Raw genomic sequence first — 57,671 nt, 5'->3', positions numbered from 1 at the left:
AAGGATGCGAGTGAAGGATTTGGTAAAACATTTATTGAGCATGTTTTGCCTTCGTTTTTTGATAATGACGAAAATGAAATACTAAAACGTGCAAAAATTACTGAAAACGGTAAGCTGACAAAAAAATTTGGTTACCTACAAGATTTTGTAGAGGGTAAGGAATAACTATTTAACAGCTTTTTCTGCAGCTTATATTATTAGGGTTTCAGTCTTATTCTTTGAAGTGCTATTGAGGTATTTTAATAACCATTCTTATATATCTCAGAAGATAATATTAAAATATATAATATTGCTATTTTATGTTTTATCAGATCTACATATTGTCATACAAGACATATTATTGACTTTCATTTTCTTATTTTTATATTATTAATTCATATACTATGATTGGAATTCTTTTATCCATTGCCCAAATTACAGGTGGTATTTTATTAGGAATCGCAACTTTAGATCAATTGGACGGTGAGAGTAATTTTTTTAATAAAATTGCAGACGCTTTAGAGCCTTTTCAAACTGCTATTGGTGGTATTTTAATTATTTTACCCTTAATAACGTTTAGGAGTAGTTTTATCTACAGTACTTTAAGCCTATTAGGAGGTATATTATTACTTACCCATGTTTTTGGAAAAGTACCATCATTAGAGACTACATTGAGAAAACTATCTGATCAGTTAATGCCTTTCAAGGCTTTAATAGGGATTTCACTTTTGATTATTGGTTTATTACGATTGTTTTGATTTTTCTAACGTATATAACTAAATAAAAAAGTCTAAAAAGAGTTAACCAATTTTCTAATAGCCACAAGGTTAGTGAGTAATTTTTCTAGATTGTCTAAATGCAACATATTGGCTCCATCACTTTTTGCATTAGAAGGGTCAAAATGTGTTTCAATGAAAAGACCATCAACATTATTAACGACACCGGCTCTTGCAATAGTTTCAATCATTTCCGGTCTACCACCTGTGACACCAATGGACTGATTTGGTTGTTGTAACGAATGGGTAACATCTAATACTGTTGGTGCAAATTGTCGCATGGTAGGTATACCTCTGAAATCTACAATCATATCTTGGTAGCCAAACATGGTACCACGATCTGTAATCCATGCATTTTCATTTCCAGTATCTTTCACTTTTTGTACAGCGTGCTTCATGGCTTCTGGGCTCATAAACTGGCCCTTCTTAAGGTTGACAACCTTGCCTGTTTTTGCCGCTGCAACTACTAAATCAGTTTGTCTTACTAAGAATGCAGGAATTTGTAAAACATCAACATATTGCGCTGCTCTTGATGCATCAGATACTTCATGGATATCAGTAACAGTTGGAGTATCAAAAGTTTCCGATACTTTTCTTAATATTTTGAGTGCTTTTTCATCTCCAATACCAGTAAAGCTGTCAACACGACTACGATTAGCTTTTTTGAAACTACCCTTAAAAACATAAGGAATTTCAAGTTTGTCTGTAATAGAAATGACTTTTTCTGCAATACGTAACGCCATATCTTCTCCCTCAATAGCACAAGGACCACATAAAAGAAAGAAATTATTAGAATCTGAATGTTTTATTTTAGGAATTGTTATCAAAGCAACTGACTTAATATTAAGTTACAAAGATAATATTTTAATGCCTAAAACATTTTGAAGTTAAAATTGCTTCTGAATACTATTGCGTATCATCCATAGTGCCATTACAAAACTACCCGTAATAAATAGTCCAATACTTGTAAAAAATGAAGCTGTAGCTCCAAACCAGTTAACAATATTGAGTAATGCCAATCCATAGGCCAATATTAAGTATGAGGAGACACAAACAAAAATAATTCCTAAGGAGAAGTTGAGATTTCTGTTTGGTTTAATAAGTTGCCATATAAAAGGAATTCCAAATAATAAAATGGGATAAGCAGAAATCCCTTCTGTTCTATTGGTATATGTAAACCAATAAATTATTACCGAAATAAAATATAAATAAGGGATAAAACGAGTGTATTTACTAATTGCTTTCATCTGTGATAAATTGTTGAGAGTTCAGATATAAAATACTAAACATTAGTTATTGGTGTTAGGCAGGCTTTTTACTATTAATCAGATGAATAACGAAAGCTACGAATCCAAATTGCTTGTAAATGAAATAATAACATATAATTAACGATTTACAGCTAATTAGACTTACCTTTGCACGCTTAAAATCAGCATCAGTTATGACTAAGATTAAAAACATTGCAATTATAGCACACGTAGATCACGGTAAAACTACTTTGGTAGACAAGATAATGTACCATTGCCAACTGTTTCGCGAGAATGAAAACACAGGTGATTTAATTCTTGATAATAATGATTTAGAACGTGAAAGAGGAATCACAATAACTTCTAAAAACGTCTCAGTTGTTTATAAGGATACCAAGATAAATATTATCGATACGCCTGGTCACGCCGATTTTGGTGGTGAGGTAGAGCGTGTTTTAAATATGGCGGATGGTGTTTTACTGTTAGTTGATGCTTTTGAAGGGCCTATGCCACAGACAAGATTTGTACTTCAAAAGGCTATTGATTTAGGACTTAAGCCATGTGTAGTCATAAACAAGGTTGATAAAGAAAATTGTACTCCTGATGAAGTGCATGAAAAGGTGTTTGATTTAATGTTTGAACTTGGGGCAGAGGAATGGCAATTAGACTTCCCTACCGTTTATGGATCTGCGAAGCATAACTGGATGAGTGAAGATTGGCAACAGCCAACTGATAATATTGAGCCATTGTTAGATATGGTAATTGATCATATACCAGAACCTAAAATTTCTGAAGGCTCCACGCAAATGCTTATTACCTCTTTAGATTTTTCATCTTTTACAGGACGAATAGCTATTGGCAGATTGACTAGAGGTAGCTTAAAGGCCAATCAGCAAATTTCTTTAGTAAAGCGAGATGGTTCAATTGTTAAAAGTAAGATTAAGGAACTGCATACGTTCGAAGGATTAGGGCGTAAAAAAGTTGAAGAAGTTCAAGCTGGAGATATTTGTGCTATTGTAGGTTTAGAAGGATTTGAAATTGGAGATACTGTTGCGGATTTAGAGAATCCAGAAGGCTTAAAAACTATTGCCATTGATGAGCCAACTATGAGTATGCTATTCACCATTAATGATTCTCCATTTTTTGGCAAGGATGGTAAGTTTGTTACCTCTAGACATATTAAAGAACGCTTAACTAAAGAACTTGAGAAGAATTTAGCACTGCGCGTGGAAGAAACGGACAGTGCCGATAAGTTTATGGTTTTTGGTCGTGGTGTATTGCACTTATCGGTTTTAATTGAAACTATGCGTCGTGAAGGCTATGAGCTTCAAATAGGACAACCACAAGTTATCATTAAAGAAATTGATGGTGTAAAGTGCGAACCTTTTGAGGAAATGACTATAGATTTACCAGAAACGGTTTCAGGAAAAGCCATTGAAATGGTAACCATGCGTAAAGGTGAAATGCTGACTATGGAGGCCAAAGGCGATAGAATGGTGTGTGAATTTATAGTACCATCTCGTGGAATCATAGGATTGAGAAATCAGCTTTTAACAGCAACTGCAGGCGAAGCTATTATGGCACATAGATTTACGGAATATAGACCCTTAAAAGGTGGGATTCCAGAAAGACAAAATGGTTCTTTAGTATCCATGGAAAATGGTCAAGCAATTCCTTACTCTATAGATAAATTACAAGATCGTGGTAAGTTTTTTGTTAATCCAGGAGAAGATATTTATGAAGGTCAAGTAATAGGTGAAAACTCACGTGGAGACGATATGGTTGTTAATGTTACCAAAACCAAGAAATTGAGTAATGTAAGATCCGCTGGTGCAGATGATAAGGCTAAAATTGTACCTGCGATTAAATTTTCATTAGAGGAAGCTTTAGAATATATTCAGAAAGATGAATATGTTGAGGTAACACCAAATCACTTAAGATTACGTAAGATTTTATTAAAAGAAGTAGATCGTAAGCGTTCAAAAAATATTTAATCCATTTTATGGAGTTATTTGGTATCACTGTCACTGAATACATAGGCTATTTGGCCTCATTTATAGTTTTACTGTCGTTCACTATGAAAGAAGTTAAAAAGTTGAGAATAGTGAATATGACCGGTTGTATTTTGTTTATTCTTTATGGATTTTTAATGCCAAGCATACGGATAGGTCTTCCTATTATTATAGCTAATGCTGCTATTTTAACCGTTAATATTTATTATTTAACTACTAATAAAAAATAGAAGTTTTATATTTACAAAAACGAGTTAAATGTATTTTCTTTATTTCGATCCAGGTTTAGGGGCAATGATAATCCAAGCTATTGTGGCGGCTGTTGCAGGTATAGTTTTATTTTCTAAGAATTTGATGTATAAAATTAAACTGTTTCTGGGTTTAGCTAAGCCAATGGAAGATGATGTGTTTGATGATATTGATGTTAAAGATTCTGATGTAGACAATACAAAGTAAAGTGGATTCTAAAGAACTTCATTCTTCTTCATTTAGAGATCCTTCAGGTTACATTTTTTTAGATAATGGCGTAATAAAAAGGGTAATAAATACTATTTATTTTAATCAATATAAAGAACTTAAAAACTCTGGTTTTTATAAAAGTCTATTTCGAAACTCCTTATTGATTTCGCATAAAGAATTATCGATTTCAGAAAATGAAATTATAATTCAGCCAGAGCATATTCCATTTATAACTTATCCTTATGAATGGAGTTTTAACATGTACAAAGAGGCGGCACTTCTTACTCTGAAGATTCAGAAATATGCCTTGGAAAGAGGGTTTACACTCAAAGATGCTTCGGCCTTCAATATTACGTTTCTTAAAGGGAATGCCATATTTATTGATACTTTGAGTTTTGATTTTTATAAAGGAAATCAACCTTGGCGAGCTTACAAGCAGTTTATAACGCATTTTTTTGGACCTCTTGTGTTAGCGCATTATCATGGTGCAGATCAGTTAAAATTAATGAGCAATTTTATTGATGGAATACCAGTTACCTTAATTAGCTCAATGCTACCTAAAAGAACGAAGCTGAATCCTATCTTATTTAGTAATATCCATCTTTTGGCTAAGCTAGAAAGTAAACACAATACTGATTATGAAGGCGAGACTAAGGTTAAGGAATTGTCTAAAAAAGGATTACTCAATATTATTGAGAGCTTATATGGCTATATTAAAAACTTAAAGCTAAAAGGTCAAACCGAATGGTCTGATTATTACGATAAAACAAACTATTCAGACGAGGCATTTAAGCATAAATCTGCAATAATTAATAGCTGGATAAATAACTTGAATCCTACGAAGTTAATTGATATAGGAGGAAACGATGGGACATTTGTAAGGTTCATTGATTACAAAATTGAAGAAAACCTTGTATGTGATATTGATAACAATGCAGTAGATATCAATTATCTTACAATGAAGAAGAACAAAGAAAAGGACATTTTACCATTTGTTCTTGATGTACTAAATCCATCACCTGCAATTGGCTTGAACAATAAAGAACGAAGTTCGTTTTTAGAGCGAATTAAACAATATTCACCCGATGTTACTATGGCTTTAGCGGTTATTCATCATATGTCATTATCTGGTAATGTCCCTTTTATAGAATCCGCGAAGTTTTTTAGTATTTTTTCAAAGGATTTAATTATTGAGTTTCCAAATCGAAATGACTCTTGGGTTAAACGATTGTTAAGGGCCAAAGGAGAATTTGAATCGTATTTTGATTTTTACAACATTGCTAATTTTGAAAAATCATATTCTACATATTTTGATATTATCGAAAAGCTTGAAGTAAAGAGCTCTGAGCGGGTTATGTATTTAATGAAGATTAAAGCTTGAATAATCTAAAACAAAAAATACTTGCATTTATAGACAGTGAACATGAGTCACCAATCCTCGCATTTATTGCAATAGGAATTACTCCAATTCTCTTTTATGTTGCCAATAATTATTGGGCTTTAAATTCAATTTCACATCTGCTCTTTTTTTTAGCATGTTTAACCGTATTTTTGGTGGGCTTATACGTAGTTTATTATTTGTGTTTTAAAACCAATAAGAAATTACATAAACATGAGGGACACGCTTTATTTTGGTTTTTAGTTATAGGTGTTATTTTCTTTTTAACACATACTTATTTTAATTCTACCTTAAAACGTATTTTTTTATTGCTTGCACTTGTTGTATTGTGGAAATTAATACCCTTCAAACCTAGAAAACTTTATAAGAAAATCATAGTGATGCTATTGTTGTTTTCGGGTTTATCAATGTTAAGAATTCTTATACATGCTTATGAAGATATTAAGCCAGATACATGGATAAAACAACCTGATGAAATAGAAAATGTTAAATTTAAGAAAACACCCAACGTTTATATGATCCAACCAGACGGATATGTGTCTGAACAAATGTTTGCCTCTTCACCATATAGTGCAAAAAGTGATTTGTTTAGTTGGTTAGAGACTAATGGATATAAGGTTTATAATGGATTTAGAAGTAATTATCCTGCCAGTTTAACTTCAAATGCCTCGTTATTCGCAATGAAACAACATAAGTTCGCTGAAATGTTGTTTCCAAAAATTGAAATGGCAAATGGAAGAGAGATAATCTCAACCAATAATCCAGTGGTTTCCATTTTTAACAACAATGGATACCAGACACATTTTATCGCAGAAGATGAATATTTTCAACAAAACAAAAAGCAGAAGATTTACGATTATTATAACATTAAAAAGAGTGATTTTCCATATCTGACAACAGGAGGAAGCGAAGTTAGAGATGTTTATAAAGATTTTAAAAAAGTATTTAAGCCTGAAGATAGGAACCCCAAGTTCTTTTTTATAGAAAAATTATTACCCCATCATGTTGCTTTCTACAATACTGATGAATCAATCGATGCGGAAAGATTAAGGTATTTAAGCCGAATTGAGGAAGTTAATGTTTGGCTTAAGGATATTGTAACATATATTTCAGATAATGACGAAAATTCAATAATCATTATATTAGCTGACCATGGTGGTTGGGTTGGGTTAAGAAGTTTTAATGACCTATTTTCTAATGAGAAACCAGAACTAATAAAATCTATATTTTCAAACATAGCTGCCATAAAATGGAATGGAAATCTATCTGAGGGTTATGACAAAGATTTAAAATCTAATGTCAATATATTTAGAGTGCTTTTTGCAACATTAAGTGAAAATCCAAAGTACCTAGATAATTTGGAGGATGATTCTAGTTATAATCTTAAATTAAATAATTTAGGTTATAAAGATGTAATTAAATCAATTGACGGAAAAGGTAATGTGGTAAATATATTAGATTGAAAATTAAGCTTATTAAATTCATAACTAAATTATACTAGTAGAAAAATATACCAATGAAAAGGCTTCCGAATGGAATTCCTTTATTGAGAATTCTCAAGAAGGTACATTTTTGTTTAATCGAAATTTTATGGACTACCATAGCGATAGGTTTGTTGACTTTTCGTTAATGGTAAAAAAGGAAAATGACATAGTTGCTGTATTGCCGGCTAATAAAAGTACTGATGAACTTATTTCACACCAAGGTCTAACATATGGTGGATTAATCACAAGGAAAGACTTAGATGTTGAAAGTATCAAAGCTGTTGTAAATGCATTATTAACTTTTCTTAAGGATGCAGGTTTTAAGTTTATAGAAATCAGAGAATTACCAACATTTTACCAATGTGATTTATCCCATTATGTATTTAATGCATTGATAGATGATACTGCAACTATTATTGGTGCCAATAAGGTCTTAGCTATTGACTACAACAAGCCTTTAAGCATACATAAAACCAAATTAAAACATTATAGAAAAAATAAGGACAAAGGGTTTGAAATTAAGGAAGAGGACAATTTTGATGAATTTTGGAATCAGGTTCTGGTGCCACGATTAAAAGATAGACATAACACTAAACCTGTTCACACATTACAGGAGATTTCGTTATTAAAATCTAGATTTAATAATCAAATAAAGCAGTTTAATATCTATTTGAAAGGCCAAATATTGGCAGGTATTACTATTTTTGATAAAGGACAGATTGTGAAATCGCAATATGGAGCAACAACAGCTTTAGGTGAAACGGAGCGCGCATTGGAATACTTATTTATAGATCTAATTCATAAATACAAAGCTGAAGGGAAAAGTTTTTTTTCAATGGGAACAATAATGGATAAATCATATCCAGAAGGATATAATATAGGCTTGATGAGACAAAAAATAGAACTAGGTTGCAATGAGTATAAGCAGAATATTTTAAGAATTTTTTTAGTATGATACCCTTTCTAGACCTACATAAAATAAACGACAGATTTAGAAATCAGTTTCATGAAATCTTAAGTGAAAGTCTAAAGGAATCACAATTTATTTTAGGAAAAAGCGTGACAAAATTCGAAAACGAATTTAGTGATTATTGTGGCGCAAAGTATTGTGTTGGTACAGGAAATGGTTTAGATGCTCTAACCTTAATATTGAAGGGATATATAGAGTTAGGTCAATTAAATGAAGGTGATAAAGTACTTGTGCCAGCTAATACATTTATCGCTACCATTCTTTCCGTAATCCATTCAGGTCTAATTCCCGTATTTTCAGAGCCAGATAGAGATAGTTATAATATTTCATCTAAAGCGATAAAGTCAATCTTAAACGAAGAAATAAAAGCTATTATAGTTGTTCATTTATATGGTCAATTAGCTGATGTAGAAACCATTAAGAAAATGGTTGACAAAAAGAATATTTTGTTAATAGAAGATGCTGCACAAGCTCATGGTGCCTCATGTGAAATGGGTAGGGCTGGTAACCTAGCTGATGCTGGTGCATTTAGTTTTTATCCAAGTAAGAACCTCGGTGCACTTGGTGATGGCGGAGCAGTTGTGACTAATGACTTACAACTAATAAATGTTGTGAGGAAGTTGTCCAATTATGGTAGTGAGAAAAAGTATCAGAATAAAATCGTTGGCTTTAATAGCAGGCTTGACGGATTACAGGCATCATTCTTATCAATAAAATTAAAATCTCTAAATAAGGATAATGAAAGAAGGCAAGAAATTGCTAAAATGTATTTAAGAGAAATTAAAAATTCAAAGATTAAACTACCTAGCTATAATAATAGTAACGATCATGTTTTTTATGCCTTTGTGGTAGAAGTGGAAGACAGAGTTCAATTTTCACAATATTTGGATAGAAATGAAATAGGTTGGTTGGTTCATTACCCAATTCCACCTCATAAACAAGAAGCATTGAAAGTTTATTCCAAATTAAATTTGCCAATTACTGAGAAGATTCATCAAAGAGTGATAAGTTTGCCGATAAGTCCCATTATGACCAATGCGGAAGTAAAAAGCGTTATTGACGCCCTAAACACGTATTAATTGAAGAAATTTTTCGATTATATAAATACAGAAGTCTTAAATAAGGCAGCTAGCCTTAACACGGCTAATATTAGTGTTAAGATTATTGCCGGAATTTTAGTCTCAAAATTTATCGCAGTTTTTATTGGAGCTGAGGGAATGGCTCTTATCGGTAACTTGAGGAATTTTCTTAGCGCAGTTCAATCTGTTGCAATTGCAGGTCTCTACAAAGGGGTAGTAAAGTTTATAGATAAGTTTAAGAATAATTCTATTGAGCTTGGTAAAACATTATCTACGGTATTTTACTTAGGCTTTTTCGCTTCAATGCTTTTGGCATTTTTATGTTATTATAATGCCGAATATATTAATAGCTTAATATTTCAAGGTAATTACAAGTACACCTACGTCATAGAGATACTTGCAATTGTATTGCCATTTTATGCATTAAACATGTTTGTGTTTGCCATAATGAATGGTTTTTCGAAGTATAAAATTCTATTCATAATCAATATTATTGGGCAAGTTCTTGGTCTTTTAGTAACTATTTTATTGATATGGCAAGATAATATTGATGGGGCTTTGGTGGCTGTGGTTATTGCACCAGCGTTAAACCTTTTAATTTCTATTGTAGGTATACTATACAGGAAGAACTTAATGAACTATCTAAAAATATCCGATTTTAGTTTTTCAGTATTAAACAATCTAAGCCCATATATGATTATGGCATTGGTTTCTTCAATAGCCATTCCTATTGTCTTAATTATTATTAGAAATTATTTAATTACAGAAATTGGATTAAAAGAAGCAGGCTATTGGCAGGCAATGAATCGTGTTTCTGATTATTATTTGATGTTTATTAATTCATTGATGGTACTGTATATATTACCAAGATTTGCTGAAATAAATACAAAGAAAGAATTTAGAAAAGAGGTGTTTAGTTTTTATAAAACCATAATGCCAATTTTTGCCCTAATTCTATTGGTTATATATTTGAGTAGGTCCTTATTAGTAAGTCTTTTATTTACGCAAGATTTTCAACCCGTAGAAGAATTATTCGGTTACCAAATTTTGGGTGATTTTATGAGGGTTTTATCCATGGTTATAGCTTATCAATTCTTAGCGAAAAAAATGTTTGCACATTTCATTGTCCTTGAAATATTTTTGTTTGTAATCATTTATTTTACCAGTATCTATTTTATTGATCTCTATGGTTTAAAAGGTGCCGTAATGGGTCATTGTTTAAGTTATATTATGCATTTCGGAATAATATTACTAATTTTTGGTAGTTCTTTGTTCGGTGTACTTTCGGATGAAGACGTAAAAGAAAGCTAAATTAGAAATATTGAAACTCCCAGGCTTTATCAAAAATAATATTGTTTTAAAGATAACCTCTTTAAACGCCGTTGTAATTTTTATAAGGCTTATTGTCTCGGTTTTTATACAAAGGTTGTTGGCTGTTACAGTTGGTGAAGCAGGTATTGCCAATATTGGACAAATTAGAAATATACTTGCAATGCTGTCGAGTACTTCAACACTTGGCACCTTTAGTGGTATTGTAAAGTATGTTTCAGAATTTAAAGATAATCGATCTGAACTTACCAAAGTCTTTTCAAACGCTACAGTATTTCTAATCATTGGGTCAGTAATTTCTTTTTTGGTTTTATTTAATGGAGCAGAATATTTTACACGATATGTATTTGATTCAATTGAATATTCATATGTGTTTAAACTTTTGGCGATTATAGTTCCCTTTATTGCTTTTAGTAGAATTATAAGCGGTGTTGTCAGTGGATTGTCTGATTATAAAAAGTATGCAAAAATTGAGCTGATAAGTTATTTATTAGCTTCATTAGTGTTAGTAATTGGGCTTTATACCAATAATCTAGATGGTGTTATAATTGCTATTGCTATTGCTCCAATCATACAATTAGTAACGTTGATATTAATATTTGGTAAAACTCTAAATCGTTACGTGAAATTTAAGAATTTCAAGCTCAATTTAGGTTACAGAAATAGTCTTTTAGCATTTACTTTAATGTCTTTTGTCTCGGCTTTTCTCATAAACTTTATTGAGTTAGAAATTAGGACCATTGTAACTGAAGATATAAATATTAATGAAGCAGGTTACTGGACAGCTATAAACTTTATCTCAAAGAACTATATGGTTTTTGCGACAGGTTTATTTACACTATATGTTTTACCAAGATTCGCAAGTATATATAATCGTGTAGATTTTAATAAAGAGGTGATTAATATTTATAAGACCATATTGCCAATTTTCTTTGTTGGTATGGTATTGGTATATCTGTTACGCAATTATATTATTGAATTGATTTATCCAAATTTCTTAGGAATGGAACCCTTGTTTAAATGGCAACTTTTGGGTGATTTTATACGATTGTGTGCTTTGGTTTTAGCTTATCAATTTTTGGCTAAGAAATTGGTGAAAAGCTTTGTGATTACAGAGTTAATTTCTTTGGTTTTATTTTATGTGCTTACCAAGATATTTATTGACATTTATGGTACGGAAGGAGTTGTAATTGCTCATTTTGTGAGGTATATAATATATCTAATCGTTGTGATTATTTTTGTTCAGATATACTACAAGAGACAGTCTAAGATTGATGCTTTATAGCATTAGACCAAATTTTAAGATATTGCTTGGCACAATCAATATAATTGTGATGTTGATCTACAAATATTCTTGCATTCTCCGAAATCTTTTCAATTTCGTCAGGATTGTTAATTAACCACTCTAATTTAGAGGCAATACTTTGTTCATCTGGTAAGGCATTAATTGCTATCGTATCTTTTTCTACATCAAAATAGTCTTCCCATTCTTTTTCTGCACCTGTAAAAACCACTTTTCCTTTTGCCATGGCTTCAAGAGCGTTGAAGCCTTGATCATAAGCATATACTTGATCTAATAGGATATGTGCTCTATCAAAGCTTTCAATATAATTTTTATAAGGAAGATTTCTAGTCACAATTATTTCAACTTGATCCCTAAATTTGGCTCTTATGAGATTCAAAGCTTTATCAAAAATATCATTACCTTTTTTGTAATAATTGTAAGTATTTATGCCATGAAAAATGACGATTTTGCCATTAATTTTAGGTTTGGAATACTTAAGTTTAGAGGTATTAATCGTGTGAGGAATCATGCCTAAATACTTTTTGTATCCAATTAAAGGAAGGTGATAGTCTAAATCATTTGAGATAACTCCCTTAATATGTTTAAAAATATGTTTATGCAAGTTTATATGTTCTTCAGTTATGTAACTTAATGCAGGTGAAAAGTCCTTTTTATTTCCTTTATTTTCGAAGTAAGGGGTAAGAATTGAATACCTAAATTGTTTGTCATAAGCATACTTTACACTGGGATAGTCTAATCCGCACGATAATAGAAATACTTCCTCATTCCAATCTTTTAACCAATCGAATATTTCTTTTTGGTGATGTCTCTTAAAATCAAATGGTGCTTCATTGATGAGTTGCACAATGTCAAAACCTGAAAGTTGTTTTTTCTTATTCTTAATTTGTTTTTTTATGCTGTGGGCAGAAATATCAAACCCAAGTACTTTAATTAATAAATTTCTGAGCTTTTTAAGTGGATAAGATGTGTAAGGATCTTTAATTTCAATATCCACATCAACTTTTTTGAATCCGTCTCTCATACTCACTACTATGGCCTCATGGCCAAGTTTTTCAAGACCTTTTTTAATATTCCATTGGGCTCTATTGTATTCTCCAAAAAGTAAAACTTTCATTTAATATCTTTACCATCAAATTAATATGCAAAGTAATCATAAAAAAAGAATATGTATTATCACTCGTTCACTAAGTGAAGGTGGTGCAGATAGAGTAGCTTCCTTACAAACTTTTATGTTAGAAAGTTTGGGTTACAAAGTATTTATCGTAACTGTTTTAAATAGTATTTCCTATCCTTACAAAGGAACTTTATTCAATCTTGGCGAAATTAAAGAGAAAAATAATACCATTTTTGGTAGACTTAATCGTCTATTGCTGTTAAGGAAATTCTTGAAAGCAAATGAAATAGACTTTGTTATAGATCATAGAGTTAGGATAAAACCATTTTCTGAATATATTATCTCTGCTTTTATTTACCCAAAAAATACAATTTACATAGTTCACAATCACGCAATAAATCTGTATTTTCCTCCATTTAAATGGTTAACTAAAATTGTTTATAAAAAATCTAACGCCATTGTATCAGTTTCGGATAAAATTGAAAAATTAATATTCAAAAAATATAGATTTAAGAATATTACAACTATTTACAATCCGGTTGATTTTAACTATATTGATAGATATAAGGATGAACCTGTAAACCTGAGTACTCCCTTTGTGTTTTGGTACGGAAGATTTGAGGATGAGCAAAAAAACTTATCACTCTTATTAGATGCTTATCATAAATCAAATTTAAGCTCGCGTGGAATTAAGTTAGTGCTAATGGGCAACGGTAAGGATAAGGATAAAATATTATCTAAAATGGAGAAATTAGGAATTACAGAATCAGTAATTTTACTTCCATTTTCAAGTAATCCTTTTAATCATATTTATAACTCAAAATTTACTGTGTTAAGTAGTCGCTATGAGGGATTTCCTATGACAGTTTTGGAGTCATTGGCCTGTGGAAAACCTGTGGTAAGTGTAAAATATGATAATTATGAAGATGGTGTATTATTAGATAGATATAATGGTATTCTGGTCGAAAATCACAATTCAAAAGCATTAGCAGAAGGATTGGATTTACTTGTAGAGGATGAAAAGTTATATCTTAGCTGTTGTGATAAAGCAAGGAGCAGTGTTGAGTCATTTTCAATGGAAGCGATAGCATTGAAGTGGCAGAATTTAATTGAATCTTAAATATGAATTCGAAAATAGAAGACGTAGAAATAATTGAAATTCCTAGAGTTCATGATGAAAGAGGGCTTTTAGCTGTTATTGAAGGTAATACCATTCCTTTCGATATTAAACGGGTTTACTATTTGTATGATGTGCCTTCCGATGCTTTTCGTGGCGGTCATGCACACAAAGAATTAAATCAACTTATTATTCCGCTCTCTGGTAGTTTTGATGTGCATATAAAGGATGGTGACAATACAAGAATTATAAACCTAAATAAACCTCATAAAGGCTTATTTATTGTTCCTGGAATATGGCGAGAAATAGATAATTTTTCTTCTGGTTGTGTTTGCTTGGTATTGGCTTCTGCAGAGTACAATGAAGAAGATTACATAAGAAAATATAGTGATTTCCTAGCCTTTAAAAATTCTTAAATACAAACTGTTTTTAATAATAACAGGTCTTATCTTATTAAGTAGTTTAAGTAGACTAGAAGGTGTGCCTAATAATAGTTTCTGTTTCATATTGAGATTTTCAAAACCAATAGTTTTTAGAGTATCCTTATAGATTTTATTTTCACCATTTATTTTTGTTCTCAATGCGAGACCATACCTTTTCAAATCTAAATAGGCTTTAAGGCTACTGTTTTTTTGTTCATATTCTTTAAAGGATTCGAACAAAATAAATCTAGCGTCATTATCTTCAATTTTACCTAAACTATTTTTAATTGATTTGTTATAAATCATTGTCTGTTTTGGATGAAAAACTATAGGTTCTTTAAATGCTATTCTTATCCATAGATCTAAATCTTCACCGGTTGGATAAGCAGTATTAAACATACCATAGGACATAAATTTATTTTTTTCTATTACTGTTGCCGATGTCCAAACAACAGTTTCTTTAAGACTTGCTTCAAAAAAATCTTCAAGAATAATGGGTTTGTTCGTATTAATTTGAATATTAAGCTTAGCTGGTGCTGTAAATGCATTGCTGTGCTTTATAAAATAATTATTGGCGTAAATTCCACTTTTGGGAAATGTTCTAATACTTTCATCCAAGCATTCGAGGTGGTTTGGTTTCCATATGTCGTCCGCATCTAAAAATGCAAGGTATTGTCCTTTTGAAAGAGAGGCGGCTTTATTTCTGGCTTTGCTCGCACCTTGATTATCCTGATGAAATAATGTGATTTTGTCAGAATTAAATCCTTCAACGATTTGTACACTCTTATCAGTTGACCCATCATTAACAATCACAATTTCATAATCATTGAATCTTTGATTCAAAGCACTTTCCAAACATTCGTTAATGTAGTCTTCCTTATTATAAAGTGGTATGATTACTGAAAAAAAAGGCATTCTAAAAATTTGAAATTAAATGATTGGCAATGGTTTTTGAGGATATCAAATTTTTATCTGTGACCCCTCCCTTTAACATAACTGTATTATAAAGTAAATTAATAAATCTATCAATTTCAATTATATTAGGTTCATTTAAAATGGCCAATTTTATTAATTCACTAAGTTCACACTTGTTGTTAAGTTTAAAACACACTTTCTTATTATCGTAGAATGCATTTCCCAGAACGATGACAGGTTTGTATCTTGAAATTGCTTCAATACCAACCGTAGAATTATTAACTATCACAACACTTGCACTGTCTAGTGCTTTGTTTAAAGTTGAAGTATTATCAATACAAATATTATGAGTATTTATATATTCATATAATTCATTATCATATTTACCAATGTAAAGCGGATGTTCTCTAAGAATTAATTTGAATTTATCAGGTAGATGCTCAAATAGGTCCTTTACAATTTCTAGATGTGAATTATAATTAGGACTGTGATAAATCATATTAACATCGAGAGGAATTTGCATAGGGAAAAGAATATAATTCATATTCTTAATATCGATTTTTGATTTTTTGCTTGAGTTTTTCTTTCTATATGAATTTATGTCTGTAAATTTTAAATCTGGAGGATAAATCACGGTGTTTTCAAATAACGTCATCAATAGAATATCAAGACCACGATAAATTGGTGATCTGTTGTACTTTATTGCTTTTTGTTGATTCGGATTATTATGTTCAGTGATTGTGCGCATTAATTCAGTATTTTTTCTAATACTCAAATTTGCATTTACTCCTTGGTCATCAAAAAAGGTTGTTTTAAATGGTCCTTGTTCTATAAAGAAAACTTTTATTTTTTTTTGTTTAGCTACTTCAACTGCTATTTCAATACATAAGCGAGAATCACCTAGAGTTAAAAGATAATTTGGTATAATTTTATTAAACATAGCCTCAAAAATATCAATATAAGCCATAGCTTGTAAACATAAGGCATCAACCGGTGCCTGCTTATTTAGTTTTAGGTGGAATTCAATATGTTTTTCAATATCTATTCCCTTATATGCTTTAGATTGCAGTTGTTTCTCGTACTTCCTTCTATTTGTAAATATTTTAAACCATGCCTTGAAATTAATCCAAGTGCTATATTTAAATCTTAAAATATTATAGAGATAACCGCCAAAGTGAATACTTAATGTTTTAAACTTAACGGAGTGATCTGTATTTGTTTTGATCCACTCTCTAATATCAAGAAAAAATCTTGAATGTTTATCAAAATAACCTATACAGATTACATTCATCTTTTGATTTTAATTTTTCCTTTGTACAACTTCAAACACCTTATTCTCATCACATTTAAGTGTTTTGCTTGGATATTTTAAAAGGAGGGCATAATCATGTGTTGCCATTAATATAGTATTGCCATTTTTGTTTATGTCTTGCAATACTTCCATAACTTCAATACTGGTCTGAGGATCTAAATTACCAGTTGGTTCATCAGCTAAAATAAGTTCTGGGTCGTTAAGTAAGGCTCGTGCAATGGCAATTCTTTGTTGTTCACCACCAGATAATTCGTGTGGAAACTTGAAGCCTTTTGTCTTCATACCAACTTTATCCAAAACACTTTCAATACGTTCCTTAATTTTTTCTTTTTCTTTCCAGCCCGTGGCTTTTAAAACAAATTCCAGATTTCCGTTAATTGTTCTATCAGGTAAAAGTTTAAAATCCTGAAAAACTATACCAAGCTTACGTCTTAAAAATGGAATATCTTTTTCCTTCATTGACCTTAAATTAAAGTCAACAACAGAACCTACACCCTCAGTAAGTTCCAAATCGCCATAAAGTGTTTTCATAAAACTACTTTTGCCACTTCCAGTTTTACCAATTAGATACACAAAATCACCTTTTTGCATTTCAAAATTGACATTAGACAGTACCATGCTTTCACCTTGGTAAATTGTGGCATCTTTAAGTTGTAAGACCGTTTCGGACATAAATGGCTTGAAATTTGTTTAGTGTAAAAGTATTATTAATAAAATCAATTATCAAGTAAGATAAAATACAATAACGGTAATTTGAATTTTTTAATATGCCAGTTTAACATTTAATAAGTTAGTTTATAATTATAATAGAATTCTACCGTTATAGGTTTTGTATTAAATTATATTTATTCATCATAAATTATTAATCAAAAAACGAAATCAATGCTATTATCAATTAGACAATTATTTATTGTTTTTTTTGCATTTTCAATCTATGGTTTTGCTCAAAAATCAGCAATATATACGAGTGATTTACAAGATTATCAGAAGGCACTTACACTTTTCAACAATAAGCAGTATAAAGTGGCGCAGTCATTATTTGATGACATAATACATAACACTGATGACGTTGTTTTACAATCTGACTGTTCTTATTATATAGCTAATTGTGCAGTAAGGTTAAATCAACAAAATGCATATGATTTAATCACAGAATTTGTTGAAGAATATCCAACTAGTACAAAGAAAAACACTGCGTTTCTAGACGTGGCTGATTATTATTTTGAAAACTCAAAATTCGCTTATGCTCGCAAATGGTACGAGAAGGTTGATCAACTAAGCATTGCAAGATCTGAACGAAACAGGTACTATTTCAATTATGGATATTGCCTTTATTCAACTGGCAGCAGAAAACAAGCTATAAAATATTTAAATAGAGTTGTTGACTCCAAGGAATATGGTTCACAAGCCAAATATTACATAGGTTATATGGCCTATGAAGGTAATGATTACGATACTGCAAATGAGTATTTTGATCAGGTTAACGATAGTGAAAAGTACAAGGAGAAGCTATCTTACTATCAAGCAGATTTAAATTTTAAGCTAGGTAAGTTTGAACAGGCTATAGAGCTCGCAACAGAACAACTGCCAAACAGCAACTCTAATGAGAAGTCTGAACTATCTAAAATAATAGGTGAGAGTTATTTTAGTCTTGAAAAATATCTTGAAGCTATTCCTTACCTCAAAGCCTACGAAGGAAAAAGAGGGCGTTGGAATAATACTGACTATTACCAATTAGGATATGCATATTATAAGCAGAACGACTTTGAAAGTGCAATTTCTGAATTCAATAAAATAATAGATGGCAATAATTCGGTTGCACAAAATGCCTATTATCATTTAGGTGAAAGTTATATCAACTTAGATAAAAAACCAGAAGCGCTAAATGCATTTAGAAATGCATCACAAATGGACTTTGACTTAAAAATTCAGGAAGATGCTTGGCTAAATTATGCCAAGATTAGTTATGAAATTGGGAATCCGTATCAGTCTGTTCCACAGGTATTGTCTGGATATATAGAAAAGTATCCTAAAACGCTTTATAAAGAAGAAATTGAAACGTTATTAATTGATTCTTTCATCACATCAAAAAACTACAAAGAGGCTCTAGAATTGCTTAAGGGCAAAAATAGTTATGAGAATAAGTTGGCTTATCAAAAAGTGGCTTTTTTCCGTGGCATTGAATTATATAATGAAACTAGATACAATGAAGCATTGGATATGTTTAATAATTCACTGAAGGAACCAAGAGATCCTCAATTTTTTGCTAAGGCTACGTTTTGGAGAGCAGAATCAGAATATAACCTAGCAAATTTTAATGACGCTTTAATTGGTTTCAAACAATTTGCTGGTATGGATGAAGCATCGTCATTACCTGAGAACGAAAACCTTAATTATAATCTGGCTTATACATATTTCAAATTGAAAGATTATAACAAGGCTTCTAATTATTTTAATAGATTCATTAATTCAAGTTCAGATGATAGGTTAAGACGCAATGATGCCTATTTGAGATTGGCAGATGGATACTTTGTTTCAAGCAAATACCAAAATGCTATTAATGCTTATGATAAGGCAATACAAATCAATAAAATTGAAACAGATTATGCCTCTTTTCAAAAAGCAATGAGTCATGGGTATTTAGGAAAAAGTAAAACCAAAATAAATGAGTTAAAGTCTTTCATAAATAGCTATTCAAAATCTGCACTTAGAGATGACGCCATGTACGATTTGGCTAATACCTATATTAAGTCTGGTAATACCGAAGCGGCCATGCGCATGTATGATCAATTGAACTCAGAATATAGACGAAGTGCTTTTACTTCTAAAGCACTATTAAGACAAGGGTTGGTGTATTACAATGCTAATGATAATGAGCGAGCGCTTAACAAATTTAAAAGGGTAGCAACCGACTTTCCTGGTTCTGGTGAGGCAGTGCAAGCGGTTTCTACTGCTCGTTTAATTTATATTGATTTGGGCAGAGTAGATGAATATGCAAATTGGGTTCGCTCTTTAGATTACGTTGAGGTAACTGATGTGGAGTTAGATAATACAATGTATTTGGCAGCAGAAAAGCCATATCTAGAAAATAATACTGATAATGCAATCAGACAATTTAATAAATACTTAAATCAGTTTCCTAACGGGATTCATGCTTTAAAGTCGCACTTCTATCTGGCTCAATTATATTATCAAAAAGATACATTTGAAAATGCAGAACCACATTATACTTATGTTGTTGATTTCTCAAAAAGTGAATACACTGAGCAAGCGACAGTAAAATTATGTGAGATATACTTGAAAAATTCAAATTGGAGTAAGGCTATTCTTGTTTTGGAACGTCTGGAAAATGAGGCAGACTATCCACAAAATATACTTTATGCACAGTCTAATTTAATGAATGCTTATTATCAAATAGAAGAGTATGGTAAGGCAGAAAACTATGCTGATATGGTATTATTGAAACATCGATTGGACAATAAAATAAAAAGTGATGCGAAACTCATAATTGCTAGATCAGCGATTAAAATCGGTAATGAGGAAAAAGCGAGGGAAGCATATGCTCAAGTACAAAAAATTGCAAGCGGAAGTGTAGCTGCTGAAGCACTCTATTACAATGCCTATTTTAAACACAAGGATGGAAGTTTTGAAGCTTCAAATACAATAATTCAAAAATTGGCAAAAGATTTTAGTAGCTATAAGTACTATAGTGCAAAAGGGTTGGTCGTTATGGCAAAAAATTACTATGCATTGAACGATGCTTTTCAGGCAACTTATATTTTAGAAAGTGTAATCTCTAATTTCACAGAATTTGAAGATGTTACAGAGGAGGCCAGAGTAGAGCTAAATAGAATTAAAACTGAAGAAGCAAAAACAAATTCATCAATCGACGCAGACGGAAATTAAGATTGAAATTTCTGTTGAATCAAAATCAAAGTTTTAAAAATGAAAATCAAGTTTATAATATTTATATTTTCTATTACATTAGGTTCTTCAGGTCTCTTTGCACAAGAGCGTAAAAAGGACACTATTGATGACCAAGTTGTTAATGTTATTAGACCATATCAACCAACAATATCAGATGCCTTTAAAATTAAAGATACACCTAAGCTTAGTGATTTTAACACAGTGAAGAAAAAGGATGTAAAATATAATATATTCTCAATTCCTGTGGCCTCTACATTTACGCCAGCAAAAGGAAAGGCAGCAATTGTAGATAAAGCTAAACCTGAAAAATTATACGATAATTATGCATCTTTAGGAGTTGGTACTTATACAACTGTTTTAGGTGAAGTCTATTTAAACCATGAATTAAATAGTAGTGAAAATGTGGGTGGTTATTTTAGTCATCATTCTTCTCAAGGGGGTATTGAAAATCTATTATTAGATGATGACTTTGCAAAAACTTCAATAAATGCGCATTATTCGCAAAAATTAAGAGATTTCTCTTGGAAGATAGATGGTGGATTTGATGTGCAATCTTATAATTGGTATGGTTTACCACAAAATTATTTTGGCACTACAGAGGCTAATTCTTTAGATCCTGGCCATTCATTTAGTGGGTTTAATATCGGTGGGAAATTAAATTTTGAGGATGCCATTATTAATAATGGTAGTATAAGATTTAGACGTTTTACCGATAATCAAGATTCTGGGGAGAATAGATTTATTGCAAAGACTAGTTTTGATGTGCCGATACAAGATGAGCAAATTTCTGCAGAGTTTTATATTGATTATATCGGTGGAAGTTTTGATAACACTTATACTACTGATGATGAGTTGCGTTATGGGAATACAACATTTGGTTTGTCGCCTTCTTATCAAATAAAAGAAGATGATCTTACAGTTGATTTAGGTGTGAGTTTAGTTTATTTAAATGATAATGAGTTTGACGATAACAAGTTTTTTATCTACCCAAATATTGAAGCATCCTATAGATTGGTTGACGAGATTTTAATTTCCTATGGTGGAATTAAAGGAGGGTTAATTCAAAATTCATATTGCGATTTTGCCAATGAAAATCCATTTGTTTCACCAACATTATTGGTGACACCAACCGATCAACGTTACAATGCCTTCATTGGTTTAAAAGGTAAGTTGTCTAATAATGTTAGTTACAATATAAAGGGGAATTATTTAGCTGAAGAGAACAAAGCTTTGTTTAAAGCAAATGATGCTCAGACGTTTGCCACAAGAGCTTACCAATATGGCAATTCATTTGGAGTAGTTTATGATGATGTAACAACTTTTTCTGTTGCTGGTGAATTAAATATTGATGTTAATAGAAATTTCACATTGGGTATTAAGGGAGAATACTTTTATTATTCATTAGACAATCAGGAAGAGGCCTGGAACTTACCAGACATAACCGGTTCTATATTTATGGATGTTCAAATTTCTGAAAAGTGGTATGCTGGTGCAAGTGCCTTTTATGTCGGAGAACGAAAAGACCAATTATTATTGGTAGGTACATTGGTACAGCCGGTTACGACACCAATTACTGTGGACGGCTATTTTGATGCAAATGCTCAATTGGGTTACAAAATCAATGATCAATTATCTGTTTTTGCCAAGGTGAATAACATTGCAAATCAAGATTATCATAGGTATTTAAACTTCCCGGTTCAAGGTATTCAGGCATTGGCTGGTGCTACTTATCAATTTGACTTCTAAAGATTAATTATAAAGTAATACTTTTTGGACTGGCCATCATTAAGAGCAAAACTTGACAATAAAGAATTTAAAAAAGAAGATTTGCAAGCAATTGTTAAATATTACAACTCTAATTGCGCCAAATAATCAAAATGATCGCCATCCATTATTTTAGTACATTTTAAACCAACCATATTACTGGCATTATTTAAAGTATCATAATCTAAGTAAAGCCATTTCATTGGTAATTCTTCTTCATCCTTATAGCGAATAAAATAGTCGAGTTCACCGTAATAATTTTTGTTTAGTTCAATCCATTTACCTCCATTATCATCATGGTACATGTAAGATATATCTGATGAATCAACTAGGATTTTACCGCCTGTATTAAGCAATGATTTTAAATGATTTAAATGGTTGAAGACTTGAGAAAGTTCTTTAAAAATCCCAGTGCCATTCATTAGTAGTAAGATAGTGTCAAAGGTTTCACTCTCTTTTAATAAGGATTTTAATTCAACATTTTTCACACCTCTATTTATTGCCACTTCAACTGCACCTTCAGAAATATCTATTCCTTTTACATTAAGTCCTTTTTGTTGAAGCCATAAAGAGTGACTGCCAGTACCACAACCTACATCCAATATTTTCCCGCTAGCAAGTTTAAGTGCCTCTTGTTCTAGTTTAGGCATTTCATTAAAGTCTCTAAATAAATAAGGTAGTGGTAGTATATCCTCATCTGAGATACTTGTCCAAGTAATAATATCTTCAGTATACTTACCATTGTGATAATCTAGTAATGCTATTCCAAATAGATCTTTATTCATTTTTTAGGAAAACAGTATGGTTCATTTTTTCTGAATAACTTTAATTAAATTTGTGCTATGCAAGACCAAATCGAAAAGCTTCCAAGACTGGCCAAAGATAAGCATAACGAAAACAAATCTTTTTTTAAGAAATTAAAGAAGAAACCACCAAAGCAACTCGACTATTTAATGCAAGAATTGCATGTTGATGAGTTTGAGCATACCGATTGTCTAGAATGTGCAAATTGTTGCAAAACCACAGGGCCGTTATTTACGGACAAGGATATTCAGCGCATTTCAAAACATTTTAAATTAAAGGAGCAAAAGTTTATTGAAACTTATTTGAAGATTGATGAAGAAAATGATTATGTTTTGCAATCTGTTCCTTGCATATTCTTAGGAACAGATAACTACTGTTCCATTTACGAAGTTAGACCAAAGGCTTGTCGTGAATTTCCGCACACAGATAGAAAGAAGTTTCATCAGATTTCTAATCTTACGTTAAATAATGTTGCCATTTGCCCTGCAGCGTATAATATTGTTGAAGAAATGAAGAAGCGTATAAAAATTTAAATCTATGGTATTGGAATAATTTTTGATTCTCTGAACATTAAAAACTATGAAAAAATATATCCTTTTAGTCTTATTTTTTTTGAGCTCTGTTGGCCAAATAACTGCCCAGCAGTGGATGAGGTCTTTAGAAATTGCACGGAAATTGGCATTGGTTCAAAATAAGATGGTCTTAATGGTATGGGAAGAGTCTACTTATTATGATTATCCTGTGGTTGTTCAGGATAATAGAGGTAGATATTTAGTTATACCAAATCTATTTTCAGATGAAAAATTGAGCCCTTTAATTTGGGAGAATTTTGTTCCTGTAATAGTGAATGAGGATGAATATACTGATTTATATTTAAAAATAAAAGGCAAAAGAAAACAAAGCTATATAGATAAATTTAACGATGACTCAATTAAAATCATGGATATAAATGGTAATATTCTTAATGTTAATAAATACACAGAAGAGCTTCAGGATATTACAAAATTAATAGATGGCTACGCGTTAAACACCCAGTTTATATCAAATGAACTGACTAATTATTACAAGCAACAATCATTTTATTCTGCTTACTTTTTAGCATCAAAATACCTTGAATTAACGCTGTATACAAGAGAAGATATACGATCTAATATTGTTGATTTATTTAATATTTATTTAAAAGAAGCAATACAGTTTGCTCAAAATGCTAAATCGGATAGTAAGGCTTCTTTGTTGTATCGTTGCGAATTATTAAACATTCAGCAATATTTATATTTAGAACATCCTAAAAAAGTATTGCGGATGCTAAAGAAGCTCGAGAAAAGTGAGGTCACAGAAAATAATGAGGCCTTATTGGCTTTCCTTTATTATACAGCAAATAAATGCCTAAAGGATGATGAAGATGCTGAGGTATGGAAAAGTAAAGTTTCTTCATTAAATTTGAAAAAAGCAGAAAATATCATAAATCTAAATCTCTAAGTTATTGGAAACAATAATAAATTATTTTGAAACTATACCATCTTCACACAGAAGTATAATTTTGGTTGGTGGATTAGCCTTCTTCTGGATCTTAGAAAGTGGTGTCCCCTTATTTAAATTTCGTTATAGGAAATGGCAACACGCAATACCAAATTTGTTTTTCACTTTGACTACTGTGATTATAAATTTCAGTTTGGCTTGGTTACTACTAGGTACTGCAGATTGGGTAGTTGTAAACAACTTTGGAATCTTAAATTGGATTCCTGAAATACCATTATGGTTATATGCATTATTGGGCGTGTTACTCTTAGATTTTTTCGGTGCATACTTAGCACATTATGTGGAGCATAAGGTAAAACCATTATGGATGGTTCACTTGGTGCATCATACAGATCATAAGGTTGATACAACCACTGCAAATAGACATCATCCTATTGAAAGCGTTATTAGATTTACGTTCACGTTGTTTGGTGTATTTGTCGTAGGAACACCAATAGCATTGGTGTTTTTATACCAATCAATGTCTTTGGTCTTTACTCAGTTTACACATGCCAATATTAAAATGTCAAAGGGTTTTGATAAGGTATTAAGCTATGTGATTGTGTCTCCAGATATGCACAAAACACATCATCATTATCGCTTACCATATACAGATTCTAATTATGGCAACATTTTTAGTATTTGGGATCGGTTATTTGGTACTTACTTGTATTTAGATAGAGAAAAACTGGTTTATGGTGTAGATGTTTTTCCGGACGAAGCTAAGAATAGTAATATCAAAGATCTTCTAAAACAACCATTTCAGAAGTACGAGAAACCGACGCTTTATACAGATGTTGAGGAATAGTTGTTTTCTCATTACCTTTTGCGTTTTTATGAATTGTACAAAACATCCTGAAATTGATATTCAAGGCCATAGAGGTTGGCGCGGTTTGTATCCAGAAAATTCAATACCAGCTTTTAAAGAGGCTATTGAATTGGGCGTTAATACCTTAGAATTAGATATAGTCGTGTCTAAAGATAAAAAGGTTGTTGTCTCACATGAGCCATTTATGAATCCTCTTATTTGTTCAGATCCTAAAGATGACGAAATCCTAAATGATAAAGCCTTGGGCTACAACCTCTATAATATGGATTATACACAGATTAAGGAATATGATTGTGGTACAAAGTTTCATCCTGGTTTTCCGGACCAGGCTAAAATTAAAATCAATAAACCACTATTGAGTGATGTCTTTAAACTAGTAAAATCTTATAATTCTGAGGTCAAATTTAATATCGAAATTAAATCTAAAGTCGCATATTATGGTGAGTATACACCATATCCAAAAGAATACGTTTCAATTGTTTTGGAGCTATTAAAGAAATCAGGATTAATGACCAGAGTCAATTTGCAATCCTTTGATTTAAATATACTGGAAGAAATTAAGGTTCAGTACCCGAATATGGTGGTTGCTTTGCTTGTGGATGAAGATGAAATTATCAAAGATAAATTATCAAAGTTGTCTTATAAACCAGAAATTCTTAGCCCATACTACAAACTGTTAAATCCAAAAAATGTATCAAAGTTTAAATCAGTAGGTTTTGATATTATTCCTTGGACAATTAACCAAGAAGAAGATTTGAAATACATGATTGAGTTAAAAGTGGATGGCATTATAACAGATTATCCAGATCGACTGATGAAAATCATTAACGCTCAAAGTTATTAACAGGGTTATTAACAAATTTGGTTGTTCTTCTATAATTTTTGTATTTGACAGGTTTTTTTTTTCAATTAATCTGAATAAAACTATGTTTGGAGCGGATTGATTAATTACTGTTGAGTGAACTATAATGTTTAACTTAATAGGTTACCTTGAAAAATTTAATACGAATTTGCATCGTAGTAGCACTCGTTTTTTTATTGAGCTTTACACTTCAGGCTCAAGAAAATTACGTTAAGCTAGAGAAAAATAGAAATATCCAGGCAAAAAATTTAATTCACGAGTTAAATGCAACTAAGGATACTTTATTACTTAGAAGTAATAAAAAAATTAACTCTCTATATTCCATTAATAAAGATTATTCAAGAGAATTAGATTTTTACATCAATGATACCATCTACAGACTTCCATTGAACAAATTTAGTGTTGGTAAGCATGTAATGGTTACAGTACAATCACCTAAACGATTTGTATTTGTTGTAAAAATTTTGAAAGAATTTCCCAAAACAGAACCAGTAAATTTAATTACTGAGAAACGTATTGTGGCAACTGAGGTAGTCAAAACAATATCCGTCAATAATGACTAATCATAGATCAGATACCTCGATCTTTTCTTTTTATATTTTTTAAGACCCTGTTTCCAAGTAGATTTAATTTTAGCTTCACTAATACCAGACTCTATTTGTTTTTGTAGTTTTTCTGTCCCTGCATGTTTAGTAAAGTTATCGGTTACGAAAAACTTAGTTTTGTCCATGGAATTATTGTAAGCGTCCATGATGTATTCTAAGGAGAAAAGTCTATCAGCTTTGACATGAACCAAGTCCTTACCATAGCAAATCTTACCTTTGTGTTTTGGATATTTTGCACCAAAATTTGAAATTGGTGTGTAACTAAATTGATAATGATTGCTATCTAAATTTGGTGCACCGTAACGTTGAAATTGAAATTCTGTTCCTCTACCAGCATTAATTGTTGTACCCTCAAATAAACCCAAACTAGGATATAGTTTTATTGCATGGTCGTTAGGTAAATTAGGCGAAGGACGTATGGGTAAACTGTATGCGCTATCATGGGAGTAATTCTTTATATTAATTACTTTAATATCGCATGTAATACCATTGGCTAACCAGCCTTCACCATTAATCATTTGGGCATATTCTCCAATAGTCATTCCATGAATTAAGGGAATAGGGTGCATGCCTAAAAAGCTACTATGTTCTTTTTCCAATACTGGTCCATCAACATAATTGCCATTTGGATTGGGACGATCTAAGATTAAAACTGGAATTCCATTTTCGGCACAGGCCTCCATGATATAATGCAATGTTGAAATGTAAGTGTAAAACCTAACGCCAACATCTTGTATGTCAAAAATCAAAAGATCTAAATCTATTAACTGTGAATAGGTTGGTTTTTTATGTTTTCCATGAAGAGAAAAAATAGGCAATCCTGTTTTTGTATCTAATCCGTCTTTTACCAATTCACCTGCATCTGAAGTGCCTCTAAAACCATGTTCAGGTGTAAATACTTTTTTAACATCAATTTCTAGACTTAAGAGAGAATCAACTAAATGTGTATAGCTAAGAATGGTTTTTTCAAAACCAGTTTCATTAGTTTCGGGATCTACCCAAAAAACTGAATCCTCGTCTTTATGAAAAATGACACTGGTTTGATTGGCAACAATCCCAATTCGCTTTCCTTCAATAATAGGTAAATATAAATCGGTTCTATTTGCACCGACAATTATAGTAGAGTCTCTTTGCTTAGAATAAGAATTCGTTTCTGTCAAACCAGAATTATTCTTCATTTTATTACTGCAAGAAATGGCTACAATAACAAATAATAAAACTGTATTTTTGATTACTTTAAAATGCATATGTAGGTTTGAATTTCGAGTTGTTTATAGCCAAACGTATAATTGGCAATAAAACGTATAAAAGTAGTGTTTCAGCACCAATAATTAAAATTGGTATTGCGGCCATTGCTATAGGCATAATTGTGATGTTAATAGCCATTGCGACTGGTTTAGGTCTACAACAGAAAATTAGAGATAAGGTCGTTGCATTTAATGGTCACATAGAAATTACCAATTACGACACTAATGCTTCTGACGAATCTCAGATACCAATTTCATTGAATCAAGACTTTTATCCAGAGTTTAAATCCATTGAAGGAATAAGTCATGTGCAAGGTGTAGCAACAAAATTTGCAGTTATAAGAACGGAAACTGATTTTGAGGGTGTTGTTGTTAAAGGGGTAGGCGCTGATTATGATTGGCAATATTTCAAGGAGTTTTTGATTGAAGGTAGGCTTCCGGATTTTACTGGTATGCGAAACGAGGAAATATTAATCTCACAATACTTAGCAAATAGATTAGGCTTCAAAGTTGGAGACAAATTTCAAACTCTTTTTGGTGAAAACCTCAATAAACTGCCGCGTACAATCAATTACGAAATTGTCGGTATTTATAATTCAGGTTTCCAAGAATTAGATGAGAAGTTTTGTATTGCTGATATACGGCACATACAGAGGCTTAATAAATGGGATGCCAATCAAGTTGGTAATTTTGAAGTATTCATAGAAGATTACGGCTTGTTAGAAGATAAAACAAAAGCGGTTTATCAAGAAATTCCTTCCTTGTTAAATGCAACTGCTGTAGACCAAAAATATTACACGGTTTTTGAGTGGATTAAAATTTTTGATAATAATACATATGGGATTATTGTGATAATGATAATTGTAGCTGGCATTAACATGATTACGGCCTTGCTGGTATTAATTCTTGAGCGTACTACGATGATTGGTATTTTGAAAGCTTTAGGTTCTTCTAATTGGAGTATTAGAAAAGTGTTCCTTTACAATGCATCTTATTTGATTAGTCTTGGATTGATATGGGGTAATTTGATTGGTTTAGGGCTTTTAATGGTCCAAAAGTATTTTCAACTTTTCCCTCTAGATCCAGATACCTACTATGTTACTGAAGCACCTGTTTACTTAAGCTTTAATTATGTATTGTATCTCAATCTGGGAACGTTTATTGCGTGTTTGTTAATGTTAATGATACCGTCAATAATAATTGCTAAAATATCGCCCATTAAAGCTATCAGGTTTGATTAATTGTAAATTAAAAACATAACCAAGTTTTAACTATTAACTTCTCATATTTACCTTAAATTTGCACCGCAAAAGAAAATTATGGATTACGTTGAAAATATATTAGGAACCATTGGTAACACACCACTTGTTAAGATGAACAAATTGGTAGAGGAGTTGCCCTGTCTGGTTTTAGCAAAATATGAAACATTTAATCCTGGCAATTCTGTAAAAGACAGAATGGCATTACAGATGATTGAAGATGCCGAAGCTGATGGAAGATTAAAACCTGGCGGAACTATTATTGAAGGTACTTCGGGTAATACAGGAATGGGATTAGCCTTGGCTGCAATCGTTAAAGGCTACAAATGTATTTTCGTAATTAGTGACAAACAGTCTAAAGAAAAAATGGATGTTCTTAAAGCGGTAGGTGCAGAGGTTATTGTTTGCCCTACTGATGTGGAACCTGATGATCCAAGGAGTTATTATTCTGTATCTAAACGTTTGGGTGAAGAAACGCCTAACTCGTGGTATGTAAATCAATATGATAACCCAAGTAATTGCAAAGCTCATTTTAAATCTACTGGTCCAGAAATTTGGGAACAGACTGATGGTAAGGTTACTCATTTCGTTGTAGGTGTCGGTACAGGAGGAACAATTTCTGGTGTTGGCAGTTATTTAAAAATGAAGAATCCAAACATAAAAGTTTGGGGTGTTGATACTTATGGGTCGGTATTTAAAAAATATCATGAAACGGGTATTTTTGATGAGAACGAAATTTACCCTTATGTTACAGAAGGTATTGGCGAAGATATACTGCCGGCGAATGTAAATTTTGAAATCATAGATGGGTTTACAAAGGTTACGGATAAGGATGCGGCAGTCTATACACAGAGATTAGCAAAGGAGGAAGGGATGTTTTTAGGTAATTCAGCAGGAGCAGCCATCAAAGGTGTATTGCAACTTAAAGAGCATTTTAATCCAGAAGATGTAGTAGTGGTTTTATTTCACGATCATGGTAGTCGTTATGTTGGTAAGATGTTTAATGACGACTGGATGAGCGAAATGGGTTATATCGAATAAATCTAAATTCTATTCGGTCTCATAGTAATAATTTTTGCGCCAAACTTCTCGCACGATTTGTCCATCGTTATTTATGTATTCAAGTGTGAGAATTCCATTATAAATATTAAAATTTGCGGTTAATATTGCACCAATAGAATTTTCAAAATTTAGGTCATAACTGGGTGTGCTAATAAAAAAATGACCTGTGGATTCTGTTTCACCAGATAATCTATAACGACCGACTAAGTCTTCAAAATTGTTATCTTCAGAGAATACGAGAAACTCATCACCAATTTCCACTGGTAAACCATTAGCGAATGTGCGTCCTTCAATTTGCCATTCTCCAATAAAATCTGCAATGGCGGAGTATTCCGTGTCGTCATCATTATTACAACTTATGAATGAAATGAGCGCCATAATTGTTATTAGCAGATGCTTCATAGTTCGATTTTTAGTTAAAATTATGGAAAAACTATCGAATTATCAAGTCAGGTATTTTATTGATTTAGCCTAAACTGTATAAATTTAATTTATCATCTTTTTTTCTTTCAATTCAAATATCTATTTTCGATTTATGCAAGAAGACTTTCTTCATTACATTTGGAAATACAAGGCCTTTGATTCTGCAAATTTAAATACTACTGATGGGCAACCTGTTGTCATTAAGCATCTTGGACAGTACAATTTTAATTCTGGTCCTGATTTTTTTAATTCTCAACTTATAATTGCTAAACAATTCTGGGCTGGCAATGTTGAAATTCATTTAAAATCTTCCGATTGGTATGTACATAATCACGAACGTGATCAAGCGTATGACAATGTTATTCTCCATGTAGTTTGGGAGCATGATAGTGATATCTTCAGAAAAGACAATTCCGTAATCCCTACACTGGAGCTAAAACCGCATGTAGATGTAAGTTTATTATATAATTATAAGAGTTTGATCAAATCAAAATCGTGGATAAACTGCGAAAAAGATTTCGGAGATGTTGATGATTTCACACTCAATAATTGGTTAGAAAGACTTTATTTTGAAAGACTTCAACGAAAATCTAACAGCATAATTGAGCTACTTAGGCAATCTCAAAACAACTGGGAATCTGTACTATTCAAGTTATTGTTGAAAAACTTTGGACTTAATGTCAATTCGGAGGCATTGTTAAGTTTAGGCAAATCAATTGATTATTCGATAATAAGAAAAGTGAGGTATAATTCCCAAGATTTTGAGGCTGTGTTATTTGGTCAAGCAGGATTATTAGAAGTTGATTCAGAAGAATGCTATGTTGTTAATCTAAAGGAACGATATACTTTTTTAAAGCATAAATATCAACTAACCAATCAAGGAGTAATTCCTTTACAGTTTTTTAGACTAAGACCTCCAAATTTTCCGACAATAAGATTATCACAATTGGTAAATCTATATTATATAGAAGACAACCTCTTTTCAAAAATTATAAGTTTACAGAAAAAAGATGACTTTTATGGCTTATTCAAAGTGGGTGTAACCGATTATTGGAAGAGTCATTATACCTTTTCAAAAGAATCTAAAAGTAGTAACAAATTGTTAACTAAATCATTCATTGATCTATTAATAATCAATACCATAATTCCTATAAAATTTGCCTATGCTAATTCACAAGGAAAATTTCTTGAAGAAGAACTGTTGTCAATAATAAAATCACTTGATGTAGAAAAGAATAGCGTGGTTGATAATTTTTTTAAATTAAGAGCGTTTGACAATAATGCTTGTAATTCCCAATCTTTGTTGCAATTAAAGCAGGAATATTGTGATAAAAATAAATGCTTGCAATGTGCCATAGGAAACAACCTAATCACTAAAAATTAAGTAAATTGCAATATGAATATATTTTATGCATTACTGCTTTATTTTCAAAAACATGGCTACTATGTTTGTCAACGTATTGCCGACCGATTAGGTATAAGAGCTAAGATTGTAAGAACGTCTTTTATGTACCTTACATTTGTTACTGTAGGTTTTGGTTTTGCATTATATTTGTTTTTAGCTTTTTGGATGAGAATTAAGGATATTATTTATACAAAACGGTCGTCGGTATTTGATTTATAATTATGCACAATCCTTTACTTAAACTTTTTAGATCTAAAATATATACAGCACTTTTATTATTAATACTTGTGCTTTTTATTGGTATTTTAGGATTTAGAATAATTGCAGATTACACTTGGATTGATGCAATTTACATGACTGTTATAACCATTACAACAGTTGGTTTTGAGGAGGTTAATCCATTGGATAATACAGCCAAAATCTTTACTGTATTTTTAATACTTTCAAGTGTTGTAATTGTAGGATATGCAATATCAATTATTACAGAATATATTCTTAGTAGAAACAATTTAGAGGACATAAAACAAAGAAAGATGCAAAAGGAAATTGAAGCAATGAAAAACCACATTATTATCTGTGGATTTGGTCGCAATGGAAAACAAGCTGCCCGTAAGTTGAGAACTTACAATAAGCCTTTTGTAATAATAGAAAAGGAAAAGGAGATTATTGAGCGCCTACAAGAGGAAAATGTACCATTTGTTTTAGGAAATGCTAATGAAGATGAAACGCTGATTGAAGCTGGAATAGAACGAGCAAGTACATTAATATCTGCTTTGCCTAGTGATGCTGATAATCTTTTTGTTGTATTATCTGCCAGACAGATAAATAGTAAGATGACAATTATTAGTAGAGCCTCTCAAGAAACTTCATATAATAAATTAAAATTGGCAGGTGCAAACAACGTTATACTACCAGATAAAATTGGTGGAGACCATATGGCGTCACTTGTTGTTATACCAGATTTAATTGAATTTATTGATAATTTAGGTATAGTAGGAGAAAGAAATATCAATGTTGAAGAAGTAAAGGTGGAACAACTTTATAATACTAAGAATATTAAAACTATTAGACAGCTAGATTTGCGTAAATTGACAGGTTGCAATGTAATAGGCTTTAAAGACCCGGATGGCGAATATATGGTTAATCCAGGAGCAGACACTAAACTAGTCCCTGGGTCTAAAATTGTTGTACTAGGAAGACCTGAACAAATACAAAGTCTAAATTCTCAATACAATATAGCTTAGATTTTAAACTCATTTTAACGTGCCTGGCTTTAAAAATTCGTTTTTTTTTAGCATCTTGTCAACCTTAAATTACAACAACTAACTAATATCTCTATTTATGAAGAAATATCTTCTAACAATTTCTGCTTTTATATTACCCTTATTAAATTATGCTCAAGATGCTGAAAAGGGGCTCGATCAAAAAATAGATGAAGCTTTTCAACCAGTTGCTGATGGTTTTTTTGATGCTATTTTCTTTCCAGTATACAAGAGCGAAACTATGGAAATACCATTTGTTCTCTTATTATTAGTTGGTAGTGCTTTGTTTTTTACTTTATATTTCAAATTTCCAAATATCAGACATTTTTTTACAGCTATTAATGTTGTAAGAGGAAAGTATGATGACGTTGATCACGCTATTGTTGAGACAGCTTATGGTGATTCTACACCAGGAGGTGATTCTATTGAAACAATCAGGGATGAGAGTGAAGAAGGAGAAGTAAGTCATTTTCAAGCATTAGCAACAGCAGTTTCAGGAACAGTAGGGAATGGAAATATTGCAGGTGTTGCATTGGCTATTGCACTTGGTGGACCAGGGGCTACATTCTGGATGATTGTTTGTGGACTACTTGGAATGTCAACAAAATTTGTAGAATGTACATTGGGTGTTCAGTTTAGAGATGTAGGTGAAGATGGAGTGGTTTATGGTGGTCCTATGTATTATATAAGCAAAGGATTAAAGTCTAAAGGGTTCAAAACATTAGGAAAAGTAGCAGCTGCAATTTTTGCAGTATTCTGTATTGGTGGTTCTTTTGGTGGTGGTAATGCAGCACAATCTAACCAAGCAACAATAGTAATTAAAGAATTATTTAATTGGGAAAGTACGGCTGCAGGTGCAATTGTAGGTATAGTTTTAGCAATTTTGGTTGGAATTATTATCATTGGTGGTATAAGACGTATAGCTCAAGTAACAGAAAAAGTTGTTCCATTTATGGCAGTTATGTATGTTGCTGCATGTTTCTATATCATTTTAAGTAACTTTAGTTTAATCGATGATGCTATCGGTTTAATTGTAAAAGAAGCGTTTAATCCAACTGCATTTGGAGTTGGTGGATTAATAGGTGTTTTATTAGTTGGATTTCAAAGAGCAGCATTTTCTAACGAAGCAGGTGCCGGTTCGGCATCAATCGCTCATTCAGCGGTAAAAACAAAATATTCTGCTTCTGAAGGTTTAGTTGCGCTATTAGAACCATTTATTGATACAGTATTGATTTGTACAATGACTGCTTTGGTAATAGTTATCTTTAATTTTGGTGGTTTCTTTGAATATGGTGGCGATGGTTCAGGTGTTGTCTTTATTGATGGTGTTGGTTATGAGGGGGCAGGAATTACATCTAAGGCATTTGCTCAATATATACCTTATTCAAATATATTCTTAACTATAGCAGTTGTATTATTTGCTGTGTCAACAATGATTTCCTGGTCATATTACGGCTTGCAATCTTGGAAATTCTTGTTCGGTAGAGGAAAGATAGCAGATATGGTTTACAAAATTTTATTCTTAATTTTTGTAGTAATTGGTGCAGCAGCAAGTATGGGATCAATTTGGAAATTCTCAGATGCAATGATATTTGCCATGATTTTTCCTAATATGATTGGTTTATTCTTTTTGTTTCCTATCGTTAGAAAACAACTAACGAGATATCTTGATGCTATTAAGGCTAAAAAAGAGTAGATTGTTATTAAAATAAATATATGAAATCCCATTTCCAGTTTTCAAACCAACAGCGAAATGGGATTTTTTTATTGCTATTTATTATTATAGTAATTCAATGTGTTTATATGTTTGTGGATTTTGGTAATGAAAATAATTACTCTAATAATTCCCATATTGAGGAGCTCAGAAAAGAAATAGATTCCCTGCGCGCAGCTGAAATTGAGAACAATAAACCAAAGATTTATCCATTCAATCCAAATTATATAACCGATTATAAAGGGTATACTCTAGGGATGAGCAATGAAGAAATTGATAGACTTCATCAATTTAGATCAAATAAGCAATGGGTCAACTCTGCAAAAGACTTTCAAAAAGTAACTCAGGTTTCCGATTCTCTTTTATCAATAATTTCACCATATTTTAAGTTTCCGGAATGGGTAGCCAATCCAAAGTCAAAAACAAGTTTTACCAATTACAATTCTAATGTAATCAAGTCTTTTGTTCAAAAGCAAGATCTTAATAAAGCTTCTGAAACTAGTTTAAAGAAAGTATATGGTATTGGTGAAAAATTAGCTGGACGTATAGTTCAATACCGCAATAGATTAACAGGTGGTTTCCATTCCATGGTAGAATTATCTGAGGTTTATGGTTTAACACCAGTGGTTATTGATAATGTCAAAAAAGAGTTTGCAGTGAAATCACCTAGAGAAATAAAAATATACAATCTAAATACTGCTACAAGAGATGAATTGGTACTTATCAAATACATTGACTATGAGGTTGCGAATAATATAATTGAAGAACGAACCCTAAGAGAGGGCTTCAATTCTTTAGAAGAATTAACAAAAGTTGAAGATTTCCCAATAAATAAATATGAGATAATTAAGTTATATTTGCATCTTTAAAAATTGCGAAAAATGACAACCTTATATTTTACTGAAGAACATAATTTATTTAGAGAAAGCCTAAAGGGTTTTTTACATAAAGAAGTTGTTCCTCATATTGAAAAATGGGAGGAGCAAGGGAATTTAGATAGATTTATTTGGAAGAAATTCGGTGAAATGGGTTACTTTGGTTTAGCCTATCCTGAAGCCTATGGTGGGTTAGATTTGGACTTGTTCTACACAATTATTTTACTGGAAGAATTACAAAAAATTAATTCTGGTGGATTTGCAGCGGCCATTTGGGCTCATGCCTATTTAGCAATGATGCATATTAATAAAGAAGGTGATGACGCTATAAAAGAGAAGTACCTAACATCTAGTATTTCAGGTGATAAGGTAGGATGCTTATGTATTACAGAACCTTTTGGAGGGAGTGATGTCGCAGGTATGCGAACTACAGCAGTAAAAAAAAGCGATAAATATGTTCTAAACGGATCAAAGACTTTTATAACTAACGGAGTTTACAGTGACTATCTCGTAGTTGCGGCAAAAACGAGTCCGGAATTAGGAAATAAAGGAATTAGCATATTTGTAATGGATAGAGAAACACCCGGTGTTTCTGCCACTAAATTAGATAAGCTCGGTTGGCGAGCTTCTGATACTGGTGAGATTGCTTTTGACAATGTTGAAATTCCTGCTTCCAATTTAATGGGAGAAGAAAATCAAGGGTTTGGTTATATAATGCAACATTTTGCGTTAGAACGTTTAATAATGGGTGTGAATGCACATGCTAGAGCGGAGTATGCTTTAGGGTATGCGAAGCAATATATGAGTGAGCGAACCGCTTTTGGTAAAACCATAGATAGATTTCAGTCTTTAAGACATACTTATGCAGAATGTGAGACACAAATGGAAATTTGTAAGCAATTCAATTATTATGTAGCCAAACGGATGGATATAGGAGACTATGTTGTTAAAGAAGCTACGATGTCTAAGTTACAATCAACTAAAATGGCAGATGATGTTATTTATCAATGTCTACAATTCTTGGGTGGATATGGTTATATGGAAGAATATCCAATGGCAAGATTAGCAAGAGATAGTCGTTTAGGACCAATTGGTGGAGGTACTTCAGAGATACTCAAAGAAATCATTGCAAAAATGAGTATTGATAATAAAGACTATAAACCAGCTACATAATTTATTAGTACATTTTATTAGTCTTTTACTCAAATGTCTTATGATTAATAACCTACAGTTAAAATTGTTTTTCTGCATTTTTTTCTTGATTGCATTAAATGCAAATGCACAGATCGAGTTAAAAAACAAAGTAGTAGATTTTACATCGCTTTTACCATTAGAAAATGCTAGTATTTATATTCAAAATACTACTATAGGTACTGTAAGCAATTCTGATGGAAGATTCTTATTGCTAGTGCCAAATGAGTTTAAGAAAGACACTCTGGTAATCTCATCTATTGGTTTTAAGACATATAAGGTTCAAGCAGAAGAATTCGATAATACCCTTGATATCTTTTTAGAGGAAGACGTCGCAACCTTAGATGAGGTGGTAGTATTGGCTGAACCGAGACCAACAACCGGGAATGGTATTGTTTTAAAAGCGCTAGAAAAATTAGAAATTAATCTTCCAGATTCATCCTACATCCAAAAAGGATTTCTTCGTCACAAGGAACGAAATAAAGTAGAGTTTAAATGGCTTATTGAAAGTGCGATTACACTATACGATTCAGGATATACGGTCTCGTCCAATAAACATTTAAAAATTAATGTAGACCAAGTACGTAAAAGCTACGACTTACGTGATATAGATAGTATCTTTTCTTATGTGTCGTATAGTAATCAAAAAAATTCAGGCCAGAGACTAAAGGTTAATGATGTCAATAGAGATGATCTTTCTACGGATCAATTAATCCAAGCTATAAAATGGAATGACACTAGAGTAAATGGATTACAAAATTTATTCAAAGGGAAATTAAATTTGCTTCGAAATTCAAAAAATGAAAATGCTCTATTTGGAGAAGAGGTTCTACAAAAACATCAGTTCAAACTCGATACAATTTTGGTAGATAATGAACGCAAGATTTACAAGATAAAGATTGAAAAAAGTTTTGATTTTGTAGGACTCCAAACCAAAGGGATTTATAATGAAGGCTATATCGCTAATGGTTGGCTGTATATTTACTACGATAATTATGCGATAAAGAGAATTGAGTACGATTTAATTGCGGCTTCAGATGCTCAAAAAATTAGAAGTAAAAGACTTTTTGATACACAGGTAAATCATAAACTGATAATTAATTACATGGAGTATGAAGATAAAATGTATCCAAACTATATTTATTATGAAACGCCAAAATTGGTAACTGTAGGTTTAAAGTCAAATACAGAAATGACCGAGAGTCAGAAGAATCGTTATAATAAAAATGAAAGGTTTTATTATACCGTACAAGAAGTATTGTTTTCTGAAATTATCATGGACCATGAAACGGTGCAATTAGAATTACAAAAAGATTGGGACACTGATATCTTTTCACTTAAACCTTACAATAAAGACTTTTGGCAAAATTACAATGTCCTTTTAGAAAGTGAAGAGGATGAGAAGTTGATAAAAGACTTAACTAGAAAAGCGTCCTTATTTAAAGAATAAATTTATTCTAGAAATTAAAAATCACTTTATATTTGTAGCGTAAAATTTAAAAGAGAGGAGGTTAAGACCTATGTTGAGAATTCAAGTAAACGAAAAAGAAAATATAGAGAGGGCTTTAAAACGTTTAAAGCGCAAGTTTGATAAAACTGGTACCAAGCGTCAGCTTCAGTCAAGAAAACATTATACGAAGCCTTCAGAAGTAATGAGAAGACAGCTTCAAAACGCAGAACACATCCAAACCTTAAAAGATCAAGAGGCATTTTAGACTTATTCAATGTATTTATTAAATCCTGCGAAATGCAGGATTTTTTCTTTATAAATATTTGCTTCTAATTGGTTATATTTAATCACCTACAAATTGGTATGAGTTTAAAATCGTTTTCTGATTATATGTTGCTTGAGAAAAATTATTCTCAACATACTGTGTTGGCTTATATTAGAGATATTGAGTCACTTGAAGAATATTTGAATGGACACTATGATGTTAATGATATAAATGACGTTGAATATTCTCTCATAAGACAGTGGATTATAGAATTAGTGAATAAGGGAATTTCCAATCGGAGTATCAATAGGAAAGTATCATCCCTTAATGCTTATTACAAGTTTTTACAAAAAACTCAGATAATTGAAAATAATCCGTTAAAGAAGCATAAGGCATTAAAAGTTGGTAAGAAAGTCAATTTACCATTTTCACAAGAAGAACTTAGGGAGGTTCTTGATAATACAATTGAAGTCAATGATTTTGAAAGTGCCAGAGACAGTCTCATTGTTGAATTGTTCTACTCAACGGGGATAAGAAGAATTGAGCTTGTAAACTTAAATTTAAAGGATGTAAATTTTTCTCAAAAGCAATTAAAAGTACTCGGTAAACGCAATAAGGAGAGGTATATCCCAATTATTGATTCGCTTTTACAGTCTTTTGATACTTACATTATATATCGTAATCAACTTCCTACTATTATAGATAAGGAGGTCCTTTTTTTAACAAAAAAGGGTATTAAAATTTACGAAATGCTTGTTTACAGAATAATAAATAAGTATTTTAGTATAGCATCTTCAAAAGCAAAATGTAGCCCACATGTACTAAGACATTCTTTTGCTACTCACTTATTAAATGAAGGTGCAGATTTAAATGCAGTAAAAGAACTTCTTGGACACACTAGTTTGGCAGCTACACAAGTTTATACTCATAATAGTATAGCTGAGTTAAAAAAGGTCTATGCCAAATCTCATCCGAGAAATAAAAAATAATTCTGCATTTAAGAAAATAGCAGGTGATGAATTTTTAGGATTTTTCACTATTGTATAATTTAAAACTACGCCTATGAAAGTAAACACTCAATCTGTAAACTTTACTGCGGATCGTAAACTAATTGATTTCATACAAAAACGTATGGATAAATTAGACATATTTTATGATAAAATAATATCTTCGGATGTGTATTTAAAAATCGAAAATACAAGTGATAAAGAAAACAAAGTGTTTGAAGCGAAGGTAAGTGTTCCGGGAGACAGCTTCATAGTTAAAAAACAATGTAAGTCATTTGAAGAAGGGGCCGATATTGCCGTTGCATCTTTAGAAAGACAGATAAAAAAGAGAAAGCAAAAATTGAGAACTCATAGTTGAGTAAAATTTTTTTAAAATTGTTTTGAATAAAAAAAATAAACACTACATTTGCAGTCCGTTAGAAATAGCGGACTTTTTTATGGTCTTAAAAGGGCATTTTAAAGTAAGAAAAAGCCGATATAGCTCAGCTGGCTAGAGCAGCTGATTTGTAATCAGCAGGTCGTGGGTTCGAGTCCCTCTATCGGCTCTTAAGGAGTTAAAAACCAGTTCTTTAAAATATTGAAAACACAAAGGGAAGATACTCAAGCGGCCAACGAGGACAGACTGTAAATCTGTTGGTTTTCACCTTCGCAGGTTCGAATCCTGCTCTTCCCACAAATAATTTAAATTCATTAATTTTGAATTATTTGAATTCATTTTCAATCAGGATTTTCGAGAAAACCGATGAAATTTTGATTAAATCGAGCAAGGTTTAAGGCTTGCAAAAAGCGGGAGTAGCTCAGTTGGTAGAGCGTCAGCCTTCCAAGCTGAATGTCGCCGGTTCGAACCCGGTCTCCCGCTCAAAAAAAATTCCTGCGAAGGCAGGAATCTCATTAGATTAATGAGGAAGTAAACACTTTACGCCGGTGTAGCTCAGGGGTAGAGCGTTTCCTTGGTAAGGAAGAGGTCACGAGTTCAAATCTCGTCATTGGCTCTTTTTTCTAAGATAAATTTAGAATTAAAATTGAACACTAATATTAAATAAGATTAAATAAATTAAACATGGCAAAGGCAACTTTCGATCGTTCAAAACCACATTTAAACATTGGTACAATTGGACACGTAGATCACGGTAAAACAACTTTAACTGCTGCTATTACTAAAGTATTAGCTGATGCAGGTTTATCTGAAGCAAAAGATTTCGATCAAATCGACAACGCACCAGAAGAAAAAGAAAGAGGTATTACAATTAATACTTCTCATGTAGAGTATCAAACAGCAAATCGTCACTATGCACACGTTGACTGTCCAGGTCACGCGGATTACGTTAAGAATATGGTAACTGGTGCTGCCCAAATGGACGGTGCTATTTTAGTTGTTGCTGCAACAGATGGTCCAATGCCACAAACTCGTGAGCACATTTTACTAGGTCGTCAGGTAGGTATTCCACGTATCGTTGTTTTCTTAAACAAAGTTGATATGGTTGATGATGAGGAGCTTTTAGAATTAGTAGATATGGAAGTTAGAGATTTATTAAATTTCTACGAGTACGATGGTGACAATGGTCCTGTTGTATCTGGTTCTGCTTTAGGAGCACTTAATGGTGAGCAGAAATGGGTAGACACTGTAATGGAATTAATGGAAGCGGTTGACTCTTGGATTGAAGAGCCAGTACGTGACATGGACAAGCCATTCTTAATGCCAATTGAAGATGTATTCTCAATTACTGGTCGTGGTACTGTTGCAACAGGTCGTATCGAAACTGGTGTAGCTAACACAGGTGATCCTGTTGAGATCATTGGTATGGGTGCTGAGAAATTAACTTCAACAATTACAGGTATTGAGATGTTCCGTCAAATCCTTGATAGAGGAGAGGCTGGAGATAACGCTGGTATTTTATTGAGAGGTATAGAAAAAACTCAGATTTCTAGAGGTATGGTGATTACTAAGCCTGGATCTGTAACACCACACTCTAAGTTTAAGGCTGAGGTTTATATCCTTAAGAAAGAAGAAGGTGGTCGTCATACACCATTCCATAACAATTATCGTCCACAGTTCTACGTACGTACGACTGATGTAACTGGAAACATTGCGCTTCCAAGTGGTGTAGAAATGGTAATGCCTGGTGATAACTTAACAATTACAGTTGAGTTAATCCAACCAATTGCAATGAACGTAGGTTTACGTTTCGCTATCCGTGAAGGTGGTAGAACAGTTGGTGCTGGTCAGGTAACTGAAATTTTAGACTAAACACTATACAGTTAAATAGTAAATTAAGGTGTCCTGTAATCAGGACGCCTTGATTATTATTTACGGGTTTAGCTCAGTTGGTAGAGCACTGGTCTCCAAAACCAGGTGTCGTGAGTTCGAGTCTCGCAACCCGTGCTAAGCAGAATTCAGTCATAATTATGACTACTAAATAAATAACAAATGGGAGGAATAGTAACGTATATAAAGGAATCATTTGAGGAATTAAAGAATAATGTGTCTTGGACACCTTGGCCTGAAGCTCAAAGATTAACAGTTTTAGTAGCTGTGTTTTCTATTATTTTTTCATTAGCCATTTGGGGTGTAGATACTGTTTTTAGTAGAGCAGTAAAGGCATATTTTCAATTTATAAACTAACAATATATACACTAAGAGAATGTCAGAGAAAAAATGGTATGTTGTTAGAGCTGTAAGCGGTCAAGAAAATAAAATCAAGACCTATATAGAAAATGAAATTTCTAGATTAGGTTTAGAGGATTATGTTGATCAGGTTTTAGTACCAACGGAAAAAGTGATTCAGATTCGTAACGGGAAAAAAATAAACAAAGAAAAAGTTTATTTTCCAGGTTACATTATGATACAGGCTAACCTAAGTGGTGAAATTCCTCACATTATTAAGTCCATTACAAATGTAATTGGGTTTTTAGGAGAAACTAAGGGTGGAGATCCTGTACCATTAAGACAATCTGAAGTTAACAGAATGTTAGGTAAAGTAGATGAGTTAGCAATAGAAGCAGATGCTTTAGTTGCAATTCCATTTACAAAAGGAGAAACCGTAAAAGTAATCGATGGTCCTTTCAATGGATTTGATGGTACTATCGAAAAGATTAATGAAGAAAAGCGTAAGCTTGAGGTAATGGTGAAGATTTTCGGTAGAAAAACACCACTAGAATTGAGCTATATGCAAGTAGAAAAGTTATAATAATTGTTACAATAAAGATAGCGTAAAGTCTTGCTTCCAATTAAGATTAAGCGCACTAAACATTTAAAAATGGCAAAAGAATTAGACAAAGTAGTTAAGCTACAAGTTCGGGGAGGTGCTGCGAATCCATCGCCACCGGTTGGACCCGCTTTAGGTGCTGCTGGAGTTAATATCATGGAGTTCTGTAAGCAGTTTAATGCTAGAACTCAAGATAAACCAGGTAAAGTTTTACCTGTGGTCATTTCTGTTTACAAAGACAAATCATTTGAATTTGTAATCAAGACACCACCAGCTGCAGTACAGTTATTAGAAGCGGCCAAAGTAAAGAAAGGATCTGGAGAACCAAACCGACGTAAAGTAGCAAAAGTAACTTGGGATCAAGTTAGAGCTATTGCAGAAGATAAGATGGTAGATTTAAATGCCTTCGAAATCGGTTCGGCAATGAAGATGGTAGCTGGTACAGCTAGATCTATGGGAATCACTGTTAAAGGAGGTGAGGCTCCAAACTAAAATTTTTGAAATGGCAAGATTAACAAAAAAGCAAAAAGAAGCGAGAGCAAAGGTTGATAAGAATAAACTTTACTCTTTAGAAGAAGCTTCAGCTTTACTTAAAGAAATTACATACACAAAGTTTGATGCATCAGTAGATTTAGCTGTAAGATTGGGTGTGGATCCACGTAAAGCCAATCAAATGGTACGTGGCGTGGTTTCTTTACCACATGGTACAGGTAAAGATATGAAGGTACTTGCATTAGTAACTCCAGATAAAGAAGCAGAAGCTAAAGAAGCCGGTGCTGATTATGTTGGGTTAGATGAATACTTACAAAAAATAAAAGATGGTTGGACAGATGTTGACGTTATCGTAACTATGCCAAGCATTATGGGTAAGTTAGGACCATTAGGTAGAGTATTAGGGCCAAGAGGTCTTATGCCAAATCCAAAAACAGGGACGGTTACTATGGATGTAGCTAGAGCTGTAAGTGAAGTTAAAGCTGGTAAGATTGATTTCAAAGTTGATAAAACAGGAATTGTACATGCTCCAATTGGAAAGGCATCTTTTAGTGCTGAAAAATTGGTAGGTAATGCAAATGAACTTTTAACAACTTTAATGAAGTTAAAACCAACAGCATCAAAAGGTACTTACATGAAGAGTATTTACATGTCAAGTACTATGAGTCCAAGTATAGCAATTGATACAAAAATAGGATAGTAGTTAAACTTAGAATATTATGACAAGAGAAGAAAAATCCCAAGTAATTGATGAGTTGACTGCTCAATTAGCTGAAAACACAAATATCTATTTAACTGATATTTCTGGATTGGATGCAGCAACAACTTCAAACTTAAGAAGAGCTTGTTTTAAATCAAATGTAAAACTAGCTGTAGTAAAAAATACATTATTAGAAAAGGCTATGGAGGCCTCTGATAAAGATTTCGGTGAATTACCAACAACTTTAAAAGGAAATACCTCTGTAATGTATTCAGAAGCTGGTAATGCACCAGCAAAGGTTATCAAGGCATTTCGTAAGAAATCTGAGAAGCCTCTATTAAAAGGTGCTTTCATTGAAGAAGCAGTTTATATTGGTGATGATTTACTAGATACATTAGTAGATATTAAGTCGCGTGAAGAATTAATTGGCGAGATCGTTACACTGTTACAATCTCCTGCTAAAAATGTTATTTCAGCGCTTAAGTCTAGTGGAGGAACTATCGCTGGTATAGTAAAAACCCTATCTGAGAGAGAAGGTTAAAAAAGAACACACAAAAATTATATAAAAAACACACACATTAAACAATAGAAAAATGGCAGATTTAAAAGATTTCGCAGAACAATTAGTTAATTTAACTGTAAAAGAAGTTAACGAATTAGCTACAATATTAAAAGAAGAGTATGGTATCGAGCCTGCTGCTGCTGCAGTTGCAGTTGCTGCTGGTGGTGCTGCTGCAGGTGGTGGTGACGCTGCTGAAGAGCAAACTGAATTCGACGTAATATTAAAAGCAGCTGGTGGTTCTAAATTGGCAGTAGTTAAATTAGTTAAGGAATTAACTGGTTTAGGATTAAAAGACGCTAAAGGTTTAGTTGACGATGCACCAAGTACAATTAAAGAAGCTGTTTCTAAAGACGAAGCAGAAGGCTTAAAATCTTCTTTAGAAGAAGCAGGAGCTGAGGTTGAGCTTAAGTAAGCTTACCTTAACCTACAACATATGGTTTAGGTCTGGAGTCGCCCTCTAAGACCTAAACCCTTTTGTGTATATAAAGGATATGCACATAATTTAGTTTTTATTTAATAAAAATCTCGTTCATCAATGTTAGCAAAAAAGGCTGAAAGAATTAATTTCTCTTCTATTGTAAATAGAACAGATTACCCAGACTTTTTGGATATCCAAATTAAATCCTTCCAGGATTTTTTCCAATTAGAAACAAAGTCAGAAGAAAGAGGAAACGAAGGGTTGTACAATACCTTCATGGAGAACTTCCCAATTACAGACACACGTAATCAATTCGTTTTAGAATTTTTAGATTACTTTATTGATCCACCTCGATATACGATCGAAGAATGTATTGAAAGAGGATTAACATACAGTGTGCCTTTAAAAGCAAGATTGAAATTATATTGTACCGATCCAGAGCACGAAGATTTCGAAACTATTGTACAGGATGTATATTTAGGTACTATTCCTTACATGACTCCAAGTGGTACTTTTTGTATCAATGGTGCTGAGCGTGTAGTTGTATCTCAGTTACACCGTTCACCTGGTGTTTTCTTTAGTCAATCATTTCATGCTAATGGTACAAAGTTGTATTCTGCAAGAGTTATTCCTTTCAAAGGGTCTTGGATAGAATTTGCTACAGATATCAATAGTGTAATGTATGCTTACATTGACAGAAAGAAAAAGTTACCTGTTACAACATTATTCCGTGCAATTGGTTTTGAGCGCGATAAAGATATTTTAGAAATATTTGATCTAGCAGAAGAAGTAAAAGTTTCTAAATCTGGATTAAAAAAAGTAATTGGTCGCAAACTTGCAGCACGCGTTCTTAACACATGGCACGAAGATTTTGTTGATGAGGATACAGGTGAAGTTGTATCTATAGAACGTAACGAGATTGTATTAGACCGTGACACTATTGTAGATAAAGAAAATATTGAAGAAATTCTTGAGGCTCAAGTAAAAACAATTCTTTTACACAAAGAAAGTGCGCAACAAGGAGATTACGCAATTATTCATAATACATTACAGAAAGACCCAACAAACTCTGAAAAAGAAGCTGTTGAGCACATTTATCGACAATTACGTAATGCAGAACCGCCGGATGAGGAAACTGCACGTGGTATAATTGACAAATTATTCTTCTCTGATCAACGTTACTCTTTAGGTGAAGTAGGGCGTTACAGAATGAATAAAAAATTAGGTTTAGATATCGGAATGGATAAGCAAGTACTTACCAAAGAGGATATTATTACCATTATAAAATATTTAATTGAGCTAATAAACTCTAAAGCAGAGATTGATGATATCGATCACTTATCTAACCGTCGTGTACGTACAGTTGGTGAACAATTATCATCTCAATTTGGTGTTGGTTTAGCAAGAATGGCACGTACGATTCGTGAAAGAATGAATGTTCGTGATAACGAAGTGTTTACTCCAATCGATTTGATTAATGCAAAGACGTTGTCTTCTGTAATTAATTCGTTCTTTGGTACAAACCAGTTATCTCAGTTTATGGATCAAACTAACCCATTAGCAGAGATTACTCACAAACGTCGTTTATCAGCATTAGGACCTGGTGGTCTGTCTAGAGAAAGAGCTGGTTTCGAGGTTCGTGATGTTCACTACACACATTATGGACGATTATGTCCAATTGAAACACCAGAAGGACCAAACATTGGTTTGATTTCTTCACTTTCAGTATTTGCTAAGGTTAATTCAATGGGATTCATTGAAACACCGTACAGAAAAGTTGAAAAAGGGGTTGTTGATATTAAAAATGCACCAACATATTTGAGTGCAGAGGAAGAGGAAGAGCAAATGATTGCTCAAGCAACTGTAGAAGTTGATGGAAAAGGTAAGATTCAACATGATAAAGTAATTGCACGTCAAGAAGGTGATTTCCCAGTGATTGATCCAATGAATGTTAATTACACAGATGTTGCACCTAATCAAATCGCTTCAATTTCGGCTTCATTGATTCCATTCTTGGAGCATGATGATGCAAACCGCGCATTGATGGGGTCTAACATGATGCGTCAGGCCGTACCATTATTACGTCCTGAATCACCAATAGTTGGTACGGGATTAGAACGTCAAGTAGCATCAGATTCTAGAGTTTTAATAAATGCTGAAGGAGATGGAGTGGTTGAATATGTAGATGCAGATAAGATTGTAATTAAATACAAGCGTACTGAAGAAGAAGCTATGGTTAGCTTCGATAGCGATGTCAAAGAATATCCATTAGTAAAATTTAGAAAAACTAATCAGGGAACTTCAATAAACTTAAAACCTATCGTCCAGAAAGGTGATAAAGTAACTAAAGGTCAAGTACTTTGTGAGGGTTATGCAACTCAAAATGGAGAACTTGCTCTAGGTAGAAATATGAAGGTAGCGTTCATGCCTTGGAAAGGTTATAACTTCGAGGATGCAATTGTAATTTCAGAAAAAGTTGTTCGTGACGATATCTTTACTTCAATTCATATTGATGAATATTCCTTAGAAGTTAGAGATACTAAATTAGGTAACGAGGAACTTACAAACGACATACCAAATGTTTCAGAAGAAGCAACAAAAGATCTTGATGAAAATGGTATGATTCGTATTGGTGCTGAAATTAAGCCAGGTGATATTTTAATTGGTAAGATTACACCGAAAGGAGAATCTGACCCAACACCAGAAGAGAAACTATTAAGAGCAATCTTTGGTGATAAAGCTGGTGATGTTAAGGATGCTTCTCTTAAAGCTTCTCCATCATTAAATGGTGTTGTAATAGATAAAAAGTTATTCGCGAGAGCGGTAAAAGATAAGCGTAAGAGAGCTCAAGATAAAGAAGATATCGAGAAGTTAGAAGACGCTTATGATAACAGATTTGATGATCTTAAAAATATCTTAGTTGAAAAACTATTTGCAATTGTGAATGGTAAAACAGCTCAAGGTATTTATAATGATTTAGGAGAAGAAATCATTCCAAAAGGTAAGAAGTACACTTTAAAAATGTTAAATGCAGTTGATGATTATACGCATTTAACTTCTGGAAAGTGGACTACTGATAACCATACTAATGAATTGGTAGCTGATTTAATCCACAATTATAAGATTAAAGAAAATGACCTTCAGGGTTCATTGAGACGTGAGAAGTTTACAATTTCTGTTGGTGACGAATTACCTTCAGGTATTATTAAACTAGCTAAAGTTTACATTGCTAAAAAGCGTAAACTTAAAGTTGGTGATAAGATGGCAGGTCGTCACGGAAATAAAGGTATTGTTGCACGTATTGTACGTCAGGAAGATATGCCTTTCTTAGAGGATGGAACTCCTGTTGATATTGTATTGAATCCACTTGGTGTACCTTCTCGAATGAATATCGGTCAGATTTATGAAACTGTATTAGGTTGGGCAGGTCAAAACTTAGGTCGTAAATATGCGACTCCAATTTTTGATGGTGCAACTTTAGATCAGATAAATGAGTTTACCGATGAAGCTGGAGTACCTAGATTTGGACACACACATCTTTACGATGGTGGTACTGGAGAAAGATTTGACCAAGCTGCAACAGTTGGTGTGATTTATATGATCAAATTAGGTCACATGATTGATGATAAGATGCACGCACGTTCAATCGGACCATACTCATTAATTACACAACAGCCATTAGGTGGTAAAGCACAATTTGGTGGTCAGCGTTTTGGTGAGATGGAAGTATGGGCACTTGAGGCTTATGGAGCATCTAGTACATTGCGTGAAATCTTAACTGTTAAATCAGATGACGTTATAGGTAGAGCAAAAACTTATGAGGCAATCGTTAAGGGTGAGCCAATGCCAGAACCAGGACTACCAGAATCTTTCAACGTGCTTATGCACGAATTGAAAGGATTAGGATTAGATATTAGATTAGAAGAGTAAAACTTAGGTGTATAACTTCAGTCTGAAAAAGATTGAAGTTATGTGCTGAATACCATAAATAAAAATGGCAAGAAAACAAGATAAGAATACAGTACAGAAGTTTAACAAAATTTCTATTGGTTTAGCATCACCTGAGTCTGTTTTAGCAGCATCTCGTGGTGAGGTATTAAAGCCAGAAACTATTAATTATCGAACTCACAAACCAGAACGCGATGGTTTGTTCTGTGAGCGTATATTTGGTCCTGTAAAGGATTATGAGTGTGCTTGCGGTAAATATAAAAGAATACGTTACAAGGGTATTATTTGTGACCGTTGTGGTGTAGAAGTTACTGAAAAGAAAGTGCGTAGAGATAGAGTAGGACACATAAACCTTGTGGTACCTGTTGCACACATCTGGTACTTCCGTTCTTTACCAAATAAAATAGGATACCTCTTAGGATTACCATCTAAGAAATTAGATATGATAATCTATTACGAGCGTTATGTGGTTATTCAACCAGGTACTGCTGTAAATGCTGAAGGTGAGCCTGTACAAAAAATGGATTTCTTAACAGAAGAAGAGTATTTAAATATTCTAGAAAACCTACCGCAAGAAAACCAATATTTAGAAGACTCAGATCCAAACAAATTTATTGCTAAGATGGGTGCGGAGTGCCTGATTGATTTATTAGCAAGAATTGATTTAGATGAATTATCATACGATTTAAGACATAAGGCTAACAATGAAACGTCTAAACAACGTAAAACTGAGGCTTTAAAACGTTTGCAAGTTGTTGAAGCTTTTAGAGATTCAAATAAAAATAGAGAGAACAGACCAGAGTGGATGATTATGAAGGCTGTTCCTGTAATTCCACCAGAATTAAGGCCTTTAGTTCCTCTAGATGGTGGTCGTTTTGCGACTTCAGATTTAAATGATCTTTACCGTCGCGTAATAATCCGTAACAATCGTCTTAAGAGACTTGTAGAGATTAAAGCACCAGAGGTAATCTTACGTAATGAAAAGCGTATGTTGCAAGAATCTGTAGATTCCTTATTTGATAACACACGTAAGTCGTCAGCAGTAAAAACGGATTCTAATAGACCATTAAAATCATTATCAGATTCGCTTAAAGGCAAGCAAGGACGTTTCCGTCAAAACTTATTGGGTAAGCGTGTTGATTATTCTGCACGTTCGGTTATTGTTGTTGGACCAGAATTAAAATTATTTGAATGTGGATTGCCAAAGAATATGGCAGCAGAATTATACAAGCCTTTCATCATTAGAAAATTAATTGAAAGAGGTATTGTAAAAACTGTAAAATCTGCAAAGAAAATTATAGATAGAAAAGAGCCTGTAGTTTGGGATATCTTAGAAAATGTTCTTAAGGGGCATCCAGTATTACTAAACCGTGCTCCAACGTTACACAGACTTGGTATTCAAGCATTCCAGCCAAAACTTATCGAGGGTAAAGCGATTCAGTTACACCCATTAGTGTGTACTGCATTTAATGCTGATTTCGATGGTGATCAGATGGCTGTGCATTTACCTTTAGGGCCAGAGGCAATATTAGAAGCACAACTTTTAATGCTAGCGTCTCATAATATATTGAATCCAGCCAATGGTTCTCCTGTAACGGTACCTTCTCAGGATATGGTACTTGGTCTTTATTATATGACCAAGTTACGTAAGACAGATAAGGACTATACTGTAAAAGGTGAAGGCTTAACGTTCTACTCGCCAGAAGAAGTAACTATTGCTTACAATGAGAAGAAGGTAGACTTAAATGCTGGTATTAAGGTAAGAACTAAGGATTTTAACGAAGAGGGTGAATTAACAACTCAAATAATTGAGACTACAGTGGGTAGAGTGCTTTTCAATGAAAAAGTACCTGAAGCTGCAGGTTATATAAATGAGGTATTGACCAAGAAATCCTTAAGAGATATTATTCATGGTATATTAAAGGTGACTTCTGTTCCAGAGACGGCAGAGTTCCTAGATGAAATCAAAACATTAGGATATAAGTTTGCATTCCAAGGTGGATTGTCATTTAGTTTAGGTGATATTATTATTCCTCAGGAAAAGCATTCTATGATCGACGCTGCAAATAAGCAGGTTGATGGTATTATGGGTAACTACAATATGGGTCTTATTACCAATAACGAACGTTATAACCAAGTTATTGATATCTGGACTTCTACTAACGCTGAATTAACGGAGCTCTCTATGAAGCGTATCCGTGAAGATCAACAAGGATTTAACTCAGTATTTATGATGTTAGATTCTGGTGCTCGTGGTTCTAAAGAGCAGATTCGTCAGTTAACAGGTATGCGTGGATTAATGGCAAAACCTAAAAAATCTAATGCAGGTGGTGGTGAGATTATTGAGAATCCGATTCTTTCAAATTTTAAAGAAGGACTATCGATTTTAGAATACTTTATCTCTACTCATGGTGCGCGTAAAGGACTTGCTGATACGGCTCTTAAAACGGCTGATGCTGGTTATCTAACACGTCGTTTGGTAGATGTATCTCAAGATGTAATAGTTTATGAGGAAGATTGTGGTACATTAAGAGGTATAGAGGTTTCTCCACTTAAGAAGAACGAAGAAGTTGTTGAAAAACTAGAAGAAAGAATTGTAGGTAGAACATCATTAAATGATGTATTCGATCCTATGACAGAAGAACTTCTTGTTGAAGCTGGTGGACATATTGATGATGTAATTGCAAAGCGAATTGGTGACTCAGCTATAGAATCTATAGAGGTTCGTTCACCATTAACATGTGAAGCTAAAAAAGGTATTTGTGTTAAATGTTACGGACGAAATCTGGCAACCGGTAAGATGGTTCAACGAGGCGAAGCTGTAGGTGTTGTTGCGGCACAATCAATTGGTGAGCCAGGTACACAACTTACGCTACGTACATTCCATGTAGGCGGTATTGCAGGTAACATTTCTGAAGAGAACAAATTAACTGTTAAGTTTGATGGAGTTGCTGAAATTGAAGATTTAAAAACGGTTAAATCTAAAGATAATGAAGGTAATGATGTAGATGTAGTAATCTCCAGAACTTCAGAGTTAAAGTTAGTAGACGCTAAAACAGGAATCGTTTTAAGTACTAATAATATTCCTTACGGTTCACACTTATTTGTTAAGCCAGGTAAGAAAGTGAAGAAAGGTGATGTAATTTGTCAATGGGATCCTTACAATGGAGTAATTATTTCGGAATTTGCTGGTAAAGTGAAGTATGAAAACATTGAGCAAGGTGTAACTTATCAAGTTGAGATTGACGAACAAACAGGTTTCCAAGAAAAGGTAATTTCAGAATCTAGAAATAAGAAGTTGATCCCAACATTATTAATCGAGGATTCTAAAGGCGAGACTATCCGTTCATATAACTTACCAGTAGGTGCGCACATTATGATTGATGATGGAGATAAGATTGAAATCGGTAAGATTTTAGTTAAGATACCACGTAAGTCTGCTAAGGCAGGTGATATTACTGGTGGTCTTCCTCGTGTAACTGAATTGTTCGAAGCACGTAACCCATCTAATCCTGCTGTTGTAAGTGAGATTGATGGTGTTGTGTCATTCGGAAAGATTAAGCGTGGTAACCGTGAGATAATAATAGAATCTAAATTAGGAGAGATTAAAAAGTACTTAGTTAAATTATCTAATCAAATCCTTGTACAGGAGAATGATTATGTAAAAGCTGGTATGCCATTATCTGATGGTTCTGTAACACCTAATGACATTTTAAATATTAAAGGTCCGTCTGCAGTACAACAATACTTGGTAAATGAAGTACAAGAAGTATATCGTTTACAAGGTGTGAAGATTAACGATAAACATTTTGAAGTTGTTGTTAGACAGATGATGCGTAAGGTTAAGATTATAGATTCTGGTGACACTATTTTCTTAGAAAACCAATTAGTTCACAAATCAGATTTCATTGAAGAAAATGATAAGATTTTTGGGATGAAGGTGGTTGAGGAAGCAGGTGATTCTGAGAACTTAAAATCTGGACAAATTGTAACTGTAAGACAATTACGAGATGAAAATTCAATCTTAAGAAGAGAGGATAAGAATCTTGTTACTGCTAGAGATGCACAACCTGCAACTGCTACACCAATCTTACAAGGAATTACAAGAGCATCATTGCAGACTAAATCGTTTATATCGGCAGCTTCGTTCCAGGAAACTACAAAAGTTCTTAACGAAGCAGCTGTAAATGGTAAAGTTGATACATTAGAAGGACTCAAAGAAAACGTTATTGTTGGTCACAGAATACCAGCAGGAACAGGTGTTAGAGATTATGATAGTATCATTGTAGGCTCTAAAGAAGAGTTTGATGAAATGATGAAAGCTAAAGAAGAAATGAACTTCAACTAGTAAATAAGATTCCTGCGAAGGCAGGATTATACTATACAAAAGCCTTCATTCTATTTTGGATTGGAGGCTTTTTTAATAAATAAAAAAATAACTATAGATATAATCAAGATGGCAGACGAAAAAAAGAATCCTAAAAAAGGACAAATTAATATTGAGCTAGACGAGAAAGTAGCAGAAGGGATTTATTCTAACTTGGCTATAATCAACCATTCGGTTTCAGAATTTGTGGTTGATTTTGTGAGTATAATGCCTGGTTCTCCAAAAAGTAAAGTAAAGTCTAGAATTATATTAACGCCACAACATGCGAAACGGTTGGTTAAGGCTTTAGGTGATAATGTGGCCAGGTTTGAAAAGGCACATGGTGAAATTAAGGATTACGAACAACCGCCAATCCCACTGAATTTCGGACCAACAGGTCAGGCTTAAACTTAATTGAATCAAGGTTTCTCGATATGTTGCCACGTAGCAAATGCCAATTTTATTGAATTTTGGACCAACGGATCAGGTTTAAATCGAATTGATTTAATATAGCTCAACATGTGCCCATACAGGAAAAGCTAATTTCATTGAATTCCGAACCAAAAGCATGAGTATAAATGCAAACCATAAAAAATGAAATACCCTCTAAAAAGCAATATAGAGTATCATTTTTTAGATGTTCAGTATCGAAAAGTTATGCAACTTCTTTTTCCTTTTGTTTTAAATAATATTGTAATGCTCCAGAAGGACATCTTTTTATTTGTTTGATAATTTTTTTGGTTTTTGCGCCATCTAAATCAATCCATGGAATAACGGAATGTCTAAATACTTCAGAAAGCTGTTTGGCACATAATTCGGCGTTGATACAACATCGTGGTTCGTAGGTTACAGTAATTTTATCATTACTGAAAACATTGTTATTTGTTTCCATAATAAGTAGATCAATTTGGGGTTAATCTTAAATGATTTTAAAAAAACCACTAGTAAATATACAACAAAATACCGTTTAATAACAAATATTATCGTTGAAATACAAAATTAAATACTGGTTTATGTGAAAAGAGTAACGAAATTAATCAAACTCAGAAGTCATATGAAAGGTTATACTTGGGTATTTTTGCTGTGTCATTTGTAATGAGAACATAGAATCTGCCAAAAATACCAATTGCCCTTGTTTGTCTTTTGCTAAATACCGTTGTTTCACTCTTAAAAACTCTTTAAACTCCTCATTTTTTTCGTCATCGGTTTGCACCCAACAAGCTTTATGAACATTTAAGTTTTCGTAAGTACATTTTGCACCATACTCGTGTTCTAGCCTATATTGAATTACTTCATATTGTAAGGCACCAACCGTACCAATAACTTTTCTACCATTATAATCTAATGTAAACAACTGCGCTACACCTTCATCCATAAGCTGATCAATTCCTTTATACAATTGCTTTGCCTTCATAGGATCTGCATTATTAATATATCTAAAATGTTCTGGTGAAAAGCTTGGGATTCCCTTATAGTTAATTATCTCACCCTCAGTAAGAGTATCTCCAATTTTAAAATTTCCAGTATCTTGTAAACCAACTATATCACCAGGGTAGGAGATATCGACAATCTCTTTTTTCTCTGCAAAAAAAGCATTGGGGCTTGAAAATTTCAATTTCTTATTATGTCTAACATGTAAATAAGGCGTATTACGCTTAAACTCACCCGAAACAATCTTTACAAAGGCCAAACGATTTCTATGGTTGGGATCCATATTGGCATGTATTTTAAAAACAAAACCAGTAAATTTATTTTCGTCTGGCTTTACCAATCGTTCCTCACTATGTTTCGCTCTTGGTTTTGGTGCAATCTCAACAAAGCAATCAAGTAATTCCCTAACACCAAAATTATTTAATGCTGATCCAAAAAATACGGGTTGCATATGGCCATTGAGATAATCGTCCTTGTTAAATGCGGGATAAATACCTAAAACCAATTCTACCTCCTCACGCAAAGTGTTTGCGGCAGATTCGCCTACTAGTTTTTCTAGCTTTTCAGATTTTAAATCAGAGATTTCTACTGTATCATTAATATGTTGTTTGCTGTCATCTGTAAAAAGATTGACATTCTTTTCCCAAATATTATAGATTCCCTTAAAGTCGTAGCCCATTCCTATTGGGAAACTTAGAGGAGTTACTTTTAGCCCTAATTTCTGTTCTACTTCATCTAAGAGGTCAAAGGCATCCTTACCCTCACGATCTAGCTTATTAATAAAAACAATCATTGGGATATTGCGCATTCTACAAACTTCAACTAACTTTTCAGTTTGTTCCTCAACTCCTTTCGCTACATCTATAACCACAATAACACTATCAACGGCCGTTAGAGTTCTAAATGTATCTTCGGCAAAATCCTTGTGACCAGGTGTGTCTAATATATTTATTTTAATCCCATTATACTCAAATGCTAAAACAGAGGTAGCAACAGAGATGCCACGCTGGCGTTCAATCTCCATAAAATCGCTCGTAGCACCTTTTTTAATCTTGTTGCTTTTTACGGCACCTGCTTCTTGGATGGCTCCACCAAATAAGAGCAGTTTTTCCGTTAGTGTGGTTTTACCAGCATCTGGGTGTGAAATAATTCCAAATGTGCGACGTCTATTAATTTCTGATTGAAAACTCATAGTTGTTTTTAAGGAAGTGCAAAATTAAAATAAACTTCAAGAAAAATGAGATAAGATGATATAAAATAAATATAACCTTTAATCAGATTTTATGTTTTTCAACCAATTTTTAGGAACGTAATCGAAATTATTATGTCTATATTATTGGTTTACTGTACTTTTTCCAAAATTATTATTGTAAGTTTATTTTGTTAAGCAATGCATAAAAATTTGTCCCAAATAACTATAAATAGCCTATATCTTTCTAAAGTGGATTCAATTATATCTTCTTAGGCCAGTTCTGGCTTTATGTTGTTATTAGACATGTTTTAAAAATTAAAGCTTAGTTTAAGCTCCTTGACATTAATTTTCTTGCTAAAAAAATATGTGCATTTTAACCAGTCAATATGCATATCCGACGAATGGTTAAAAACATTTATTTTAATTAAAAATATACATTAACTATATAATAATATGAAAATCTCTACTCGATTCTCGTTAACTAATTTATTGTTAATATTTAGTTTATTCATTTTTGGAGGACTTCAAAGTTACTCCCAGTGTTCTATAACAGATATTAGCTCAAATAATGAATCAATTTGCAATGATAATGGAACACCAACCGTTACTACAGATGACACTTTTACTGCAGATATTACGGTAATATTTTCAGATGCACTTACGACAGGTACATTAGATTTAACTGGTGATGGTACGGCTTCGGTTTCCGTATCTGGGTTAACTTCACCTCACACATTTGTTGGAGTAACTTTACCTGCAAATGGAAGCGATATATCCTTAACAGCAACCTTTTCAGACGATGTTACATGTATATTCACAAATAATACAGTCACTACAGCCCCATTTGAGTGTAGTGATGATGTGTGTCCGGATATTATACCACCTGGCAATCCAACCGCGCCATTGACAAGTGCGGAGGTAACTTTTGATATTGATAATCCAGGGGATAATTCACTGCCTGCTACCT

53 protein-coding genes and 5 tRNA genes (1 of these 58 running past the window's edge) are annotated in these 57,671 nt (G+C 32.7%); 47 read left to right on the top strand and 11 right to left on the bottom strand.

Going from position 1 to position 57,671, the window contains the following annotated elements; all coding sequences use genetic code 11:
- Both DUZ96_RS00545 and DUZ96_RS00540 read left to right on the top strand, forming a co-directional pair.
- Window positions 1–165, top strand: the 3' portion of a protein-coding gene (locus DUZ96_RS00545) for an NAD(P)-dependent oxidoreductase (RefSeq protein WP_114299426.1). The gene continues 1,041 nt to the left of window position 1, outside the view; the window shows 165 of its 1,206 coding nt (coding positions 1,042–1,206); its start codon lies beyond the left edge, outside the window; the stop codon is at window positions 163–165.
- Window positions 166–383: 218 nt separating this feature from the next.
- A complete protein-coding gene (locus tag DUZ96_RS00540; RefSeq protein WP_114299392.1) occupies window positions 384–737 on the top strand; it encodes a hypothetical protein in 354 nt (117 codons plus the stop codon).
- Window positions 738–769: 32 nt separating this feature from the next.
- Here DUZ96_RS00540 and kdsA read toward each other — a convergent pair whose 3' ends face one another.
- Together kdsA and DUZ96_RS00530 are read right to left on the bottom strand one after the other, a co-directional pair.
- Window positions 770–1,582 carry a 3-deoxy-8-phosphooctulonate synthase gene (kdsA, locus tag DUZ96_RS00535; RefSeq protein WP_409010754.1) on the bottom strand — a complete coding sequence of 271 codons (813 nt, stop codon included), beginning with the start codon at window positions 1,580–1,582 and terminating at the stop codon, window positions 770–772.
- Between the two features lie 60 nt (window positions 1,583–1,642).
- Entirely contained in the window at window positions 1,643–2,002 is a 360-nt protein-coding gene (locus tag DUZ96_RS00530) for a hypothetical protein (protein WP_114299388.1), read from the bottom strand.
- A gap of 194 nt (window positions 2,003–2,196) precedes the next feature.
- On the opposite strand from DUZ96_RS00530, the gene typA reads away from it, so the two are divergent.
- From typA to DUZ96_RS00485, 8 genes are all read left to right on the top strand, one after another.
- On the top strand, window positions 2,197–3,996 hold the full coding sequence (typA, locus tag DUZ96_RS00525) for a translational GTPase TypA (protein WP_114299386.1): 1,800 nt from the start codon (window positions 2,197–2,199) through the stop codon (window positions 3,994–3,996).
- Between the two features lie 276 nt (window positions 3,997–4,272).
- Window positions 4,273–4,470 carry a hypothetical protein gene (locus tag DUZ96_RS00515; protein WP_114299382.1) on the top strand — a complete coding sequence of 66 codons (198 nt, stop codon included), beginning with the start codon at window positions 4,273–4,275 and terminating at the stop codon, window positions 4,468–4,470.
- Window position 4,471: 1 nt separating this feature from the next.
- Window positions 4,472–5,854: a class I SAM-dependent methyltransferase gene (locus DUZ96_RS00510; protein WP_114299380.1), complete on the top strand. Its 1,383-nt coding sequence runs from the start codon at window positions 4,472–4,474 to the stop codon at window positions 5,852–5,854.
- The gene (locus DUZ96_RS00505) at window positions 5,851–7,335 is read left to right on the top strand and encodes a sulfatase-like hydrolase/transferase (RefSeq protein WP_114299378.1); all 1,485 of its coding nucleotides are present in this window, start codon (window positions 5,851–5,853) and stop codon (window positions 7,333–7,335) included. Before DUZ96_RS00510 ends, DUZ96_RS00505 begins: the two co-directional genes overlap by 4 nt.
- Window positions 7,336–7,462: 127 nt before the next feature.
- Window positions 7,463–8,311 (top strand): FemAB family protein, encoded by an 849-nt coding sequence (locus tag DUZ96_RS00500; RefSeq protein WP_258774276.1) that lies wholly within the window; start codon window positions 7,463–7,465, stop codon window positions 8,309–8,311.
- Complete coding sequence (locus tag DUZ96_RS00495; protein ID WP_114299376.1) at window positions 8,308–9,405, top strand: DegT/DnrJ/EryC1/StrS aminotransferase family protein; 1,098 nt, start codon at window positions 8,308–8,310, stop codon at window positions 9,403–9,405. The genes DUZ96_RS00500 and DUZ96_RS00495 overlap by 4 nt, the downstream gene beginning before the upstream one ends.
- Window positions 9,406–10,716, top strand: a complete 1,311-nt coding sequence (locus DUZ96_RS00490; protein ID WP_114299375.1) for an O-antigen translocase — start codon at window positions 9,406–9,408, stop codon at window positions 10,714–10,716.
- A gap of 118 nt (window positions 10,717–10,834) precedes the next feature.
- Complete coding sequence (locus tag DUZ96_RS00485; protein ID WP_258774275.1) at window positions 10,835–12,019, top strand: O-antigen translocase; 1,185 nt, start codon at window positions 10,835–10,837, stop codon at window positions 12,017–12,019.
- Here DUZ96_RS00485 and DUZ96_RS00480 read toward each other — a convergent pair.
- A complete protein-coding gene (locus tag DUZ96_RS00480) occupies window positions 12,000–13,154 on the bottom strand; it encodes a glycosyltransferase (protein ID WP_114299373.1) in 1,155 nt (384 codons plus the stop codon). The genes DUZ96_RS00485 and DUZ96_RS00480 overlap by 20 nt on opposite strands.
- A 25-nt stretch (window positions 13,155–13,179) precedes the next feature.
- On the opposite strand from DUZ96_RS00480, the gene DUZ96_RS00475 reads away from it, so the two are divergent.
- Complete coding sequence (locus DUZ96_RS00475) at window positions 13,180–14,274, top strand: glycosyltransferase (RefSeq protein ID WP_114299371.1); 1,095 nt, start codon at window positions 13,180–13,182, stop codon at window positions 14,272–14,274.
- Between the two features lie 2 nt (window positions 14,275–14,276).
- Window positions 14,277–14,687 carry an FdtA/QdtA family cupin domain-containing protein gene (locus DUZ96_RS00470; RefSeq protein ID WP_114299368.1) on the top strand — a complete coding sequence of 137 codons (411 nt, stop codon included), beginning with the start codon at window positions 14,277–14,279 and terminating at the stop codon, window positions 14,685–14,687.
- Here DUZ96_RS00470 and DUZ96_RS00465 read toward each other — a convergent pair.
- From DUZ96_RS00465 to DUZ96_RS00455, 3 genes are read right to left on the bottom strand one after another with little or no spacing between them, the layout of a single operon-like run.
- Complete coding sequence (locus tag DUZ96_RS00465; protein WP_114299366.1) at window positions 14,667–15,608, bottom strand: glycosyltransferase family 2 protein; 942 nt, start codon at window positions 15,606–15,608, stop codon at window positions 14,667–14,669. The two genes, DUZ96_RS00470 and DUZ96_RS00465, sit on opposite strands and share 21 nt — an antisense overlap.
- 1 nt (window position 15,609) lies before the next feature.
- Complete coding sequence (locus tag DUZ96_RS00460; RefSeq protein ID WP_114299364.1) at window positions 15,610–16,899, bottom strand: hypothetical protein; 1,290 nt, start codon at window positions 16,897–16,899, stop codon at window positions 15,610–15,612.
- 9 nt (window positions 16,900–16,908) lie between these two features.
- Window positions 16,909–17,592 carry a cell division ATP-binding protein FtsE gene (locus DUZ96_RS00455; protein WP_114299362.1) on the bottom strand — a complete coding sequence of 228 codons (684 nt, stop codon included), beginning with the start codon at window positions 17,590–17,592 and terminating at the stop codon, window positions 16,909–16,911.
- A 210-nt stretch (window positions 17,593–17,802) separates the two neighbouring features.
- Between DUZ96_RS00455 and DUZ96_RS00450 the strand changes: the two genes are divergently transcribed.
- Both DUZ96_RS00450 and DUZ96_RS00445 read left to right on the top strand, forming a co-directional pair.
- Window positions 17,803–20,826 (top strand): tetratricopeptide repeat protein, encoded by a 3,024-nt coding sequence (locus tag DUZ96_RS00450; RefSeq protein WP_114299360.1) that lies wholly within the window; start codon window positions 17,803–17,805, stop codon window positions 20,824–20,826.
- Window positions 20,827–20,865: 39 nt separating this feature from the next.
- Complete coding sequence (locus DUZ96_RS00445) at window positions 20,866–22,593, top strand: TonB-dependent receptor (protein ID WP_114299358.1); 1,728 nt, start codon at window positions 20,866–20,868, stop codon at window positions 22,591–22,593.
- Between the two features lie 101 nt (window positions 22,594–22,694).
- Here DUZ96_RS00445 and DUZ96_RS00440 read toward each other — a convergent pair whose 3' ends face one another.
- Window positions 22,695–23,396: a bifunctional 2-polyprenyl-6-hydroxyphenol methylase/3-demethylubiquinol 3-O-methyltransferase UbiG gene (locus DUZ96_RS00440; protein WP_114299356.1), complete on the bottom strand. Its 702-nt coding sequence runs from the start codon at window positions 23,394–23,396 to the stop codon at window positions 22,695–22,697.
- A 57-nt stretch (window positions 23,397–23,453) separates the two neighbouring features.
- Between DUZ96_RS00440 and DUZ96_RS00435 the strand changes: the two genes are divergently transcribed.
- The 5 genes from DUZ96_RS00435 to DUZ96_RS00415 all read left to right on the top strand — a co-directional run bounded on the left by DUZ96_RS00435 (window position 23,454) and on the right by DUZ96_RS00415 (window position 27,187).
- Entirely contained in the window at window positions 23,454–23,948 is a 495-nt protein-coding gene (locus DUZ96_RS00435) for a YkgJ family cysteine cluster protein (protein ID WP_114299354.1), read from the top strand.
- Window positions 23,949–23,994: 46 nt separating this feature from the next.
- Entirely contained in the window at window positions 23,995–24,894 is a 900-nt protein-coding gene (locus tag DUZ96_RS00430) for a hypothetical protein (protein ID WP_114299352.1), read from the top strand.
- Window positions 24,895–24,898: 4 nt separating this feature from the next.
- Window positions 24,899–25,741, top strand: coding sequence for a sterol desaturase family protein (locus tag DUZ96_RS00425; protein WP_114299350.1), 843 nt, complete (start codon window positions 24,899–24,901; stop codon window positions 25,739–25,741).
- Between the two features lie 28 nt (window positions 25,742–25,769).
- Window positions 25,770–26,606, top strand: a complete 837-nt coding sequence (locus DUZ96_RS00420) for a glycerophosphodiester phosphodiesterase family protein (RefSeq protein WP_114299348.1) — start codon at window positions 25,770–25,772, stop codon at window positions 26,604–26,606.
- 146 nt (window positions 26,607–26,752) lie between these two features.
- Complete coding sequence (locus tag DUZ96_RS00415; RefSeq protein WP_147267037.1) at window positions 26,753–27,187, top strand: hypothetical protein; 435 nt, start codon at window positions 26,753–26,755, stop codon at window positions 27,185–27,187.
- Here DUZ96_RS00415 and DUZ96_RS00410 read toward each other — a convergent pair.
- Complete coding sequence (locus DUZ96_RS00410; protein ID WP_114299344.1) at window positions 27,184–28,476, bottom strand: exo-beta-N-acetylmuramidase NamZ domain-containing protein; 1,293 nt, start codon at window positions 28,474–28,476, stop codon at window positions 27,184–27,186. The two genes, DUZ96_RS00415 and DUZ96_RS00410, sit on opposite strands and share 4 nt — an antisense overlap.
- 8 nt (window positions 28,477–28,484) lie before the next feature.
- Here DUZ96_RS00410 and DUZ96_RS00405 point away from each other — a divergent pair, with 8 nt between their 5' ends.
- Both DUZ96_RS00405 and DUZ96_RS00400 read left to right on the top strand, forming a co-directional pair.
- On the top strand, window positions 28,485–29,717 hold the full coding sequence (locus DUZ96_RS00405) for an ABC transporter permease (protein ID WP_114299342.1): 1,233 nt from the start codon (window positions 28,485–28,487) through the stop codon (window positions 29,715–29,717).
- Window positions 29,718–29,795: 78 nt separating this feature from the next.
- The gene (locus DUZ96_RS00400; RefSeq protein WP_114299340.1) at window positions 29,796–30,776 is read left to right on the top strand and encodes a PLP-dependent cysteine synthase family protein; all 981 of its coding nucleotides are present in this window, start codon (window positions 29,796–29,798) and stop codon (window positions 30,774–30,776) included.
- 9 nt (window positions 30,777–30,785) lie between these two features.
- On the opposite strand, the gene DUZ96_RS00395 is transcribed toward DUZ96_RS00400, so the two are convergent.
- Window positions 30,786–31,199, bottom strand: a complete 414-nt coding sequence (locus tag DUZ96_RS00395) for a hypothetical protein (protein WP_114299338.1) — start codon at window positions 31,197–31,199, stop codon at window positions 30,786–30,788.
- 133 nt (window positions 31,200–31,332) lie between these two features.
- Between DUZ96_RS00395 and DUZ96_RS00390 the strand changes: the two genes are divergently transcribed.
- The 25 genes from DUZ96_RS00390 (at window position 31,333) to DUZ96_RS00270 (ending at window position 54,489) form a co-directional block, all read left to right on the top strand.
- Window positions 31,333–32,604 (top strand): DUF2851 family protein, encoded by a 1,272-nt coding sequence (locus tag DUZ96_RS00390; protein WP_114299336.1) that lies wholly within the window; start codon window positions 31,333–31,335, stop codon window positions 32,602–32,604.
- A 12-nt stretch (window positions 32,605–32,616) separates the two neighbouring features.
- The gene (locus DUZ96_RS00385; RefSeq protein WP_114299334.1) at window positions 32,617–32,844 is read left to right on the top strand and encodes a PspC domain-containing protein; all 228 of its coding nucleotides are present in this window, start codon (window positions 32,617–32,619) and stop codon (window positions 32,842–32,844) included.
- A 2-nt stretch (window positions 32,845–32,846) separates the two neighbouring features.
- A complete protein-coding gene (locus DUZ96_RS00380; RefSeq protein ID WP_114299332.1) occupies window positions 32,847–33,869 on the top strand; it encodes a TrkA family potassium uptake protein in 1,023 nt (340 codons plus the stop codon).
- Window positions 33,870–33,966: 97 nt separating this feature from the next.
- Window positions 33,967–35,583, top strand: coding sequence for a sodium:alanine symporter family protein (locus DUZ96_RS00375; RefSeq protein WP_114299331.1), 1,617 nt, complete (start codon window positions 33,967–33,969; stop codon window positions 35,581–35,583).
- A gap of 20 nt (window positions 35,584–35,603) precedes the next feature.
- On the top strand, window positions 35,604–36,470 hold the full coding sequence (locus DUZ96_RS00370) for a helix-hairpin-helix domain-containing protein (protein ID WP_114299330.1): 867 nt from the start codon (window positions 35,604–35,606) through the stop codon (window positions 36,468–36,470).
- Window positions 36,471–36,482: 12 nt separating this feature from the next.
- Window positions 36,483–37,649, top strand: a complete 1,167-nt coding sequence (locus DUZ96_RS00365; RefSeq protein ID WP_114299329.1) for an acyl-CoA dehydrogenase family protein — start codon at window positions 36,483–36,485, stop codon at window positions 37,647–37,649.
- A 40-nt stretch (window positions 37,650–37,689) separates the two neighbouring features.
- Complete coding sequence (locus tag DUZ96_RS00360) at window positions 37,690–39,117, top strand: carboxypeptidase-like regulatory domain-containing protein (protein ID WP_114299328.1); 1,428 nt, start codon at window positions 37,690–37,692, stop codon at window positions 39,115–39,117.
- Between the two features lie 70 nt (window positions 39,118–39,187).
- On the top strand, window positions 39,188–39,382 hold the full coding sequence (gene rpsU / locus DUZ96_RS00355) for a 30S ribosomal protein S21 (protein ID WP_114299327.1): 195 nt from the start codon (window positions 39,188–39,190) through the stop codon (window positions 39,380–39,382).
- A gap of 98 nt (window positions 39,383–39,480) precedes the next feature.
- Window positions 39,481–40,371, top strand: coding sequence for a tyrosine-type recombinase/integrase (locus DUZ96_RS00350; RefSeq protein ID WP_114299326.1), 891 nt, complete (start codon window positions 39,481–39,483; stop codon window positions 40,369–40,371).
- A gap of 73 nt (window positions 40,372–40,444) precedes the next feature.
- Window positions 40,445–40,747 carry an HPF/RaiA family ribosome-associated protein gene (locus tag DUZ96_RS00345; RefSeq protein ID WP_114299325.1) on the top strand — a complete coding sequence of 101 codons (303 nt, stop codon included), beginning with the start codon at window positions 40,445–40,447 and terminating at the stop codon, window positions 40,745–40,747.
- A 113-nt stretch (window positions 40,748–40,860) separates the two neighbouring features.
- A tRNA-Thr gene (locus DUZ96_RS00340) sits at window positions 40,861–40,934 on the top strand.
- A gap of 45 nt (window positions 40,935–40,979) precedes the next feature.
- A tRNA-Tyr gene (locus DUZ96_RS00335) sits at window positions 40,980–41,062 on the top strand.
- Between the two features lie 113 nt (window positions 41,063–41,175).
- Window positions 41,176–41,248, top strand: a tRNA-Gly gene (locus DUZ96_RS00330).
- A 61-nt stretch (window positions 41,249–41,309) separates the two neighbouring features.
- A tRNA-Thr gene (locus DUZ96_RS00325) sits at window positions 41,310–41,381 on the top strand.
- 68 nt (window positions 41,382–41,449) lie between these two features.
- Complete coding sequence (gene tuf, locus DUZ96_RS00320; RefSeq protein WP_114299324.1) at window positions 41,450–42,637, top strand: elongation factor Tu; 1,188 nt, start codon at window positions 41,450–41,452, stop codon at window positions 42,635–42,637.
- A 62-nt stretch (window positions 42,638–42,699) separates the two neighbouring features.
- Window positions 42,700–42,772: transfer RNA gene (locus tag DUZ96_RS00315), tRNA-Trp, on the top strand.
- Between the two features lie 45 nt (window positions 42,773–42,817).
- Window positions 42,818–43,012, top strand: coding sequence for a preprotein translocase subunit SecE (gene secE, locus DUZ96_RS00310; protein ID WP_114299323.1), 195 nt, complete (start codon window positions 42,818–42,820; stop codon window positions 43,010–43,012).
- 19 nt (window positions 43,013–43,031) lie between these two features.
- Complete coding sequence (gene nusG / locus DUZ96_RS00305; protein WP_114299322.1) at window positions 43,032–43,577, top strand: transcription termination/antitermination protein NusG; 546 nt, start codon at window positions 43,032–43,034, stop codon at window positions 43,575–43,577.
- 69 nt (window positions 43,578–43,646) lie between these two features.
- Window positions 43,647–44,087: a 50S ribosomal protein L11 gene (gene rplK, locus DUZ96_RS00300; RefSeq protein WP_114299321.1), complete on the top strand. Its 441-nt coding sequence runs from the start codon at window positions 43,647–43,649 to the stop codon at window positions 44,085–44,087.
- A 10-nt stretch (window positions 44,088–44,097) separates the two neighbouring features.
- On the top strand, window positions 44,098–44,787 hold the full coding sequence (gene rplA / locus DUZ96_RS00295; RefSeq protein ID WP_114299320.1) for a 50S ribosomal protein L1: 690 nt from the start codon (window positions 44,098–44,100) through the stop codon (window positions 44,785–44,787).
- Window positions 44,788–44,806: 19 nt separating this feature from the next.
- A complete protein-coding gene (rplJ, locus tag DUZ96_RS00290; RefSeq protein WP_114299319.1) occupies window positions 44,807–45,328 on the top strand; it encodes a 50S ribosomal protein L10 in 522 nt (173 codons plus the stop codon).
- A 52-nt stretch (window positions 45,329–45,380) separates the two neighbouring features.
- Window positions 45,381–45,761, top strand: coding sequence for a 50S ribosomal protein L7/L12 (gene rplL / locus DUZ96_RS00285; RefSeq protein ID WP_114299318.1), 381 nt, complete (start codon window positions 45,381–45,383; stop codon window positions 45,759–45,761).
- 123 nt (window positions 45,762–45,884) lie between these two features.
- Window positions 45,885–49,697 (top strand): DNA-directed RNA polymerase subunit beta, encoded by a 3,813-nt coding sequence (gene rpoB / locus DUZ96_RS00280; RefSeq protein WP_114299317.1) that lies wholly within the window; start codon window positions 45,885–45,887, stop codon window positions 49,695–49,697.
- 64 nt (window positions 49,698–49,761) lie between these two features.
- A complete protein-coding gene (gene rpoC / locus DUZ96_RS00275) occupies window positions 49,762–54,063 on the top strand; it encodes a DNA-directed RNA polymerase subunit beta' (RefSeq protein WP_114299315.1) in 4,302 nt (1,433 codons plus the stop codon).
- 108 nt (window positions 54,064–54,171) lie between these two features.
- Window positions 54,172–54,489, top strand: a complete 318-nt coding sequence (locus DUZ96_RS00270; protein WP_114299425.1) for a DUF3467 domain-containing protein — start codon at window positions 54,172–54,174, stop codon at window positions 54,487–54,489.
- 247 nt (window positions 54,490–54,736) lie between these two features.
- On the opposite strand, the gene DUZ96_RS00265 is transcribed toward DUZ96_RS00270, so the two are convergent.
- A complete protein-coding gene (locus tag DUZ96_RS00265) occupies window positions 54,737–54,973 on the bottom strand; it encodes a (4Fe-4S)-binding protein (protein ID WP_114299313.1) in 237 nt (78 codons plus the stop codon).
- A gap of 141 nt (window positions 54,974–55,114) precedes the next feature.
- On the bottom strand, window positions 55,115–56,704 hold the full coding sequence (locus DUZ96_RS00260) for a peptide chain release factor 3 (RefSeq protein ID WP_114299311.1): 1,590 nt from the start codon (window positions 56,702–56,704) through the stop codon (window positions 55,115–55,117).
- A 453-nt stretch (window positions 56,705–57,157) separates the two neighbouring features.
- On the opposite strand from DUZ96_RS00260, the gene DUZ96_RS00255 reads away from it, so the two are divergent.
- The coding region (locus DUZ96_RS00255; RefSeq protein WP_147267036.1) for a hypothetical protein at window positions 57,158–57,671 on the top strand (514 nt) is incomplete at its 3' end.

It is taken from the genome of Winogradskyella sp. KYW1333, assembly GCF_003335675.1.
Lineage (GTDB): Bacteria > Bacteroidota > Bacteroidia > Flavobacteriales > Flavobacteriaceae > Winogradskyella.
This window is presented reverse-complemented; position numbering and strand designations above follow the sequence as displayed.

What these genes read in the sequence shown, in the direction of transcription:
- DUZ96_RS00410 (WP_114299344.1), bottom strand. Translation starts at nt 28,476, where the DNA reads ATGCATTTTAAAGTAATCAAAAATACAGTTTTATTATTTGTTATTGTA.
- DUZ96_RS00515 (WP_114299382.1), top strand. Translation starts at nt 4,273, where the DNA reads ATGTATTTTCTTTATTTCGATCCAGGTTTAGGGGCAATGATAATCCAA.
- rpoB (WP_114299317.1), top strand. Translation starts at nt 45,885, where the DNA reads ATGTTAGCAAAAAAGGCTGAAAGAATTAATTTCTCTTCTATTGTAAAT.
- rpsU (WP_114299327.1), top strand. Translation starts at nt 39,188, where the DNA reads ATGTTGAGAATTCAAGTAAACGAAAAAGAAAATATAGAGAGGGCTTTA.
- rplJ (WP_114299319.1), top strand. Translation starts at nt 44,807, where the DNA reads ATGACAAGAGAAGAAAAATCCCAAGTAATTGATGAGTTGACTGCTCAA.
- DUZ96_RS00390 (WP_114299336.1), top strand. Translation starts at nt 31,333, where the DNA reads ATGCAAGAAGACTTTCTTCATTACATTTGGAAATACAAGGCCTTTGAT.
- DUZ96_RS00365 (WP_114299329.1), top strand. Translation starts at nt 36,483, where the DNA reads ATGACAACCTTATATTTTACTGAAGAACATAATTTATTTAGAGAAAGC.
- tuf (WP_114299324.1), top strand. Translation starts at nt 41,450, where the DNA reads ATGGCAAAGGCAACTTTCGATCGTTCAAAACCACATTTAAACATTGGT.
- DUZ96_RS00420 (WP_114299348.1), top strand. Translation starts at nt 25,770, where the DNA reads ATGAATTGTACAAAACATCCTGAAATTGATATTCAAGGCCATAGAGGT.
- DUZ96_RS00500 (WP_258774276.1), top strand. Translation starts at nt 7,463, where the DNA reads ATGGACTACCATAGCGATAGGTTTGTTGACTTTTCGTTAATGGTAAAA.
- DUZ96_RS00400 (WP_114299340.1), top strand. Translation starts at nt 29,796, where the DNA reads ATGGATTACGTTGAAAATATATTAGGAACCATTGGTAACACACCACTT.
- nusG (WP_114299322.1), top strand. Translation starts at nt 43,032, where the DNA reads ATGTCAGAGAAAAAATGGTATGTTGTTAGAGCTGTAAGCGGTCAAGAA.
- DUZ96_RS00475 (WP_114299371.1), top strand. Translation starts at nt 13,180, where the DNA reads ATGCAAAGTAATCATAAAAAAAGAATATGTATTATCACTCGTTCACTA.
- DUZ96_RS00265 (WP_114299313.1), bottom strand. Translation starts at nt 54,973, where the DNA reads ATGGAAACAAATAACAATGTTTTCAGTAATGATAAAATTACTGTAACC.
- DUZ96_RS00435 (WP_114299354.1), top strand. Translation starts at nt 23,454, where the DNA reads ATGCAAGACCAAATCGAAAAGCTTCCAAGACTGGCCAAAGATAAGCAT.
- typA (WP_114299386.1), top strand. Translation starts at nt 2,197, where the DNA reads ATGACTAAGATTAAAAACATTGCAATTATAGCACACGTAGATCACGGT.
- DUZ96_RS00460 (WP_114299364.1), bottom strand. Translation starts at nt 16,899, where the DNA reads ATGAATGTAATCTGTATAGGTTATTTTGATAAACATTCAAGATTTTTT.
- rpoC (WP_114299315.1), top strand. Translation starts at nt 49,762, where the DNA reads ATGGCAAGAAAACAAGATAAGAATACAGTACAGAAGTTTAACAAAATT.
- DUZ96_RS00375 (WP_114299331.1), top strand. Translation starts at nt 33,967, where the DNA reads ATGAAGAAATATCTTCTAACAATTTCTGCTTTTATATTACCCTTATTA.
- DUZ96_RS00495 (WP_114299376.1), top strand. Translation starts at nt 8,308, where the DNA reads ATGATACCCTTTCTAGACCTACATAAAATAAACGACAGATTTAGAAAT.
- DUZ96_RS00395 (WP_114299338.1), bottom strand. Translation starts at nt 31,199, where the DNA reads ATGAAGCATCTGCTAATAACAATTATGGCGCTCATTTCATTCATAAGT.
- DUZ96_RS00430 (WP_114299352.1), top strand. Translation starts at nt 23,995, where the DNA reads ATGAAAAAATATATCCTTTTAGTCTTATTTTTTTTGAGCTCTGTTGGC.
- DUZ96_RS00530 (WP_114299388.1), bottom strand. Translation starts at nt 2,002, where the DNA reads ATGAAAGCAATTAGTAAATACACTCGTTTTATCCCTTATTTATATTTT.
- DUZ96_RS00385 (WP_114299334.1), top strand. Translation starts at nt 32,617, where the DNA reads ATGAATATATTTTATGCATTACTGCTTTATTTTCAAAAACATGGCTAC.
- DUZ96_RS00455 (WP_114299362.1), bottom strand. Translation starts at nt 17,592, where the DNA reads ATGTCCGAAACGGTCTTACAACTTAAAGATGCCACAATTTACCAAGGT.
- DUZ96_RS00260 (WP_114299311.1), bottom strand. Translation starts at nt 56,704, where the DNA reads ATGAGTTTTCAATCAGAAATTAATAGACGTCGCACATTTGGAATTATT.
- DUZ96_RS00445 (WP_114299358.1), top strand. Translation starts at nt 20,866, where the DNA reads ATGAAAATCAAGTTTATAATATTTATATTTTCTATTACATTAGGTTCT.
- DUZ96_RS00270 (WP_114299425.1), top strand. Translation starts at nt 54,172, where the DNA reads ATGGCAGACGAAAAAAAGAATCCTAAAAAAGGACAAATTAATATTGAG.
- DUZ96_RS00450 (WP_114299360.1), top strand. Translation starts at nt 17,803, where the DNA reads ATGCTATTATCAATTAGACAATTATTTATTGTTTTTTTTGCATTTTCA.
- DUZ96_RS00380 (WP_114299332.1), top strand. Translation starts at nt 32,847, where the DNA reads ATGCACAATCCTTTACTTAAACTTTTTAGATCTAAAATATATACAGCA.
- DUZ96_RS00345 (WP_114299325.1), top strand. Translation starts at nt 40,445, where the DNA reads ATGAAAGTAAACACTCAATCTGTAAACTTTACTGCGGATCGTAAACTA.
- DUZ96_RS00360 (WP_114299328.1), top strand. Translation starts at nt 37,690, where the DNA reads ATGATTAATAACCTACAGTTAAAATTGTTTTTCTGCATTTTTTTCTTG.
- DUZ96_RS00350 (WP_114299326.1), top strand. Translation starts at nt 39,481, where the DNA reads ATGAGTTTAAAATCGTTTTCTGATTATATGTTGCTTGAGAAAAATTAT.
- rplA (WP_114299320.1), top strand. Translation starts at nt 44,098, where the DNA reads ATGGCAAGATTAACAAAAAAGCAAAAAGAAGCGAGAGCAAAGGTTGAT.
- DUZ96_RS00540 (WP_114299392.1), top strand. Translation starts at nt 384, where the DNA reads ATGATTGGAATTCTTTTATCCATTGCCCAAATTACAGGTGGTATTTTA.
- rplL (WP_114299318.1), top strand. Translation starts at nt 45,381, where the DNA reads ATGGCAGATTTAAAAGATTTCGCAGAACAATTAGTTAATTTAACTGTA.
- DUZ96_RS00470 (WP_114299368.1), top strand. Translation starts at nt 14,277, where the DNA reads ATGAATTCGAAAATAGAAGACGTAGAAATAATTGAAATTCCTAGAGTT.
- DUZ96_RS00465 (WP_114299366.1), bottom strand. Translation starts at nt 15,608, where the DNA reads ATGCCTTTTTTTTCAGTAATCATACCACTTTATAATAAGGAAGACTAC.
- DUZ96_RS00440 (WP_114299356.1), bottom strand. Translation starts at nt 23,396, where the DNA reads ATGAATAAAGATCTATTTGGAATAGCATTACTAGATTATCACAATGGT.
- DUZ96_RS00370 (WP_114299330.1), top strand. Translation starts at nt 35,604, where the DNA reads ATGAAATCCCATTTCCAGTTTTCAAACCAACAGCGAAATGGGATTTTT.
- rplK (WP_114299321.1), top strand. Translation starts at nt 43,647, where the DNA reads ATGGCAAAAGAATTAGACAAAGTAGTTAAGCTACAAGTTCGGGGAGGT.
- DUZ96_RS00480 (WP_114299373.1), bottom strand. Translation starts at nt 13,154, where the DNA reads ATGAAAGTTTTACTTTTTGGAGAATACAATAGAGCCCAATGGAATATT.
- secE (WP_114299323.1), top strand. Translation starts at nt 42,818, where the DNA reads ATGGGAGGAATAGTAACGTATATAAAGGAATCATTTGAGGAATTAAAG.